This is a genomic window from Aeromonas enteropelogenes (genome assembly GCF_020097295.1).
Classification (GTDB): Bacteria; Pseudomonadota; Gammaproteobacteria; order Enterobacterales; family Aeromonadaceae; genus Aeromonas; species Aeromonas enteropelogenes.
Genome location: NZ_CP083625.1, coordinates 1280001 through 1336294 on the forward strand (window position 1 = coordinate 1280001; position 56294 = coordinate 1336294).

Sequence of the window (56294 nt, forward strand, 5' to 3'; positions counted from 1 at the left end):
AATATCTCAGTAACGTACCTCTTCCAGTGATGACAGCCCCCATGCTTGCAAGGGGGCTGTCAGTTTTTGAGCCTCCCCATCCAGCCGGGTGCAATAAGCCCGAGCAATCACCTCATTACAGTGGATCTGGCCGGAAGCGGCATGGCCCCCGTTGGCCAGCAACCAGGCCACCCGTTTGGCCACCGCGCAACCCGAATCGACGAGCCGGCACCCTGGCATCAGTTGCTGGATCTCCTCATTCAATAACGGGAAGTGGGTACAACCCAGCACCAGCGTATCCGGCGTGCACTCCCCTTCCAGCCACTCAGCCAGGACTTCGCGCAGCAGCGGCATGTTGACCGGCAGTCCTGCCAGCTTGTGCTCGGCCTCGATGACCAGCTCTGTCGTGCCCTTGAGCAGCACCCGCTTGCCGGGGGCAAACTGGGCGATCAACTCCTGGGTATAGTGGCGGCTGACCGTGCCGGGCGTTGCCAGAAGACCGATGCAACCATTGCGGGTCAGGGCGGCTGCCGGCTTGATGGCGGGCACGACTCCCACGACCGGAATGGCCAGTGCGGCACGCAGCGCGGGCAATGCTATGGTGCTCGCTGTGTTGCAGGCGATCACCACCAGATCGATGGCATGCGCTGTCACCATGTGACTGACCAGACCGGTACAGGCCGCGATCAGCTCGGGTTCGCTCAGTTCGCCGTAGGGGAAGTTGGCGTTGTCGAAACAGTAGAAATAGTTGTGGGCCGGCAGGACGCGGCGGATCTCGCGATAGATGGTGAGGCCACCCATACCGGAATCAAACACGAGAATATTGGCCACTTGAGCTCCCCCTTTGGTGCAAGGGGGCGATCATACTCCCGGCTGCGGCCAATAGAAAAGGCCCTGCCAATGGCAGGGCCTCGGTTTTTTCCGATCAGACGGATAGGGCTTACAGGGAGTAATCCATGGTGATGTAGTAAGCGCGCTCATCGGCCGGATAGCCGACCGCGGTCTGATACTCCTTGTCCAGCAGGTTGTTGATCTTGCCGGAAACCTTCAGCGCCGGCGTCACCTTGTAACCCACCGCCAGATTCCACACGCTGTAACCACCCAGCTCGGTGGTGTTGGCCGCGTTGCCATAGCGCTCGCCCTGGTAAATCCAGCTCAGGGAGCCGTCAAACTGCTGCCACTGCGCCTCTGTTACCCACTTGGCGCCCTTGCGGGATATCAGCTGCAGCTGTTTGTCGGTGATCCTGTCTTTGGGATCCTTGTATTCGGCAGATACCCGATGACTCAACCAGCCGGTAGCGAACTCCCCTTCCAGCTCGACCCCTTCGATCCGTGCCTTGCCCACGTTTTGCGGCGTCCACATCCCCTGGCTATCGGGAGCCCACTGGATCATCTGCTCGAAATCGTTGCGATAGCCAGTCAGGCGCCACTCCACCCCGGCGGTCTGACCATCCAGCATCAATTCGCTGCTCTTCGACTCTTCCGGCTTCAGCTTGCTGTTGCCGGAGCCCGGATAGTAGAGATCGTTGAAAGTCGGTGCACGGAAGCCGGTGCCGTAACGGGCACTGAGACGGTAATCCTCTGCGAAACGCCAGCCCGCTCCGGTCTGCCAAGTGTTGTGACGGCCAAACTGTTCGTTGTCGTCGCTGCGTCCGCTCAACTCGGCCTGCCAGGTCTGGTTGTCAAACTGGGCGAGGGCATAGAGGCCGGTGTTGTCACGTTCTTTGGCGTCAGCCGGATAGGTGGCGCCGGAGGAGCGGGAGCGATCATCCAGCATGTCGCGCTGCCAGTCGGCCCCGCCACCCAGGGTCCAGAACTCGTTCACCTTGAAGCTGTTGACCCAGTTCAGGCTGTACTGGCGGGTATAGGTGCGGTTAACAGCCTGATCGCGACCGCTGTTGTCCGGATAGTCGTAAGCGTCCTGCTTGGAAAAGGCACCGCGCAGCTCGCTCAGGTAACGATCATCGTGATAGCGGGAACCGAGCTGGTAGCTCTGGTTCTCGGTCCAGGTTTCGTTACGCTGATGATTCGCCGGCCCCCAGGCGGAAGCAGCGGACGAACTGTCGTACTGGGCAACGTTGCGGAACCAGCGGGTCGTCCCGAACAGATCCCAGTTGCCAGTGAGCGCCTGCTGATAGTCCAGCATGGCGTTATAACCGCGGTGGCCATGACGATCGCCATCATTGATACCGGGCAGAGGATGTACGTTGTAGCCGGACTCGTCGTCAAAGCCGCCGGCGACTTTGAGCTGACCCGCCTCGCCCACCTGGCTGGCGCTGCTGAACGCCGCCTGGCGCTGTTGATTGGAACCAGCCCCCAGGTTGAACTTGTGCTGGTTGGTGCCCTGCTCGGGGCGCGTGATGATGTTGATCACCCCGCCGATGGCATCGGAGCCATAGATGGATGCACGCGGGCCGCGAATATATTCGATCCGCTCGACCTGATTGAGCGGCAGGTTGTTGAGTTCGGTCATGCCGGCGGTCAGGGAGGCGCTGCGCACGCCGTCTACCAGCACCAGCGTCTGGGAAGAGGTACCGCCGCGCACCCGCAGCGAGCTCAGTTGACCGCGGCCACCATTGCTGACCACTTCCACGCCGGGCAGGGTCTTGACCACATCGGTCACAGTCTGGGCTTGCAGGCGATCGATCTCGTCCCGGCTGATCACATTGACGGGAGCCAGTACGCTGGAGGCGGGTTGGGCGACGCGAGTGGCGGTCACCACCATGGTAGGATTGACAGGAATGGTCAGCTGCTGGGCAAATGCCGCCGTCGGCAACAGGGCAGCCGCCAATAATTTCTTGGACATGAGAGATCCTTAAGTTCGCGTAAGCATCTACTTCGTGGCCGGTTTCTCTCGGCCCGAAATACGAACTCTGGCAGGTCTTCGGGCTGGGGGGCTGATGACCTACGGCGACGGCTTCCCACCTGACGGCAGTGCCCTGATGTCGCTTCGTTCCCCCTTACCGCTGCGCGCCAGCTCCGGATTTTCACCGGATTCCCTATTAAGCATGATGCGCCAAAGCGGGGGGGATTATAGGCAGACGCATATCGGATGTATAGCCATCCAGATTTCTATTTTTTATTTTCCAGTGCCGCCAATCGCTGGCCGGCCCCCTCCATCACCGCCTTCACGCCGGGGTGGGAGAGATGACGACCGGCCGAGACCAGATAGTAGGAGAGGGCGACCTCGGGCAGGGTGGCAATCCGTTCGACACCATAGACGCGGGTTATCTCCTCCCCCATGGCGAGCGGAGCCGGAAAGATCCCCATCCCCGCCTTGCCAAACGACTTCATCAGGGCGGAGTCATCGAACTGGCCGACCAGGTGGGGATGGATACCCTGCTGGTGATACCAGGCCAGCAAGCGATCATGGGTCACCGACTTTTCACCCGGGATCAGCACGGGCAACCCCTCCAGCGCGGCGGGAAACCCCTTGCGGGCCTGCGCCGCCAGCGCCGGGCTGGCAAACAGGGCCAGCGGGCTGCGCCCCAGCTCGTGGTTATAGCCGCGGATGCCGCTGTCGGGGGGCAGCGGGCGGTCGGTCAGCACCATGTCCAATTTGTGTCTGGCCAGCTCGCTGAAGAGCTGGTCTGGCCGTTCCTCATGACAGATCAGCCGAAGCGGGGTCGCCAGTGCCATGGCCGGCGCCAGCAGTTCGAACGCCAGGGTGCGGGGGACTGACGCGGTAATCCCCACCTGCATGGTCAGCTCCTGGCTGGCGTGGCGCAAGGAGTGCTCCAGCTCGGCACCGAGCGAGAAGATGGCCCCGGCCTGTTCGAGCGCCTGGCGCCCGGCCGCCGTCAGCACGAGCCGCCTGCCGACCCTGTTGAACAGCGCCACGCCGAGGGATTGCTCCAGCTCGGCCACCTGGCCGCTGATGGTCTGCGGGGTCAGATGCAACTGCTGCGCCGCCCGCGTCACGCCACCGCTGCGGGCCACATGCCAGAAGTAGTAGAGCTGTTTGTAGTTGAGCATCGGACCCCTTATCAGTTTTTACCGAACAACCATCAATCAAAATCTGATTTTATCGAAGCATCATGCACTCTAGCATGCAACCACCCTGTGGACTGCTCCCGCGAGTCATCATGTTGGATGTTGTTGTTCTCTTTTTCCTGTTTGGCCTGCTGGCCGGTTTGGTGCGTTCCGAGCTCAAACTACCGCCCGCCCTCTACGATACCCTTTCTCTCTTTTTGCTGCTGGCCATCGGCCTCAAGGGCGGCGTCGGGCTGGCCCAGCAATCCCTGCTCCCCCTGCTGCCCCAGCTGGCGCTGGTGATCCTGCTCGGCGTGGTGCAGACCCTGCTCGGCTTTGTCCTGCTGCGCATTAAGATGAACCGGATCGATGCTGCCGCCACCGCCGCCCACTACGGTTCGGTCAGCGTGGCCACCTTCGCGGTCGGGGTGAACTGGCTCACCGAGCGCGGCATCGACTTCGAATCCCAGCTCTCCATCTTCCTGGCGGTGATGGAGATCCCGGCCATCCTGGTCGGCATAGTGTTGGCGCGTGGTGTGAGTCGCCAGACCCGCTGGCGGATGCTGGCCCACGAGACTTTCCTCGGCAAGGGGGTCACCCTGCTGCTCGGCGGCATGGCCATCGGCTATCTGGCCGGCCCGGAAGGGGTCGCTCCCCTCAAACCGCTCTTTGTCGACCTTTTCAAGGGAGCGCTGGCCCTGTTCCTGCTGGAAATGGGCCTCATTGTCGCGCGCCAGTGCCAGGACCTGCGCCGTCACGGTCTGTTCCTGCTCGGCTTCGCTCTGCTGATGCCGCTCGCTTCGGCCGGACTGGGATTGGCCGTCGGCAAGCTGATGGGGCTCTCCCTCGGCGGACTGACCCTGCTTGCCATCCTGGCCGCCAGCGCTTCTTATATTGCCGTGCCCGCCACCCTGCGCATCGCCCTGCCCCAGGCCAATCCCGGGCTGTCGCTGAGCGCCGTGCTGGGGGTCACCTTCCCGTTCAACATCATGCTGGGGATCCCGCTCTACCACAGCTGGGCCCGCCACTTCATGGAGTAGCCATATGCAGACCGAGACCCGCACCCTGTTGACCATAGTGACAGAGGCCACCCTGGAACCCACCCTGCTGCGCACCCTGACCCGTGAAGGGCTGCGCGGCTACACCATCACGGATGCCCGGGGCCGGGGAGACCATGGTGAACGCAACGCCAGCTGGAGCGAAAGCGGCAATATCAGGCTGGAGGCGATCTGCACTCGCGAGCAGGCCGAGCGATTGATGGAACATATTAAGATCCGTTACTACCCCGATTACGCTATGATTGCGTTCCTGCAAACGGTCGAAATAGTGCGACCCGAGAAATTCTGAGCCGGCATGCCGGCTTGTTTTGCCAACCAGAGACAAACGTTTGACTGCAAGGAGTAGTAATGAGCACCCCTCCCCTGATCGGCCTGGTAATGGGCTCTGACTCTGACTGGCCCGTCATGCAAGCGGCCGCCCGCATCCTCAAGGAGCACGGGGTTCCCTACGAAGCGCGCGTGGTATCGGCCCACCGCACCCCGGATCTGCTGTTCGAATACGCCGCCAGCGCCCGCGAACGCGGCCTGCGCGCCATCATCGCCGGTGCCGGCGGTGCCGCCCATCTGCCGGGCATGCTGGCCGCCAAGACCACGATTCCGGTGCTGGGCGTGCCGATCCCGACCCGCCAGCTCAAGGGGATGGACTCCCTGCTCTCCATCGTGCAGATGCCCAAGGGCGTACCGGTCGCCACCTTCGCCATCGGCGAGGCGGGTGCCGCCAACGCCGGCCTGTTTGCAGTCTCCCTGCTCTCCGTCGCTCAGGACGGCGACGCTCCCCGTTATCATCAGCAGCTCGACGGCTTCCGCGCCAAGGAGCGCGATCGGGTGCTGGCCCTCACCCTGGAGGAGCCGGCATGATACTGCCTCCCGCGACCCTCGGCATGCTCGGCGGCGGCCAGCTCGGCCGCTACTTTGTGATGTCTGCCCACCGCCTCGGCTATCAGGTCATCGTGCTGGATCCGGATCCCGCCAGCATCGCCGGCGCCGCTGCCGACGATCAGATCATCGCTGCCTATGACGACGCCGATGCCCTGGTCGAGCTGGCCCGCCGCTGCGACGCCATCACCTGCGAGTTCGAGAACGTGCCCGCCGCCTCCCTGGCCCTGCTGGAACAGCACAAGCCGGTGCACCCGGCCGCGAGCGCAGTACGCGTCTGTCAGGATCGCCGGGAAGAGAAAGCCTTCCTGGCCCGCGCCGGCGTGCCCGTCGCGCCGAACCTGACCCTGCTGCCCCACGAGCCGCTGCCGGCCCTGTCGGACGACCTCTTCCCCGCCATCCTCAAGACCGCCCGCGAGGGCTACGACGGCAAGGGGCAGTGGACCATTCACCAGGCCAGCGAACTGCCGGCGGCCCTGACCGCCAGCGGCGTGCCCTGCGTGCTGGAGAAGCGCCTGCCACTGGAAGGGGAGTTTGCCCTGACGCTGGCGCGCAGCCCGAGCGGTGCCATCAGCGCCCTGCCCCTGGTGCAAAACTGGCACAGCGGCGGCATCCTGGATCAGACCCGCTCCCCGGCCAACGTGCCGGCCCTGGAGGCCGAGGCTCAGCGCATCGCCGAACACATCATCGCCGCCCTCGACTACGTGGGCGTACTGACGGTGGAGTTTTTCCTGGTCGGCGGCCAGCTGCTGGTCAACGAGATGGCCCCCCGCCCCCACAACTCGGGCCACCCCAGCATCGACAACGCCAGCTGCAGCCAGTTCGAGCTGCAAGTGCGCGCCCTGTGCGATCTGCCCCTGCCGGCAAAGGCCGAGGTGCAACCCGCCATCCTGCTCAACCTGCTCGGGGATCTGTGGCAAGATGGCACCCCGGACTGGGCCGGCGCCCTGGCCCTGCCCGGGGTGCACCTGCACCTCTACGGCAAGGGCGAGGCCCGCCCCGGCCGCAAGATGGGCCACGTCACCGTCACCGGCCGCGACTGGCCGACGGTCGAGGCCACCGCGCACCAGCTGCGCGCCCTGCTGGGCCTGCCGCCGCGCTAAGCGTCGCAGGTACCAACGAAAAGACCCGGGCATTGGCCCGGGTCTTTTTTATGGTGCAGTCTTAGACGAAGAGTCAGGCTTGTTCGGCAGAGGCCGCGACGGGAGCCGGCAGGCGGATGGTGAGGGAGAGCACCAGCGCCACCACCAGCAACACCAGAATCAGGTTGAAGGTCGCCATGAAGCCGCCGAACAGGGAGGCTACGATGGAGCCGATGATGCTGCCCAGACCAAAGCCCAGATAGATGACGCCGTAGTTCTTGGTCAGGTTGTTGAGACCGAAGAAGTCGCTCATCAGCGAGGGGTAGACTGTGATGGTGCCGCCGAAGCTGAACGCCACACAGGCCACTGCCACGAAGAAGAGGTTGGCGTTGAGCGGCACGAACAGCAGCAATCCCATACCACCGAGCGTAATCAGCTGGGCGATGGTGATGACCCGGATGCGGGACATCTTGTCGGAGAGGATACCCAGCACCAGACGGCCACCCAGGTTGGCCATGGCGATGATGGCGACGGCGTTGGCGGCGACCACGGCTGGCAGACCCACCATCTTCTCGCCGATGTCCTTGGCCACGCCGATGACGTAGAGACCGCTCATGCAGGCAGTGAGGAACATCAGCGCCAGCATCCAGTACTGGGGCTTGCGCATCGCCTCGGCCAGAGTGAAGTCGCGGCTCTCGCTCTGCTGCACGGCGGCGACCTGCTTGGGCGCATCCTTCATCAGCATGCCACCCACCAGCACCATGGACATGGCGATCAGCCCCCACAGCTGGAAGGTGGTCTCAAGGCCGTTGCTGGAGAGCAGCAGCAGGTTGATGTACTTGAAGCCCAGGCTACCGAGGCCATAGGCGCCGATGGAGCAGGCGGAGATGAGCCCCTTGCGCTCCGGGAACCACTTCACGCAGTTGGAGAGGGTCATCAGGTAGCCGGTGCCGTCGGCAAAACCGACCAGGATGCCGGCGCAGAGGTAGAGCATGGCCAGGTTGCTGGCGTGGGCGGTGAGGAAGAAGCCGATGCCGAGCAGCACGCCGGCCCCCAGGGTGACGTTGCGCACCCCGAACCGCTCCTGCAGCTTGCCCGCCATGGAGGAGGCCACCGCCAGGGAGAGGCTAAGCAGGCCGAAGGCGAAGGCGACCTGGCTCACCGGCTCGTCCAGCTTGTCGGAGAGCTGGGCGTTGAACAGGCTCCAGGTGTAAACGGATCCCAGCGCAAACTGGGTGATGATGGTCCCCAACAGGGTGAGGTAGCGGGTGCGATTCAGATCGATGGTCATGATGCGTCTCGGTCAATGGCCTTAAGGAAACTGGGGCCACTATAGGCAAGACGCCACTCCCGCCGACCGATTAAGGCATGAAATGCAGATCGGCGGGAATGAATGACAATCAGAGCCGCATCAGCTGACGGAACGCCTTGATGTTGCTGCGGCTGACCGGCACCTCGAACGACAGGTCATGGAGTCGGATGAGATAGGTGCTGTTGAACCAGGGCACTATCTCGCGGATCTTGTTGATGTTGACGCAGTAGGAACGGTGGCAGCGGAAGAACCCTTCGGCAGGCAGCCGGCTGACGAACTCGCTGAGGGTCATGGTCATCACGTAACGGTCATCGCGGGTGTAGACATGGGTCAGCTTCTCGTCGGCTTCCGCGTAGTAGATCTGCTCGCAGGGGGTGACGATGATGCGCTCCCCCTTCACCAGGTTGACGGTGCGATTGTGTGGCGTGCCCGATTCGTTCCCCTGCCCCGTCTGCGACTTGCCCGCCAGCTCGAGCTTTTGTAGCAGGCTGATGAGGCGCGGCTCGTTGTAGGGTTTGAGGATGTAGTCGAACGCCTCCAGCTCGAACGCCTCCACCGCAAACTCCTTGTAGGCGGTGACGAAGACGATGTGGGGCGGATGGCTCGACTTGTGCAGATTCTTGGCCAGCAGCAGGCCGTCGATGGAGGGGATCTGGATATCCAGAAACACCACGTCCACCTCGTGATCCTGCAGGTATTTGAACGCCTCCAGCCCGTCCTCGAAGCTCGCCACTATCTCGATCTGGCTGTGCTGATTCACCAGATAGATGAGCTCCTCGCGGGCCAAGTATTCATCTTCCACTATGATGGCTTTCAGCATGGCATCGACTCCTGATCCGGCAGATAGAAACTTACTTCAGTACCCGGCTCCAGCCGCTTGAGGTGCAGGCCATCGCCATAGAGCAGCTTGACCCGCTGATGCACGTTCATCAGGCCGATGCTGCGGCTCTCCACCCGGCCGGCGGCGACCCCGTCGATCACTGCCTGGCTGATGCCGTAACCCGTGTCCCGCACCGCCACCCGGATGCCCCCAGCCAGCTGTTTCACCTCGATAGTGACCCGGCCCGGCGCGCTGCGGGGCTGGATGCCGTGCAGGATGGCGTTTTCCACCAGCGGCTGCAACAGCAGGCTCGGCACCTGGATATGCACGTCATCCACCTCGAACACCACCTCCAGCTTGTCGCCGAAGCGGGCCTGCTCGATGGCCACGTAGTCGCGCACTTGCTGCAACTCCTCCTGGATGTCGATGAGGGTGTCCCCCTTGTTGAGGTTGTAACGCAGGTAGTCCGCCAGGTTGGCGATGAGCTGGCGCGCTTGCTGGGGACGGATGCGGATCAGCGACGAGATGGCGTTGAGAGCGTTGAACAGGAAGTGCGGGTTGATCTTGCTCTGCAGCGCGGTGAACTCCGCCTTGCGGGTCATCTCTTTCAGTTGCTCGATGCGCGACACCTCCATCTGGGTGGAGATGAGCTGGGAGAGGCCCACCGCCATCTCCTTGAGAGAACTGGTGATGCTGTGGGTGCGGCGATAGTAGATCTTGAGAGTACCGCTGACGGCGCCGTTTTCTCGCAGCGGAATAATGATGACCGAGTGGAAATCGGAGAGGTGATACTGGCGCAGATCGTTGTTGATGATGATCTGGTCGAGCAGCACCGCCTTGCGGGTCATGGCGCTGATGGCGTGATGCTCGTCCAGCGCGTAGTAATCCTTGCCCACCCCCACATAAGCCAGCACGTCATGGGTATCGGTGATGGCCACCGCATCGGCGCTGATCTCGCGCCGGATGACGTCACACACCTGGCTCAGGGAGTGGCGGTTGATGTTCTGGAAAAACGGCAGGGTCTGGTTGGCGATATCCAGCGCCAGCTTGGCCTGCTTGGCGGCGATCAGCTCCTTCTCGTCATCCAGATCCTGCACCAGCTTGATGATGAGGCCGATGCATAGCGTCCCGGCGATCATCGGATAGGCTATGTGGTTGACGATCTCCACCCCCACCGCATGGGGCTCGGTCAGCTGCCAGATGAGCAGCATGGTCAGCCCCTCGCAGGCCATCCCCGCCAGAATGCCGTAGAGCCAGAGCCGCGACTTGCGGCATCTCAGGTGCAGCCAGGTGGCCAGCAGACCGGCGATGATGCTGGCGATAAGGCAGGGGATGGAAGTGTGACCATCCATGTCGATGAGATAGCGGTGCAGGCCGGAGATAACCCCGGCCGGAATGCCGACCCAGGGGCCGAACAGGATGCCGCCCGAAATGATGGCGATGATCCGCACGTTGATGAGCGCCCCCTCTATGGGGATGCCGGTATAGGTGCTGAACACCGCAAACAGGCAGAAGATGGCGGCGACCAGCACCAGTTCGGCCGGAGTGTGATCCCGCTTCTGAAACAGGCGCTGGAATGGCCGGGTACGGGTCAGGAAGAACAGGGTCATCAGCATCAGGGCGGCCCGTTCGAACACCGCCAGCAGCATCATCTGATTTTCAAGCATGGATACCTCAAGACCGCAACAAGTGGGAGCCCACTATAGGGATTGTGAGCTCGGTCACCGCTGACCGGGATCAAGGAGAGAGGGCGAGTCACCGCGCCAGAAACGAAAAAGCCCCGCACCAACACGCGGGGCCTGACAAACAATCCTCATCAGGAGAGGGTGGCCAACCTGGCCGCAAACCCCATAAAGAAGAGGCCGATGAGACCGTTGCCCAGCTTGGCGAGGCGCACCTTGCGTGCAAAGAAACGGGCCATCAGGGTACCGCCGAAGATCAGCAGGCTCAGATAGACGAAGCTCATTGCCTCCAGCATGCCCGCCAGCACCAGGTAGGAGAGCCAGGTGTGGGCATAGTTGAAGTCGATGAACTGCACAAAAAAGGAGACGTAGAACAGGATCGCCTTGGGGTTGGTGAGGCTCAGGGTCAGGGCCTTGCTGAAATAGCGCTCTCCCGCGTCTATCTCGGACTCTTCTCCTTCCCGTCTGGCGATGAAGTTGGCGTGCAGTATCTTCACTCCCAGATAGAGCAGATAGATGGCGCCGAGGTAGCGCACCAGGGTGAACAGCAGGGGGGTGGTGCGAATGAGGGAGGCAACCCCCAGATAGGCGCAGAAGATCAGGATGGCATCGCCGACGAATACCCCGAGAGCGGCGCGATATCCCGGCCCTATGCCACGGCTGGCGCCGGTGCGCAGCACGTAAAACGAGTTGGGGCCCGGCGCTATGATGATGAAGAAAAGACCCACCAGATAGGTCCAGACGTTGATGACCCCCAGGCTCTCAAACATCGGCCACCTCCGTTCTTGTCATCGACCAGGCCGCGACATCAATGCCATCCAAGCGTTCGTACATGTTGCCCCCGAGAGACGGAGGACACCTGTGCAGAGGCGCCCTCCCGGATAAAAGAGTGAACAACCACTCTATACCAATCTCTGGCAGGTCGGAAACCGCCGCATAAAAAAGCGGCAAACATGCCCTATTCCGTTAGTAAACCGGCGGCAGTCACAGCACCGCCGGCGATCAGCAGTATTGACCGGCGACCCAGCCGGAGGACCAGGCCCACTGGAAGTTGTAGCCGCCGAGCCAACCGGTCACATCCACCACTTCGCCGACGAAGTAGAGGCCGGGCACCTTGCGCGCCTCCATGGTCTTGGAGGAGAGCTCATTGGTGTCGACGCCCCCCAAGGTTACCTCGGCGGTGCGATACCCCTCGGTGCCGTTGGGCAGGATCTGCCAGTCTCCCAGCAGGGCAGCGATGGCTTCCAGCTCCCGCTCGTTGTACTGGCGCATCGGCTTGCTGTCGAGCTGGCCCAGCTCCACCAGCTTGTCGACGAAGCGTTTGGGCAACTCGCGTCCCAGCACAGTTTTCAGCTCCTGGGCCGGATGGGCCTGGGCCCACTCCCGCAGGGCGGCCGCAATATCGAGCTCCGGCAGCAGGTTAATGTGGATCTTCTCGCCGGCGTGCCAGTAAGAGGAGATCTGCAGAATGACGGGGCCGGAGAGGCCGCGGTGGGTGAACAGCATGGCCTCCTTGAAGCGGGTGCCATCCTCGGCGGTCACCGCCACCGGCAGGCTGATGCCCGCCAGATCGGCAAAGGCCTCTTTTTCGGCCTGATGCAGGGTGAAGGGCACCAGACCGGCACGGGTCGGCAGTACCTTGAGGCCAAACTGCTCCGCCAGCTTGAAGCCATAAGGGGTGGCGCCGAGCTTGGGCATGGAGAGGCCGCCGGTGGCCACCACCAGCGAGTGGCAACGCACCTCTCCCTTGCTGGTCGCCAGCACGAAGCCCTCGTCACCCTTGCTGACGGAGAGGATCTCGGTCTGACACTGCAAGGTCACCCCGGCCCAGTCGCACTCGGTGAGCAGCACGTCGACGATATCCTTGGCGCTCTCGAGGCAGAACAGCTGCCCCAGGGTGCGCTCGTGATAGTTGACCCCGTGGCGGTCCACCAGATCGATGAAATCCTGCTGGGTGTAACGGGCCAGCGCCGACTTGCTGAAGTGCGGATTGGCGGAGAGGTAGGCGTGGGCCCCCGCCTGATGGTTGGTGAAGTTGCAGCGGCCACCGCCGCTGATGAGGATCTTGCGGCCCGGTTTCTTGGCATTGTCGAGTACCAGCACGGAGCGGCCCCGATAGCCCGCCTGCGCCGCACACATCAGCCCGGCCGCACCGGCCCCGATCACCACCACATCCACTTGCATCATCACAGCCTTACTCATCAAACGACCAACCAACACGGTCCGGAGAAATACAGCAGGGTCGCCATTGTGCCCGGCGGCCACCACCACTGCGGTTTTCGCCCCGAGACAATAGAAAACGGCCCGTAAAAGGGCCGTCATTGTACTGGCTGAACACTAAGTGTCCACGACTATCAGGCGTTGCTGTCCATGATGCTGGCCGGCGCGCCCTTGGCCAGCTCGGCCAGCTCCTTGTCGATGAAGTAGAGGCCCTTGCCATCCTCGCCCACCAGACCCAGGCGATCGACGATGCTCTTGAACAGCTTCTCCTCTTCGTGCTGCTCGGCCACGTACCACTGCAGGAAGTTGAAGGTGGAGTAGTCCTGGGTGGTGAAGGCCACGTGAGCCAGGCCGTTGATGCACTTGGTGATGTGGTATTCATGCTCCAGGGTGGTGCGGAACACGTCACCCAGCGACTTGAACTCGTGGGGAGGCGCGTCGATGGCACCCAGCTTGGGCATGGCACCGGTCTCGCTCACATAGGTGAACAGGCGCTCCATATGCTGGCGCTCCTCGACTGCGTGCTGGCGCAGGAAGGTGGCGGCCCCTTCGAAGCCCTTGTCTTCGCACCAGGCGCTCATCTGCAGATAAAGATTGGAGGAGTAGAACTCCAGGTTAATCTGTTCGTTCAACTTTTCGATCATGGGTTGGGCCAACATACTGATTCTCCACTGTGATTTGGTATCGATTGTCGCCACACTCAGGTTGCGAATCAACCCGCCAACGGGAGGGAGATCCCATTTCCTGCTCGCTTAAGGGATCAGCTCGGTGAGCGAGGCGACATCCACGGGCGCACCATAATCCACGCCAGTCAGCTCGAAACCATTGAGCTGCATGAAATCCCGGCGCAGGCCGGCGAAATCCCCCAAGGCGTGGAAGTTGTCCGGCGTTACCTTGGGCCAGAGCGCCGAGACGGCGGCCTGAATGGCCGGATCCAGCTCGTGGTCATCCATCCGGATCAGCCGGTTGCCATCGGCCACCACCCCATTGGGCCCGTACATCTTGCCGGCAAACAGCCGCTGCATCTGCTCGATGCAGCCCTCGTGCACTCCGCGCTCCTTCATCACCCCCATCAGCAGGCCGAGATAAACAGGCAGCACCGGAATATAGGCACTCGCCTTGGTCACCAACGCCTTGCACACCGACACCCAGGCGTGGCCATCGATTTGTGCCAGTTGCAGGTTGATGGTCTCGGCGGTGGCGTGCAGATGCTCCTTGGCATAACCAATGGTGCCATCCCGATAGAGGGGATAGGTCGATTCGGGGCCGATATAGGAGTAGGCCACCGTCTGGGCTCCGGGCGCCAGGCAATCCGCCTGCTGCAGCGCCTGCAACCAGAGCTGCCAATCCTCGCCCCCCATCACGGTGACGGTATCGCGGATCTCCTCCGGGGTAGCCGGCGCCAGGGATTGCTGCACCAGGGCATCGCGCTCCAGATCCAGCCCCCAGCCGCTGAAGGGCTGGCCCGTGGTCTTGAGCACGGAGCGCACCTGAGCACCATCGGCCAACACTCGGATGCCGCTCGCCAGCGAGTAGATCACCAGATCCACCTGCCCGAGCTGCTGGCGAATGGTCTCGATGGCCTGCTGGCGCATGGTGTCGGAAAAAGCGTCCCCGATCAGGTTGATGGCGATGCGCCCGGCCTGCTCCGCCGCCTGCCGAAACCAGATGTTGTTGTACCAGCCGGCGCTGCCAAGCCCCTTGTCGGAGGGGCCGCGCTCGAACGAGATACCTATGGTATCGGCCCCAGCGCCGAAGGTGAGCGCGATGCGCGACGCCAGCCCGAAACCGGACGAGGCCCCCAGCACCAGCACCCGTTTGGGCCCGTTGAACGGGCCTGCGGCCCTGACACTGGCGATCTGCTGCTGCACGGCGGCCCGGCAGCCGATGGGGTGGCAGTTGCGGGCGACGCAGCCCTGGATCTGGGGAGTAATGATCATGACGGTGTCTCCAAGGGAATTGGCTACAGCATAACCAAGCGCAGGGAGATTACCTTGATACCGGACGGATTCCGGAGAAGAAAAACGACAGAAAAACAAAAGGGAGCCGAGGCTCCCCAAAGCGGTATTCAAATGCTTTTTGTTGTTTTGTGTTCATTGCGAAGCACGGGCACATCCTATGCCTCTCCCTGCCGCCGAGCAAGCCGGGGGATGTGACCCGCTTCAAACTATTGTTTATTTAATGTACAAACAATGCTGTTGCTGCGAGCAAGCGCACGCTCCCGACAACCATTCAAGCCCGTTCAAATCCCTAAACTGTGCCCTCGGCACCATTTTAGTTTCAGCGGAGATTGGTATAGTGGGCTCAGGATCAGTGAGGAGAACTCCCATGAGTGGAACCTATTACAAACACATTCTGGCCGCGATCGATCTGTCGGAAGACAACCGCAAGGTGATCGAGAAGGCGGTCGATCGGGCCCGTTCCAACGGCGCCAAGTTGTCGGTGATCCATGTCGATGTGGACCTCAAGGACCTCTACACCGAGATGATCGATATCGACATCGACAACGTGCAGGATCAGGTGATCGCCGAAGCGAAGGAGAAGCTGGAAACCTTCCTGGCCTCGGTGGACTACCCCATCGAGAAGAAGCTGGTGATCTGCGGCGACCTCAGCGAGCGGGTCAACCAGGCGGTCAAGGATTACCAGATCGACCTGCTGGTGTGCGGCCATCGCCAGAGCTTCTGGAGCCTGCTCACCTCCAGCGCCCGCCAGCTGATGAATACTGTGCCCTGCGATCTGCTGGTGGTGCCCTTGCAGAAGTGATCAAACAGGCGTAGCTTGATTTGCCATGAATATGACCATCTTCACTCACAACTACTGGTGGTGCTGCTTCTAAACAGGCGGCACTGCTTTTCTATGTGAAATTTTCCCGAAGAAAACACCGTGACCGCCGAGAGGCGGTCAACTGTTTTTACTCCCTTGTCGCCTCCCGGCCCACCCCCAACTGGAGAGAGTGACATGCAAAACCCCGTTATCCTGACCGGCGATCGCCCCACCGGCAAACTGCACATAGGCCACTATGTCGGCTCACTGCGCCAGCGCGTCGAGGCCCAGCACCATTACCGCCAGTTCGTGATGATCGCCGATCTGCAGGCGCTGACCGACAATGGCCACAACCCGGCCAAGGTGACCGATCACGTGCTGGAAGTGATGGCCGACTATCTGGCCGCCGGTCTCGACCCCGCCAAGACCACTTTCTGCCTGCAAAGTGCCCTGCCCGCCCTCGCCGAGCTCACCACCTATTACCTCAATCTGGTCAGCGTCGCCCGGCTGGAGCGCAACCCCACCGTCAAGGCGGAGATCCAGCAAAAAGGGTTCGAGCGCAGCCTGCCGGCCGGTTTTCTGGTCTACCCGGTCAGCCAGGCCGCCGACATCACCGCCTTTCGCGCCACCCATGTACCGGTGGGTGAAGATCAGCTGCCCATGCTGGAGCAGACCAACGAGATAGTGCGCCGCTTCAATACCCTGGTGGGCAGGGAGGTGCTGACCGAATGCCAACCGATCCTGAGCGACACTGGCCGCCTGCCCGGCATAGACGGCAAGGCCAAGATGTCCAAGTCCCTCGGCAACACCATAGAGCTCGGCATGTCGAGCGACGAGATCAAACAGGCGGTGTTCGCCATGTATACCGACCCGGACCACCTCAGGGTGAGCGATCCGGGGCGGGTGGAGGGCAATATTGTGTTCGCCTATCTGGATGCCTTCCACCCCGACAAGGCGCTGGTGGCCGAGATGAAGGCCCACTACCAGCGCGGCGGCCTGGGGGACATACGCTGCAAGCAGGTGCTCAACGACTGCCTGCAAACCCTGCTCGCCCCCATGCGGGAGCGGCGCCAGGCCGCCATCGCCGACAAAGATAGCCTGCTGGCGTTGCTCTATCAGGGCACGGAGCAAGCCCGCCTTCTCACCGGCGAGGTGCTGGCCGAGGTGAAGGGCTCCTTGGGACTCGACTACTTCGCCAGGCTGCGCTGAGCAGGAGAGCCCAGCGCATCGTCGCCATAGAGGTCGAAGGCGATCCGGTGCAGCAGACTCTTGAACCAGCCGATCGCCTCGTCGTGGGCGGTGAGCGGGTGGCCCGCCATCAGATAGACGATGGGGATGGCGGGATCCAGCTGATGGAGGCGCAGTGGATAGTAGCGGCAGAAGTGGCGCCCGATCATCTCGGGCACCACAACAAGATAGCGGCCGGTCGCCATCAGCGGCGGCACCGCCATAAAGCTCGGCAACCTGACCCCCAGTTCACGCTCCACCCCGAACCGGGCCAGCCAGAGCTCTACCATGGCCTGGCTGTGACCCCAGCTGGAGGTGTGGATATGGGGTCGGCTGACCAGCTCGCGCGGGCCCAGCGCATCGGGCAGTTCACTGCCCAGCGGTGACAGGCAGACCAGCGGGTTGTTGAACCAGTCCTCGCGCCACAGCCGGGGCGAGAGGTGGTTGGCACCGGCAAACCCGATCACCAGATCCAGCTCTCCCTTCTCCAGCTCCCGTTCGTAGTCGCTGTCCGCCAGCTCGCACACCTCCAGCCGACAGTGAGGCGCCTGCCGGTACAACCGGTCCACCAGCACAGGAACCAGACCATGCTCTACCGATCCCGGGGTGGCGATGCGAAAGATCCGTCGTGCGCTGGCAGGATCGAACCCCTTGGCCTGACGCAACCCCTGCTCCAGCATGGCGAGCGCCTGACGCACCGGCCCGGCCAGCGCCTTGGCCCGCTCGGTCGGCATCATCTCGCGCCGGCTCATGACAAACAGCGGATCGTCGAGCGCCGTTCGCAACCGCCCCAGGGCGTGGCTGACGGTGGACTGGGAGAGGTGCAGCCGCTCGGCGGCACGGGTGACGTTGCGCTCCTGCATCAGCATGTCGAACACGGTGAGCAGGTTAAGGTCGAGGCGGGAGAGGGAGGTTTCCATCGATAATGACCATAGTTGAATGCCAACAATTCATTTTTGACATAGTAACAGATTGCCTAGAATGCGCAGGCTCAATACATCGGAGATTAAAATGCGTAGCTATTTGTTATTGCTGGCCATTGGCCTGCTGTGGGGTTCCCAGTTCATCTTCATGCACCAGGCCGTTGCCGAGTTGCCCCCCATCCTGGTGGCTGCCGGTCGTGCTCTGTGCGGCAGCCTGACCCTGGGTCTGCTCTGCCTGTTCATGCGTCTCAAGAGCGAGCACACCCCGTGGCGTACCTACATGCTGATCGCCCTGCTGGATGCCACCATCCCCTTCATCATGGTGGCCTGGGGTCAGCAGTATGTGGATAGCGCCATCGCCGCCGTGGTGATGGGTTGTATCCCGTTTGTCACCATCCTGATGGCACCGCTGTTTATTTCTGGTGAAAGAATCACCAAGAGCGGCCTGCTCTCCGTGGTCATCGGCTTTGCCGGTGTGCTCACCCTGTTCTGGCCGAAACTCTCCCAGGGCATGAACGCCGGCCTGCTCGGCTCCATGGCCATCCTGTTCGGCGCCAGCTGCTTCGCCATCGGCCTGCTGATGATCAAGCGCTTTGCCAAAGACCATCCGGTCGTAGTGGCCCGCAACATCCTGATCTCCTCTGCCACCCAGCTGCTGATTGCCGCGCCCTTCGTCGCCGATCTGGGCAGCCTGGCCATGCCAAGCAGCCAGGCCCTCAACGCCATCGCCGTACTGGGCATCTTCTGTACCGGCCTGGTCTACTTCCTCTACATGGCGCTGATCCAGAAGGCAGGCCCGACCTTCGCCTCTTTCAGCAACTATCTGGTGCCGCTGTTCGGCGTCATGCTGGGTGCCCTGTTCCTCGGCGAGCAGATCCAGTCCACCACGGGTGTCGCACTGGCGCTGATCCTGGGTTCTGTCGCCATGAACCAGTGGGCCCAGCAACGCCGGGTGCAGCGTGAGGCACAGCTATGTCAGGCATCCTGACAACCCTGTGCGGCGGTCTGGTGTTGATTGCCAGCTGGCAATATCGCCAGCGGCTGGCTGGGGTAGTCGGCCTCTTGATGGTGCTGCTGCCCTGGTTCTTCGACAGCAAGCTGCAGGCGATGCTGAGCTATGCGCTAAGTGCCTGAACTGACCTGAATGTGTGACGAGAGTGTGTCTCTCCTGTTTGTGGGACCGTTTTAAATAAAAAACCTCCGATTTGTCCCCGCTACCGGCGCCTTGCGCCGGTTTTTTTATGCCTCTTTTCTTGCCGTCGCCGGCACTCATATCCGGTAGCGATAGCTCAGCTCCTCGTTCTTGCGCGGGCCGATGATCTGCCAGGTGAGCAGAAAGCCGTTGTCGGTCGGCGTCAGCTCGGCACGGTAGTGATCCTGACCGCACAGGTGGGGCTCGGCGGTGAACCAGCGGCCATCTGCCCCCGGCTTCAGCTCGAACAATTCGACCGGTTTCTCGTGACGCAGGTGGGAGAGGCGCACTCCCTGTTCGGTGCGCTGCCACCAGAAGCGATTGTGCATAGCCAGCACCCGGCCATGGGGTGTGGTATAGCGGCCCGTCTCGACAAACAGCCAGCCGCCATGATGATCGGTCACCTGCACCTCCCCCTCCCCGCGACCATTCCAGTCGGTCGCTGAGCCCACTCCGTTGTTCGCCGCAAAGGCAAATGCTCCGATCTGTGGCAACTGGCGCCATAAACGCTGGATCACGGCTTCCATCTCGGCCATCATAGCCCCCTTTCAAATTGACAACTGACGACAAATCAACCACATGAACTACTTGATAGGGGTTACCCTGCTCTGGTCATTCTCCTTTAGCCTGATTGGGGTCTACCTCGCCGGCCAGGTGGATGCCTACTTCTCGGTGCTGACCCGCATCGCCCTCGCCAGCCTGGTGTTTCTCCCCTTCCTGCGGCGCCGCTGGCTGCGACCCGAACTGGTGCTTAAGCTGATGGCCCTCGGCGCCATCCAGCTCGGCATCATGTATCTCTTCTACTACCACTCCTTCCTGCTGCTGACGGTACCGGAAGTGCTGGTGTTCACCATCTTCACCCCCATCTACGTTACCCTGATCCACGATCTGCTGGAGCGGCGCTTCAAGCCTGCTTATCTGTGGGGTGCCCTGCTGGCGGTAGCCGGCGCGGCCATCATCCGTTTCGACGGGCTGACCGAGAGCTACATCCTGGGATTCCTGGTGGTACAGGGGGCCAACATCTGCTTCGCCCTGGGCCAGGTCGGCTACAAGGTCGTGCTGGCCCGGGAGGCAGAGCAGCCGCCGCAACAGGCGATCTTCGGCTGCTTCTATCTGGGGGCCCTGGCCGTCGCCCTGCCCGCCTGGTGGCTGCTGGGTAAACCCCAGTATCCGACCAGCGAACTGCAATGGGGAATACTGCTGTGGCTGGGGATTGGCGCCTCGGGACTTGGCTACTTCCTGTGGAACAAGGGGGCGACGCTGGTCAGCAGCGGCGTGCTGGCGATCATGAACAACGCGCTGATCCCGGCGGGCCTGCTGGTCAACCTGCTGCTCTGGGGCAAGGATACCGATCTGGTGCGGCTGACCCTTGGCGGCCTCTTGATGCTGGCCTCCCTCAAGGTGTGCCAGCGCCACGCAACCACCTCCTCCTGACGACCGTCAGCCGACGACTGTGTTGTGTTCCCGTCTGGCCTGGCCATGGCAGCTCGCCAGACGGGCCAGCAGGTGATCGAGCATCTCGCCCGGCTGGCTCTGCACCAATCCGACACTGACGGTAACCGGCCGCTGGGGCAGCAAACTGGCATCGGCTATCTCGAGGCGCAGCCGCTCGGCGATCTCCAGGCCGCTCGCCCGCTCGGTCTGGGAGAGCATCAGGATAAAGCCGTCTTCGTCCCAACGGGCGAAGGGGTCCTCCCGGCGCAACTCGTGACGCACGATGCGCGCCAGCTTGGCCAGCATGGCGTCACAGGCCGCCTCGCCAAACAGCTGCTGGATCTTGGTCATGTGATCGACGGAAAACTGCATCAGGCTGAAACTGCCGCTATCGGTCGCCAAACGATCCTCCAGCAGCAATTCGAAGCTGTTGCGGCTCTCCAGCCCGGTGAGGGGATCCGTGCCGTGACGCTCTTCAACCGACTCCTCGACCGAATCAAGATGGCGCACCGCCCCCAGCAGATGGCCGCGCTCGTCACGACGAATGCGCTCTTCCAGCCGGATGTAGTGGCCGTGGTGATGAAGGATGCGGTACTCGAGGCGCAGAGTGGCGCTGCGGCCACTCTGGCAGGCGAGCAGCGCTTCCTCCAGCCGGGAGACATCGTCGGGATGCACCCGATCCAGCCAGCCCATGTCATCCGGCCAGCTATCCCCCAGCCCCAACAGATGCAGGCAGCTGGGGTCCCGGCGCAGTCCCTGCTGCACAGACCAGGTCCAGAGTCCCGCCTCCAGCAGATTCATGGCGTCAGACAAGAGACCCGGGTCAAGCCGGGTCGTCACATCCACCAAAGGTGTCTTGAGTGTTTCCATGGGGCACCTCGAAACCAGATCTAAATAGCAGCAGCTCAATAAGTAACATTGGCTCCGGCGGCGAGCAACAGGGTCAGAGCGCTTTTCCCTGATAGCCCTTCATCAGGGTTTGCCAGTTCTCCGGTACGAAGTGGAAACTGGTATGCAATTGGGCCTCTTTATTGAAGGAGCGCAGCAGCCGCTCCAGATTGGCCTTCTGCCACTCCCCCGGTGCGCGGATGGCGCCCTTGTCAAAGTCGATCACCCACACCTTGCCCGCCTTGTCGATCAACAGGTTGTGGCTGTTGAGATCGGCGTGATAGACGCCTGCGTCGTGCAGCTGGCGCACCGTCTGGCCGGCTTTGTGCCAGAGCTCGGGGGCAATCGGTCCCTGTTTGAGCAGGGCCACCATGTCTTTGGCACCGCGGATGCGCTCGATCAGGATGTCGGCACGATAGAAGGGCCCCTGCTTGACCATGCGGGCACCAAACGGACGTGGCACCGGCAGCCCCAGCTCGCTCAACTTGGCGAGCAGGGTGTATTCGGCCATGGCGCGGCTCGATTCCACTCCTTCGAACCAGAAGCGATCTCGCACCACCTTACCCACCATGCCGCCGCGATAGTAGTGGCGCAGCACCAGATGGCGGGATTCATCCTTGACGAACCAGGTCACTCCCCGACCTAAAGAGGTCCCCACCACCTGTCGATTGCTCTGCCACCAGGCAGGATCGAATAACTGGGGAGAGGGGTCGCGAAAGGCCCCTTCGGCATACCAGCAAATTTGGTTGTGTTCGGTCTGTATTCGCATCATGAGCTCCCGCTCGGTGGGTCATTGCTCGCTAGGTTTGCAACTGCGATGAGGCTGTCGTGGCAACCGCCTGCAATATGGTCAATATCCTGTGCCGGCACAGGTCAGCCACAACCGGGAGGTCATGGCGAAACCGGGCTGGCGATTGCGCGCAATTTTACAATCCACAGGGGAGTTTGCATAATGCCATCCACCCTTTTTGCCAGCCGTGCCGCACATCATGCCGCTATTTCAAACGCCTCCTTCCTCCATCTGCATCCTGCGGCTCTCCGCCATCGGCGATTGTTGCCACGCGCTGGCACTGGTTCGCGTTATTCAACGGGAGTGGCCGCAGACCCGCATCACCTGGATCACCGGTAAAATCGAGGCCACCCTGTTCGCCGATCTGCCTGGGGTGGAGGTCATTGCCTTCGACAAGAGCAAGGGTTGGCGTGGCTATCGCGATCTGTGGCACACCCTCAAGGGACGCAAGTTCGATGCCCTGCTGCACCTGCAGGCCGCCATGCGGGCCAGCATTGCCACCCTCGGCATCAGGGCAAACATCAAACTCGGTTTCGACAAGGAGCGGGCCAACGACGGCCAGTGGCTGTTCACCAATCACAGGGTACCCTCGCCTGCCTCTCCCCATGTGCTGGATGGCTTTCTCGCCTTCGCCAGGGAACTCGGCATCCGGGATCTGACGCCGGACTGGCAGTTGCCCATCTGCGCCGAACACCAGGCCTGGGCCCGGGAGAAGATTGGTGGCAAGCCGACCCTGCTCATCTGCGCCGCCGCCAGCAAGGCGTTCAAGAACTGGACCGCCGCAGGCTATGCTGCGCTGGCGGATCACGCGGCAGGCAAGGGATTTCAGGTCTATCTGTGCGGTGGCCCGGCCAAGCTGGAGCGGGATCTGGCTGCCGACATCCAGCGACTGAGCTACAGCAAACCGGTGGATCTGGTGGGGCAGACCAATCTCAAGCAGTTGCTGGCGCTGATCAAGGAGGCCAGCCTGGTGCTGGCCCCGGATACCGGCCCCGCCCACATGGCCACCCTGGTGGGCACGCCGGTGATCGGCCTCTATGCCCACCACAACCCGGATCGCACCGGCCCCTATCTGTGCCGCGATTATGTGGTCAGCGTCTATCAGGAACTGATTGAGCAGGAGAGCGGCAAGCCGCTGGCCGAACTGGGTTGGCGCACCCGTCTCAAGGATCCGGATGCCATGGGCAAGATCAGCAGTGAGCGGGTCATCGCCGCCTTTGACAAGCTGTGTGCCGATAAACATCTACCCGGGCAATTCGAAAATCCCGAGCAATAAGGCAGGGATAACCTGATGGCCCCGCCCCAATAGCCACGGCAAAATGGCAACCAATGTGGGTTACGCTCCCGCAGCAAGCTACGAATCCTTTGATCGGCTGGAATATGATTCCGGCCGTTTTTTTATTCGCCACCTTCTGTTAAAATTCGCCGCCTTTACATCCCCCTGATTCTGAATTTTTCCGCGTTTTGCGTTGGGCTGTCTCCCTTTCGGGCACAAGACGGCGGCCTCTGCTACAACCAAAAACACGGTTATCGATTAAAGGTAATAACATGGCGCAACAAGGCACTCTCTATATCATCTCCTCCCCGAGCGGCGCGGGTAAATCCAGCCTGCTCAATGCCTTGCTGACTCACCATAACGCGGCTGGCAAGATGCAGCTGTCGGTCTCCCACACCACTCGCGCCACCCGCCCCGGTGAAGAAAATGGCGTTCACTACCATTTCGTCCAGGTGGAAGAGTTCAAGGCGCTGATCGAGCGCGGTGATTTTCTGGAGTGGGCCGAGGTGTTCGGCAACTACTACGGCACCTCTCGCGCCGCCATCGAGGCCTGCCTGGCCCAGGGCATCGACGTCTTCCTCGATATCGACTGGCAGGGAGCCCGCCAGATCCGCGAGCTGATGCCGACCAAATCCATCTTCATCCTGCCGCCCAGCCGCGAAGAGCTGGAACGCCGCCTGATTGGCCGCGGCCAGGACAGCGCCGAGGTGATCAAGGGGCGGATGGAGAAAGCCATTGCCGAAATGGTGCACTATGACGAATATGACTATGTCATTATCAATGAAGACTTTGAGCTGGCACTGTTCCAGCTGAGGGCCATTATTGAGTGCCAACGGCTGGAAATGCGTCAGCAACAGCAGGCACAACAAAACTTGCTGCAACAGTTACTGGCAGAGTAAGCCAAAAACGAGTAAACTTTTGCGTCATTTTTAAACACCGCTTTTCTAAACACAGAAAGCCCACATACTGGAGTCCTGCATGGCACGCGTTACTGTAGAAGATGCTGTAAAACAGGTTGGTAACCGTTTTGACCTGGTGCTGGTCGCCGCACGCCGCGCCCGTCAAATCGCGGTTCAAGGCAAAGATCCCCTGGTTGAAGAAGAGAACGACAAGCCGACCGTGATCGCCCTGCGTGAGATCGAGCTGGGTCTGGTAAACAACCAGGTGATGGACACCCAGGACCGTTACGAGCAGCAAGAGCAGGAAGCCGCCGAGCTGGCTGCCGTTGCTGCCATCGCCGAAGGCCGCGGTTAAGTCATTCTTTCGGTTGGCACCCGCCCGGGTGCCGACTGTTCATCCCCATTTACAACCGCTCCAAAACCTCGCAAACTCAGGGCTATACCCTCGATTCCACGAATTGCCGTTTCACCGCAGCGGGGACTGTCTTGTATTTATTTGAAAATCTTAAAGAAATAGCCAGTTCCTACCTGCCGGCAGAGCAGGTCGAGAAGCTCAGGCAAGCCTATGTGGTGGCCCGTGATGCTCACCAGGGTCAGCTGCGTTCCAGCGGTGAACCCTATATCACCCACCCGGTCGCCGTGGCCCGCATCCTGGGCGACATGCGCCTCGATCATGAAACCCTGATGGCCGCCGTGCTGCACGACGTCATCGAAGATACCCCCGTCACCAAGGACGACCTGGCCGAGCAGTTTGGCGACGCCGTGGCCGAACTGGTTTCCGGCGTATCCAAGCTCGACAAGCTGAAGTTTCGCGATCGCAAGGAGGCCCAGGCCGAGAACTTTCGCAAGATGGTGATGGCCATGACCCAGGATATCCGGGTCATCCTGATCAAGCTCGCCGACCGCACCCACAACATGCGCACCCTGGGCTCACTGCGCCCGGACAAGCGCCGCCGCATCGCCCGCGAGACCCTCGAGATCTTCGCCCCCATCGCCAACCGCCTCGGTATCCACACCATGAAGAACGAGCTGGAAGAGCTGGGCTTCGAGGCGCTCTATCCGATGCGCTCTCGGGTGCTGCGCGAATCGGTGCGCCGTGCCCGCGGCAATCGCCGCGAGATCATCGACTCCATCCAGAGCGAAATCAGTGGCCGGTTGCGGGAGGCGGGTATCGAGGCCCAGGTGAGCGGCCGCGAGAAGAACCTCTTCTCCATCTACAACAAGATGGAGAAAAAAGAGCTGCAATTTCATGAGGTGATGGATATCTACGCCTTCCGGGTCAAGGTGAAGGATATCGATACCTGCTACCGGGTACTTGGCCAGATGCACAGCCTCTACAAGCCGCGCCCCGGTCGCTTCAAGGATTACATCGCCATCCCCAAGACCAACGGCTACCAGTCCCTGCACACCTCCCTGGTGGGGCCGCACGGGGTGCCGGTGGAGGTGCAGATCCGCACCGAGTTCATGGACCAGATGGCCGACAAGGGGGTTGCCGCCCATTGGGCCTACAAGCAGGATGGCGACAGCTCGGGCACCACGGCCCAGATCCGCGCCCAGCGCTGGATGCAGAGCCTGCTTGAGCTGCAGCAGAGCGCCGGCAGCTCCTTTGAATTCATCGAGGGGGTCAAAACCGATCTCTTCCCGGACGAAATCTATGTCTTCACCCCGGAAGGGCGCATCATGGAGCTGCCCGCCGGCGCCACCCCGGTGGATTTCGCCTACACGGTACACACCGACATCGGCCACGCCTGCGTCGGCTCCCGGGTCGACCGCCATCCCTATCCCCTGAGCAGCCCGCTGCACTCGGGCCAGACGGTGGAAATTATCACGGCCCCCGGCGCCCGCCCGAACGCGGCCTGGCTCAACTTCGTGGTGACCACCAAGGCGCGCTCCAAGATCCGCCAGTTCCTCAAGAACCTGCGCACCGAAGAGTCGGTGGTGTTGGGCCGTCGCCTGCTCAACCATGCGCTGGGCGCCAAGAACATCGAAGACATCCCCGAGCCACGCATCAAGCAGGTGCTGGCCGATACCAAGCACGAGAACCTGCAGGGGCTGCTGGCCGACGTGGGTCTTGGCAACGCCATGAGCGTCATGGTGGCGCGCCGCATGCTGGGTGACGAACTGCCGCCGGAAGATCAACCCAAGTCCAGCAGCAAGAAGATGCCGATCAAGGGTGCCGACGGCATGCTGGTCACCTTCGCCAACTGCTGCCGCCCGATCCCCGGGGACGCCATCATCGCCCATATCAGCCCGGGCAAGGGGCTGGTGATCCACCAGGAAGCCTGCCGTAACATCAAGGGCTACAGCAAGGAACCGGACAAGTACCTGCCGGTCCAGTGGGAAGTGGACAAGGAGCAGGAACAGGAGTTCCGCACTGGCATCAGCATCGAGATCATCAACCATCAGGGTGCCCTGGCCGAGCTGGCCAACGTGATCGCCGCCACCGGCGCCAACATCCACGCCATCAGCACCGAAGAGAAGGATGGCCGGGTCTATCAGGTCAGCCTGCTCATCACCACCAAGAGCCGTATCCACCTGGCCAACATCATGCGCAAGATCCGCGTGATGCCCAACGTGCTCAAGGTGAGCCGACAGAAGAACTGAACACAGGCGGCGCAAGCCGCCTGCTGTTTTTACAGAGACAATGGAATGGCCCACTGCGCTGCCAGCGCGCCACCGGCATGCCAGCCCGATATGACCATCTGCAGCACCAGCCTCATCGCATAGAAACTGATATGACACCTGAACGCTTTAAACGGATTTCCGACATGCTGGCCCAGCGCCAACTCGATTTGACCGTCTGTATGGAAGAGGTGCACAAGCCTCACAATCTGGCCGCCATCGTGCGCACCGCCGATGCCATCGGCATCCATCGGGTACACGCCGTCTGGCCCAAGAGCTGGATCCATAAGCGCAAGGGCACCGCCCGCGGCAGCCAGAACTGGGTGGACGTGAAACTGCACCCGGACATCGACAGCGCAGTGGCCGAGCTCAAAGCCAGCGGCATGCAGATCCTGGCAACCCACCTCTCCGACAGCTCGGTGGACTTTCGCGCCATTGACTACACCAAACCCACCGCCATCCTGGTGGGCCAGGAGAAGCACGGCATCGGCGAAGAGGCGCTGGCCCTGGCCGATCACCATATCGTCATCCCCATGGTGGGCATGGTGCAGTCTCTCAACGTCTCGGTGGCGGCCGCCGCCATTCTCTACGAAGCCCAGCGCCAGCGCGAGCTGGCCGGCTGCTATCAACGCGGCTGCCCGCTCAGCCTGGAAGAGCAGAACAGCATACTGTTCGAGGGGGGTTACCCCGTCTATGCCCAGCTCTGCAAAGAGAAAGAGATGCCCTATCCCCAGCTCGGCTCGGCCGGCGAGATCCTGGCGGACGAGCGCTGGTGGCAGCAGATGCAGCTGACCCGCAAGGGGTGGGCTGCCCAGCAGGAAGAGGATGAATGGCAGGAGCAATGATGGAAAATCCATTCGGTAGCTGGCTGGAATCCCAAGTAATACGGGATCACCTGACCAATCCCAATATCGAGGCCGGGGAGTACAGCTACTACTCCGGCTACTACCACGGCAAATCATTCGAAGATCACTGTGTGCGCTACCTGCTCGGCGATGGGTCGACCCGCGCCACCTGGGAGAGCGGTATTTGGGGTGACGTAGATCGCCTCATCATCGGCAAGTTCTGCTCCATCGGCTCGGGGGCCACCTTCTTGCTGGCGGGCAACCAGGGTCATCGCATGGAGTGGGCCTCCACCTTCCCGTTCGATCCGGGCACCTTTGGTGAGGGGGTTCGCAACGGCTTCCAGCGCAAGGGCGACACCCGGGTTGGCAACGACGTCTGGATCGGCTCCGAGGCGATGATCATGCCGGGCATCACCATAGGGGATGGCGCCGTCATCGCCACCCGCGCCGTGGTCACCCGGGATGTTGCCCCCTACACCATAGTCGGCGGCAACCCGGCCCAGCCTATCCGCCGCCGCTTCGACGAGGAGCAGATCGCCATGCTGCAAGCCATGCAGTGGTGGGACTGGCCACTGCCCCGTTTGCAGGCCGCCATGCCCCTGATCTGCTCGAGCGACATAGCGGCGCTCTACCACCATTGGCGAGAGGAGCTTGCCCGATGACATATTTCTCTCTTCCCTTGCTGGCCCTGACCCTGTTTTCTGCCGGAGCCCTTGCCGTGAACAACCCCTATCAGCTGACCACTGAAGCCGACGTACCCACCCTCTATCAACAGACCCTGCCCGACTTCTGGCGCGAGCATGCGGTGGAAGGGGAGTTCAAGGGCAAGGACGGGATCAGCATCCGCTATGCGGCCCTGCGTCAGCTTAAGGTCGATCGCGCCATCCTCATCGTCAACGGCCGGGTAGAGAGCTACCTCAAGTATCAGGAGCTGGCCTGGGATCTGTGGCGCCAGGGCTACAGCCTCTACCTCATCGACCACCGCGGTCAGGGAATGTCGGATCGCATGCTGAGCGATCGGGAGAAGGGATATGTCGACCAGTTCGACGATTATGTGGTCGATCTCAAACAGTTTCATGATGAGGTGATCATGGCGGACAAGCCCGCCAAGCTGTTTCTGCTGGCCCACTCCATGGGCGGCGCCATCTCGGCCCGCTATCTGGAACGCTGGCCGGATGACATCAAGGCCGCCGTGCTCTCCTCCCCCATGATGGGCATCAACCTCGGCGGCCTGCCCAAGTGGCTGGCCAAGGGGCTGGCTGCCACCATGGGTACCGTCGGTGGCTGGTTTGGTGAGGCCCCTTACGGCCCGGGTCAGGGCCCCTATCAGGATCAGGGCTTCGCCGACAACGAGCTGACCCACAGCACGGCGCGCTATCAGGCCTTCCGCCAGATCTACGAGCAGCATCCCCAGGTCAAGCTGGGCGGGGCCACCGCCCACTGGATCCATCAGGGCATTACCGGGGCGGATGCGGCAATTGCCGATGCCGGCGCCATCAGGACGCCGCTGTTGCTGCTGCAGGCCGGTGAGGACAGCGTGGTGGACAACGCCGCCCAGGATGCCTTCTGCGCCATGGCCAACTGTGAAGGGGGCAAGCCGTTGCGTATCGAGGGCGCTTGGCACGAGCTCTTCATCGAGGCGGATCCCCAGCGTCAGGCCGCGCTCAATGCGACTCTGGCCTTCTTCGCGCGCTACTAAAACTGGTTATTTTTTGGATCCCAAAAGAAATGGGGTGACACACGACGCTGGGGTACACTGCGCCAGCGTTCAATAGATGGCGAGGTAATGATGTTCAAGGTAGTTGTATCCGATCTCGATGGCACCCTGCTCAACAAGCAGCACCAGATCTCCCCCCGCACCCGTGACACCCTGCACCGTCTGGTGGAACAGGGCGTGAAGTTCGTGGTGGCCACCGGCCGGCACCATGTGGATGTGCGCAGCATCCGCGATACCCTGGGGCTGGACATCTACCTCATCACCTCCAATGGCGCCGTCGTCCACGACAAGCAGGATCAGCTGGTCTACAACCAGGCGCTGCCGGATACGGTAGCCGCAGAGCTGATCGCGCTGGAGCGGGATCCCTCCATCCACCTCAACGTCTACTACGGCGACGAGTGGCTGGTGGAAGAGGAGCTGCCCTGGCTGCTGCAATTCCACCACGATTCCGGCTTCACCTACCGCCTGACCGATCTCGCCAGCCACCCGATGGACAAGATCAACAAGGTGTTCTACATCGGCGACCACGAGAAGCTGCTAAAGATCGAGGCGCACCTGAACCAGCAATATGGTGATCGACTCAACGTCACCTTCTCCCTGCCGGATTGTCTCGAGGTGATGCACGCCGGGGTGCACAAGGGCAATGCGGTGCGCGCCGTGCTGGAACAGCACGGGCTGGAGATGCCCCAGGCCGTGGCCTTCGGCGATGGCATGAACGACTTCGAGATGCTGAGCATGGTGGGTCGCGGCGTGGTGATGGGCAACGCCCATGACCGTCTCAAACTGGCACTGGCGAATCACGAGCAGACCCTGAGCTCCGATGAAGATGGCGTCGCAGTCTATCTGGAGCAACTGTTCGCCCTCGAAAAGGTCAACGCGGCCTGATCCCTTAGCCATGGATACCACACCGGGTGGTATCCATGGGCTCGCCTGTCAACGCTCGAAACTGTGACCGCACCCCTGGCAGCGATATTGCCGGGAGATCTGGCGATCCAGGGTGCGGCCAAGCCATAACCCCGCCCCACCGCCGGTCGCCCCACCCAGCAGGGCACCACCCAGCGCACCGGCGATGGCGCCGAGAGGCACACCAATCCCCCCCAGAGCGGCCCCCATGCCGGCTCCCACCTTGGCAAAACTGGCGGCACAGGCAAAGCCGCCTGCGGCGCCGAATCCCATGGCACAGGCCCGCCCCACCCGTTCATCCAATGCCTTATCAACCCCCTCTTTCAGACACCTCGGACATCTCATGATGCACCCCCCTGGCCGGCAGAATTGAATTCCCTGTTCATTCCCTGAACAGTTTCGCTCTAATTAACACTGACTGCACTCGATTATGTGCCGGTAATAACTCAATTTTTTCCTGATCCCACCCGATAGCGTGATCCTCGTCTGAACCCCCAGCACATCCGAAGCCCGATAATGGAACGTCATTCATCTCCCCTTGCGAGACTCACCGTCATGACACTTCTCAATCGCTTGTCCCTCACGACCAAAACCCGTCTGCCCGTGGTGATTGTGCTGACCATCATGTCCAGCGTGGTCGCCGTCGCCTACACCAGTTTCACCGAGCAGCAGCGGGTCAACCGCACCGTCGTCGAGCAGATACTGCCGGTGCAAAATTCACTGGAAGATGCCTATCGCGATCTCTATCAGGTCATTGCCGCAGGTCAGGGGCTCATCGTGGGTGGCCTCACCACCGACAACGTGGCGCACCAGAAGGCGGAGTTTCTTGATAATGGCAACAAGGCGAGAGACAGGATGAGCCAGGTGCAGACCCTGATCGATGCGGGCCTCATCGGCAGAGAGCATCAGGCCACGCTGGACCTGATGCTGGGAGAATTTGACGACTGGCTCGCCCACTATCAGGCCGTCTTTGCCGAGCCCCACGAGAGCAGCCATCTGCTCTCCAGCCAGTTCCAGGCCTCGCAGCAGCAGTTCACTACCATCCGTCAGCAGCTCAACCAGCTCAAGGATGCCATCGAGCAGTCCCAGCAGGCGCTCAGACTGGAGGTTCAGGATTCGAGCCAGCACGCCCAGCAGGTCCTGAGCCTGGGCACCCTGATCGCCATTGCGCTGGCCCTGGCGCTCACCTGGGTTGTCACCCGGCTCACCCTCAAGCCCCTCAACCAGATGCAACAGGCCCTTGAAGATATTGCCCAGGGCGAAGGTGATCTTACCCGTCGTATCACCATCACCTCCCGCGACGAGATTGGCACCCTCGGCGCCACCTTCAATCGCTTCATCGATCAGGTTCACAGGATCGTCAGCGACGTCAGCCAGACCGCCAGCACGGTGCAATCGGCATCACGCCAACTGTACTCCCTGATGGAGGGGATGGTGACCAACGCCGAGGAGCAGCAGCGCCAGAGCGATCAGATTGCCGCCGCCGTAGAGGAACAGAGTGCCACCAGCGCCCTCATGGTGGCGCACGCCAGCCAGACCGAGAACGCCTCGGCCGAGGCGGCCAGCCAGGTACAGAGCGCCACGACGGATCTGATGAATACAGTCACGGCGATGGAGGCACTGGCGCGGGACATTCACGTGTCGGAGCAGGGGATCCAGCGGCTGGAGCAGGATGTCGGGCACATCTCTTCCGTGCTGGAGGTGATCCGCGGCATCGCCGATCAGACCAACCTGCTGGCACTCAACGCCGCCATCGAAGCGGCCCGGGCCGGAGAGCAGGGGCGCGGTTTCGCTGTGGTGGCCGACGAGGTGCGCACCCTGGCCAGCAAGACCCAGCACAGCACGGGTGAAATCCAGCAGATGATCGAACGGCTGCAACAGGGCAGCCAGGAGGCGGTGCAGAAGATGGGGGCCAGCAGCCACAGCGGCACCCAGGCTGTCGCCCAGGCCCACCAGACCCGGGAGAGCTTGGGTCAGATGACCCGGGCGATCACCATCATCAACGAGATGAACGGCCAGATAAGGGACGCCGCCCATGAACAGAGCGGCGTCAGCACCGAAATCAACCACAACCTGAGCGTCGTCGCGGGCAATGGTCGCGCCATGCTGGAGAATCTGGAGATCATTCGCCAGACCTGTGGCCAGCTGGAGGCCCAGAGCCGGCAACTGGCCACCCGGGTGCAGCAGTTCAAGCTCTGAGGGCTCAGCCGGCGGGCTTGAACTGATCCTTGTCGAGATTGTGCTTCTTCATGCGCAGATAGAGCTTCTTGCGCGGGATGCCGAGGTACTGGGCTGCCTCGGTCACTCGGCCGGAGAACAGGAACAGGGTATCCTCGATCACTCGCCGCTCGAACTCTTCCACCAGATCGTCCAGCGGCTCCTTGGCATTGGCGAGCGGCATGGCCCGCTCTACCCCGGCCAGCTTGACGATGCCCACCGCATAGAGCTCGGCCACGTTGCGAAGTTCCCTCAGGTTGCCTGGCCACTGGTGACGCTTGAGGGTCTCCAGATAGGCGCGATCGACCGCCGGCACCGGCTTGCCAATCCGCTTGCACCCCTGGCGCAGGAAGGCACGAAACAGGGGGATGATGTCACAGCTGCGCTCGACCAGGCGGGGCAGTTTGAGTCGCACCTGGGAGAGGAAGTAGTAGAGCTCGGGCATCAGTTGCTGTTGCTCCACCAGCCCTTCCGGTGACTCCTCGAACAGCGCTATGGTGCGCAGCGACTTGCCCCCTCTGCGCTCCTGCTCCAGCAGATGGTTGCCGAGCCAGCGCTGGCACTCGGCCGTCAGCCGGGCCGGCGATTGCAGTACCAGAGTCCCCTGTTCGGCCTGCGCCAGGCTCTCCTGCACTTCGGCCAGCGAACTTGCCGACGCGCAGTCGTGCAAGTGAAAGGCCTGCTCCCTGCGGGCGCTGATCTTGTGCAGCAGCAGCGCCAGGGTGTGGCGTCCCGAGCCAGCCGGCCCCTCCAGCATCAGATCCTTGTCGGTCTGCGCCAGCTGGTTGATCTGGTTGCGGATGGCGACGATCTGCGGGCTGGTACCGATCAGCTCGTCGTCGATCGTCTCCTGGATCTCGTTGCGTCGCGCCAGCACCTCGCTGCGCTGCTTGCAAGCCCGCTCCAGCAGCCCCAGCAGGGCCTGCGGGTTGAGCGGTTTCTCCAGGAAGTCGAATGCCCCCTGCTTCACCGCCTTCACCGCCAGGGGGATGTCGCCATGGCCGGTGATCATGATGACCGGGATCTCGGTATCGATCTCGTGCACCCGGGTCAGCAACTCCATGCCATTCATGGCGGGCATGTAAATATCGGAGACCACCACACCGGGCCACTGGCTGGCCAGCAGATCCAGCGCCTCGTGGGGGGAGGTGGTCGCCTTGGGCTGATAGCCGGAAAGCCTCAGCAGGTGACAATAGGACTCCAGCACGTCCTCATCGTCATCCACCAGCAACACGTTGGCCGGGCGGCTACGGGGTAACAACATCGACTGACTTCTCCTCATTCAAATACGCTTCGGATTCGGCGCCCTCCTGCGACCGGGCCGACGGGGGCTCGCCAAATTCCAGGATCACCATGGCCCCTCCCCCTAAGTCAGAGCCCAGCAAGATCCCGGCATCACAGCGGGCCAGCAGGGAGCGACAGATGGTCAGCCCCAGGCCCAGCCCCACCTCCTTGGAAGTGGTGAAGGGGGTAAACAGCCTGGGCAGTATGGCCTCGCCAAAACCGGCGCCGCTGTCGGCGATCCCGATCTTCAGCTGGCTGCCATTCTGCTCCAGCAGCAACAGACGGATTTCGCGGATATCCCGCCCGGCGATGGCATCCATGCCGTTGACCAGCAGATTGACCAGCACCTGCTCCACCAGCACGGGATCGGCCTCGATCCAGAGCCCGGCGGGCAGCTCATTTTTCAGGGCACAACCATCCCGCTTGGCCCGGGTCTCCAGCAGCAGGAGCGCCTGATCCGCCAGCTCCCCGAGATCGAGCCGAACCCGGGTCTCCTCGGTCGGTGACTTGCGGGCAAAGTTGCGCAGGGCATTGATGATGCGGCTCATGCGCTGGCCCAGCATCTCTATCTTGCCGAGATCCTTGTCCAGCAGCTGGAACTCTCCGGCCCCGAGGGCGGTACGGCTGGTGTAAAGATACGTCATCATGGCCGACAGGGGCTGGTTGAGCTCGTGAGCCAGGCTGGTCATCGCTTGCCCCACCACCGCCATCTTGGCCGCCTGGATCAGCTCATCCTGGGTCTGCAGCAGGTTGCGCTGGGCCTGCTGGCGCTGTACTACCTCCGCCGCCAGCAGGCGGTTGTTCTCGGTCAGCTCGCGGGTGCGCTCCTCCACCAGCTGGCCCAGCTCCCTGGCGGTCAGCTCCTGGCGGGTCACGTCCGTGACCGTGATGATGAAGCGATAACCGCGTCCCTGCTCGAAGCGGCGCAGGTTGAAGTGCAGGAAGCGCGGCTCGTCGTGGGGACCGGTGGCGACAGTGCATTCACTGTGACCCAACCGGTGCAGCGGCTGATCAGGCTCAAACTGGCTGGCCAGCACGGCGCCAGCCTCCTCGGGGAAAACCTGCCACAGCGGCAGATCCGGGCTGATAGTCGCCTGCCTGAACAGGGTCAAGGCGCTCGGGTTGACCGATTCTATGGTGCCGTCCGGATAACAGGTGATGAGGCAGGCCTGGGTGTTGTTGATGAGGTTCAGGGCGTTGGAGCGCTCCATCTGCTGCAGCTGCTGGCAGAAGTGGCGCAGGTTCTCGCCCAGCTGGCCAATCTCGTCCCGTCCGCTGGTCTGGATCGGCACATCCATCTTGCCGGCCGCGACCCGGGCCAGATCCTGGCCCAGCACATCGAGCCGCCCGATCAGCCGCCGCCCGATCAGCACCACCAGCACGAAGATGCTGAGCAGGATGGCGAGGGCCAGCACCACCAGGATCACCAGCTTGCCGGTCGCCACCATCTGGCTGCTGTTGTTGCCAAGCACGTGGAGAGAGCGGTTCGCCTCGCTCACCGTCTGGCTGACCTTCCGGTGATAGCGCGAGACGGCATCGTCCAGCTTCGGACGCAAGGCCATCAGCCGCTGATGGGTCAGGGCATCGGCCTGCAACAGCCGGTGCAGTTGGCCATTCGGTTTCACCAGGGTGACGATATCCTGCAGGATCTGGCGATAGCTGACGGTAGAGGGGTACTCGGCCAGCCGGGAAGTCAGTTCGTCCATTTCATCGATCTTGTAACCGATAAACAGGAAGGCGCTCTCCAGATCCTGCTGGTAGCGCTGGTCGATCACCTCATTGACTAGCGCCTGCAGCTCGTTCTCCTTGAAGGTAAGGTCCTGCAGGGCGGAAAACTCCTTGATGACGTTGCCAAATTCGCTCATGTCGTCAGAGCTGGTCACCATGCTGGTCAGGTGCCACTCCACCTCCTGCAGCAGGGGCGCCACGTCGTCCACCAGATCCTGATGCAGCCAGTTGCTGCGCTTTTGCAGCTGCTGCAACGTCTCGGCATGGACGATTTGCTGCTTCAGGTAGCGGGCGTGATCCGCCACCAGAGCGCTCAGATCCTCGAAGGCCCGCTGCTGGGAGAGCGCCTCGTCATCATCCTGCGACCCCAGCAGGTAGGCATTCTGGATATCCTGCAGTGTGGTGGAAACCGAGAGGGAGAGCCGCTTGTACTGCACCGGGTCCCGAGTATCCCGCAACTGTGCCAGCAGCAACAGCAGACGGGAACTGGCCCGCTCCAGCTGGTAGGCGCTGCCGATGGCGGGCAGGCTCTCCCTGACGATCTGGTTGACCTGCTGCCCCAGCCGATCCCACACCATGTAGGCCGCCATCCCCATTATCCCGGTCAGGGTCGTGATGGCCAGAAAGGCGAGGATCAGGCGCCGTCCCAGGCTGCTCGGCAGACGCAGGCTGCGCCCCAGGCGACTCATGGCTTGCTGGCCTGTTCGACCAGCCGCTGCGCTTCGTTCAGCCGCGCCTCCGTCGTCTGGCGCCACTGGTGCATCACGCGCTCGGCCTGTGGGTTGCTCTGATCCCGCTCGTACATGCCGTCAAACAGCGCCAGCAGCGCCGGATCCCTGGCCTCCTGCTCGCTTAGCGGCGGCGTACTCGCCAGCACCTTCGCCTGCTCGACCAGCTTGATCCGTTCGGGATCGTTTCGGGTGTCCGCCCCGTTGATCCCCCGCCAGGTCATCTTCAGTTTGGGCAACTGCTGGGTGATGGTCTGTTCGAACAGGGCCTTGAGCAGACCCGCCCGCCGGTAGAGCAGCGCCTTGTCGGTCACGTAATGGGTCTGCCTGGCCAGCTCGGGCTGACTCAGGGTCGCCTTGGCCATGCCGGGGGTGCCGATGATCGCCTGCCCCTTGTCGGAAAGCAGGTACTGGATGAACAGGGCACCGTTCTGTGGATTGTCCGTGCTGCGGGGCACCCCGAGGTAGGTCGGCAGGATCACCGAATCCGCCATGGTGCTGAAGCCGATATGCTTGAAGAGTGCCTGGCTGTTGAGGGCATAGCTGTCGATCACCGGGCCGGCCCCCGCCAGACCGCGGGCAATACCGTCACTCACCCCGAAGCTGCGCGCCGTGATGGCGGAGAGGTTGCTGCCAAGGCGCATCAGCAGGGCCCAGCCCCGATCCCAGCCATATTGTTGCAGTATGCTCTCCACCATCATGTGGGTGGTGCCGGACTGGGAGGGAGAACTCATCATGACGTGACCCATGAACACCGGCGACGCCAGCTGCTGCCAGCTGCCGGGTTGTGGCAATTGATATTTGGCCAGATAGTGACGGTTATACATGATGCCGCTGCTGGAATATCCCACCACCGCCACCTTGTTGCTTAATCCCAGGGTATGGGGACTCAACCAATCCGGTGGAATGGTGGCCGTTGGCAAGGGAGCCAGTAAACCTTCTTTATCGAGGGTGTTAAAAAATGTCGGTGACGATGACATGATAATATCGACCGATGGCGCCTCTGCCTCCGTTAATAAGCGCAAAGAGGGGATAGTTCGCCGATAAATAACCTCGACCCGGATCCCGGGATATTGCTGAACGAATCCGTCTATCACCGATTTGACCGGCGTCTCCGAAAAAGAGGTGAGCACGGTCAGTGACCCGGCCTGAGGGGCGCCAAAGGGCAACAAAATAGCCACCAGACTCACAGGCAGCAGTCGAAAAAATAGAGACATGGGGGTCGTTCTGCTCACTATCAAAAACGGATTATGTGCGGTACATCTAATAATTGGTAGTTCACATTATTTTTATTAGAGAGGGGATGAGCCAATTCTGACTCATATCTCTCTGGTGATATGACTATTGTTATTCATCGCTTATCAATAGGACAGTCAGAATATGCCATTTCTGACTCATGGTTTTCCCTCGCTCGAGTCATAAGTGACTCATTTCCGACTTTTTGCCGCCTTAATTTCTCCCTTCATATCATGGCATCCGTGATCAGAGCTTCCTCTGAAACCATGCTGCCAAAATAGAAACGGAGAACACCATGTTCAACTTCTTCAAGACGCGAGCAGACCTACCGGTCATGGATGCCTCGCCAGATAAAATTCGCTCGATTTACCGCAAGTACCAATGGCAGGTCTTCCTGGGCCTGGTACTCGGTTACGCCATGTTCTACGTAGTTCGTATGAGCCTTAACGTAGTCAAGAAGCCCATGCTGGACTCCGGCGTGGTCACCCTGGAAGAGCTGGGCGTCATCGGTTCTGCCTTCCTGTTCACCTACGCCGTCGGCAAGTTCTCCAACGGCTTCCTGTCCGACTACGCCAACATCGGCCGCTTCATGTCGGTGGCCCTCGGCCTGTCGTCCATCTGTACCATCCTGATGGGCATGAACACCGCCACCTTCTTCCTGGTCCTGATGTGGGGTCTGAACGGCTGGTTCCAGTCCGTCGGCTCGGCACCGTCCTGCGTCTCCATCTTCCAGTGGTTCTCGCCCAAGCAGCGGGGCTCCGTCTACTCGGTCTGGGGCGGCTCGCGCAACATCGGTGAAGGCATCTCCTGGATCCTGACCGCGACCATCGTCAGCTACTTCGGCTGGAAAGCCGGCTTCATCGGCGCCGGTATCGCCTCCCTGATCGCCGCTCTGTGCATGTACCTGGTGCTGAAGGATCGCCCGCAGACCTACGGCCTGCCGGAACCTGCCGTTGCCTTTGGTGAAGAACCGGAGATCTCCAAGAAAGTGGAGCCGGCCGAAATTCGCCGTGCCCAGCTGTTCGTGCTCAAGCAGCCCACCGTGTGGCTCATCGCCGCCGCCTGTGCCTGCATGTACATGTCCCGCTACGCCATGAGCTCCTGGGCCGTGCTCTATCTGCAGGAGCAGAAGGGTTACAGCCTGATCGATGCCGGTTTCGCCATGTCAGCCTACCCCATCGCCGGTTTCCTCGGTGCCATCCTGGCCGGGATCATCTCTGACAAGGTGTTCAACGCCAACCGCCACATCCCGACCTTGCTGTACGGATTGGCCAACATCGCCGGTATGTGCCTGATGTTCTGGGGCCCGCAGAGCCGCATGATGGATGCCGTCGCCCTCGCCCTGATCGGTTATGCTATCGGTGGTCTGGTGGTGTTCCTGGCCGGTCTGACTGCCTGTGACCTGATGCCCAAGACTGCGGTCGGTGCGGTGAAAGGCTTCATCGGCCTGTGCTCCTACATCGCCGCCTCCATTCAGGAACTGGTCTCCTCCGCGCTGATCAAGACCGACGTGATCGACGGCGTGACCCGCTACGACTTCAGCAACGCCCAATACTTCTGGCTGGGTGCCTCCGTGGTCTCCATGCTGCTCGCCATGACGGTGTGGAACGCCAAGAAAGTCGTCAACTACTGATATTTGCCCATAAAAAGGGTGGTCCGGTGACCACCCTTTTTCACGTCGTCGCAACAGGAGTAACCCATGCGCAAGACCAAAATTGTTGCCACTCTGGGCCCCGCCAGCTCATCGGAAGCCATGGTGGAAAAGCTGATCCTGGCGGGAGCCAACGTCTTTCGGCTGAACTTTTCCCACGGCACTGCGGAGCAGCACCTGGCGCTGGCCACGCGGATCCGCGCCACTGCCGCCCGCCTCAACACCCATGTCGGTATTCTGGCCGACCTGCAAGGCCCCAAGATCCGCATCGCCTGCTTCGCCGATGACAGCATCCGGCTGCAGATCGGTGATTCCTTCGTGATCGATGCCGGCCTCGGCAGCCATCAGGGCGACCAATATCGGGTCGGCACCGACTACCCGGCGCTGGTTCAGGAAGTGCAGGCAGGCAACACCCTGCTGCTGGACGATGGCCGCATCCAGCTGCATGTCGAACGAGTGGAAGGGGAACAGGTCGTGACCCGCGTGCTGGTGGGCGGCATCCTCTCCAACCGCAAGGGCATCAACGTACTGGGTGGTGGCCTGAGCGCCCCGGCCCTGACCACTAAGGACAAGGAAGACATCCTTACTGCGCGCCAGCTGGAGGCTGACTTCGTGGCCGTCTCCTTCCCCCGCAGCGCCGCCGACCTCGAAGAGGCAAGAACCCTCATCCGCGCCACCGGCAGCAAGGCGGCCATCGTCGCCAAGGTGGAACGGGCCGAGGTAGTGGCATCCGTCGAAGCCATGGACGAGATCATTCAAGCCTCTGACATCATCATGGTCGCCCGTGGCGATCTGGGGGTAGAGATCGGGGATGCCCGCCTGCCGGGGGTACAGAAGAAGCTGATCAAGCGCTGCCGCGCCCTGGGTCGTCCCGTCATCACCGCCACCCAGATGATGGAGTCCATGATCGGCAACCCCATGCCGACCCGCGCCGAGGTGCTGGACGTGGCCAATGCGGTCATGGATGGCACCGATGCCGTGATGCTGTCAGCCGAATCGGCGGCGGGACTCTATCCGGTCGAGGCGGTCGAGGCCATGGCGCGCATCGCGCTGGGTGCCGAGCAGGAGATGGAACCCGTACAGCCACGCTGGCGCCGGGAGAGCAGCCAGGCCGACCACTCGGGCCGCTGCATGGCGCTGGCCGCCATGACCTCCGCCTTCAGTCAGGATCGCTCCTGCGGAATCGCCGTGTTGACCAATCAGGGAGAGGCGGTGATCGCCATTTCGCGCGGGGGTCTCCACAACCCGATCTGGGCGCTGTCGGACAATCCGCAGCTGCTCAACCAGATGACCATACTGCGCGGGGTCACACCGATTTTCTTTCAGGAAAATGCTCCCCAGCCCCATCACGAGCACCTGATCGCGGCCCTGCAACAGGCCGATCAGCTGGATGGCATCCACTCCCTGCTGATTAGCCGCCTCGATTCCCTTGAAGGGGCAGGCCATGAGGATGTCTGCCGTCTGGTCTCCCTGAGCGGCATCGCCCATCAACCCGTACCGGCGGCCCCCGCCACGGTCGCTGTCAGCCACTCGCACTGAGTTCAAGTCACCCCGAATGGACGAAAAGCCTCAACGGATGAGGCTTTTCAACTCCAGCTGCTCCAGCAGACTCTCTTCACGCTTCCACTCGAAACTCTGGTTGGCCCCGCCAAAGCACTCCGCCAAGCGCAGCGGGGTACCCGGCTTGTGACGACGTCCTGCCACATCCAGGCAAAGCGCGGCCTGCCGATTGAACAGGCGATCCCCCTGCCACTGCCATTGATGGCTCGTCTCCTGGCACTCGGCCACGGCCAGTTCGCTCCGGCCGCTGGCGACCAGGCAGCCTCGGGCCAACTCCAGCGCACCTGCATCCCAGCTGAACTGCTGATTGGCGCTCTCGTCACAGGGTTGGGTAAGCAGCTGCTGGCCACTCCGGGTCACGCAGAAGCCTGCACTGGTCACCAAAGCGGATGTGATATCGGTGCGCTGCATAGGTGCAGAGCCCATCAGGAGATCGTCTGGCGTGGGCTTGTACGAACAGCCGCTGATCACCACGACAACCAGCGCCAGCATACTGACGCGAACGGAATGAGGGTGCATATGAGATATCTGCCTGAAATGTGATCCATGATGCCCGCTTGCTGCGGATCTGCGCCCAGCATACGCGAAGCCGGGTTGGGAGGAACCAGCAAAAATGTAAACAGACGTGACGGGGAAACGGCAGGAAATGGCGACGCCGGAAAGCAAAAAACCTCGCCGAAGCGAGGTTTTTCTGAAATTGGTCGGTGATAAAGGATTCGAACCTTTGACCCTCTGGTCCCAAACCAGATGCGCTACCGGGCTGCGCTAATCACCGAGACTATTTTAAAAATAGTGTTTTTCAAAAAACAAAGACGACCAAAAGGTCATCCTCGTTATACAGCAAGTATGGTGCGAAGAGAGGGACTCGAACCCTCACACCCGGGGGGCACTAACACCTGAAGCTAGCGCGTCTACCAATTCCGCCACCTTCGCGTACCTGACAAGCTGTAAAATGGGGTGGCTGATGGGGCTCGAACCCACGACAACCGGAATCACAATCCGGGACTCTACCAACTGAGCTACAGCCACCACAGCTGTTTTCGTTCCACAACACCGCCCGTTTAACCGGCGCACTTTTGATGGTGCGCCCGACAGGATTCGAACCTGTGACCTCTGCCTCCGGAGGGCAGCGCTCTATCCAGCTGAGCTACGGGCGCTACGCTGTCGAACGGGGCACGATATTAATGATGGGGGGCATGCTTGTCTACACTTTTTTTCTTTTGCTGAATCAACCGTTGTTTTTTCAAACACATTGAGCACTTTTTTAGCGTCTGTGACGAGATATTCCACCGGGCAGGGATATTTTTCGGCTGCAACCCCCGTGTAGCCAATACGAATCGGTTTGCTGCCTTGACTTGGTTTAAGGCCCATCTAGAATGAATGAACGTTCATTCACAAGGTGATGCCGATGAGTCAGGATAAAAACCAGGACAAAAAAGAGAGCATCTTCAACGCAGCCCATGAAGTGCTGGGTGAACGGGGTTTTCACGGCCTGTCGATCGCCGAGGTAGCCAAAAAAGCCAATGTGGCGACCGGCACCATCTACCGCTACTTCAGCGACAAGGATGACCTGATCCGGCAACTGTATCAGCACACCATATTGCGGTGTGTCCCCATGGTGATGGCCGGTGTGGATGTTGAAAAGGTTTCATTTGAGCAGTTTCAAAAGATATGGCGAAATATCCACGCCATCTTTGTCAACGACCCCAACGCCATCAAGTGCAAATTGCAGTATGAAAGCTCTCCTTTGGGAGCCGCACTGGAAACCGAGCCGGTCATGCTGGCTGCATGGGGGCCACTGGACAGTTTTTTTGCCCGGGGCGTTGAGCAGAAGCTGTTTGTGGATTTACCCATACGGGCACTGCAGGTGTTGAGCCTGGATTGTGTCATGCATCTGGCCCTGCAATGCAGGGTTCACCACTTTACGCTGACCGAGGTGCAGTTGGAGACTGCCATTCGTGCCAGCTGGAATGCCATTTTATCCCCCCACATTTCCACCTCAGGAGCCTGTTCATGAAAAAATGGATGGCCATTATGTTGCTGATCGCAATTGCCCTGTTTGGCAGCGTGATCGGCTTCAATGTGTTCAAGCAGAAGATGATTGCCGACTATCTGGCCAACCGGCCGGAGCCCGAGTTCCCGGTGACTTCCATGGTCACCAAGGCACAGGACTGGGTGCCCACCATCGAAGCCATCGGCTTCATCGAGCCCAATCAGGGGGTCACTCTCTCCACCGAGCTGGCGGGCACCATAGATGCCATCAGCTTCGAATCGGGCAAGCCGGTCAAGGCAGACCAGCTGCTGCTGAGCCTGGACTCCAGTGTGGAAAAAGCCAATCTGCGCGCCTCCCAGGCCAAGCTGCCGGCTGCGAAGGCCAAGTTCGATCGTTTCCAGAACCTCTACAAGACCAGCTCCATCTCCAAGGAGCAGTTGGATGAGGCTGAAGCAGCCTATCGCTCGCTTGAGGCCGACATCGAGAGCCTGAAGGCCACCATAGCCCGGCGCGAGGTGCGTGCCCCCTTCAGCGGCATGGTCGGCCTGCGCAACGTCTTCCTCGGCCAGTATCTGCAACCGGGCACAGATATCGTGCGGCTGGAAGATACCAGCGTGATGCGCCTGCGCTTCACCGTGCCCCAGACTGACATCTCCAAGATCACCCTGGGCCAGCCCATCGAAATCAAGGTGGATGCCTACCCCCAGACCCGGTTTGATGGCCATATCTCCGCCATCGAGCCCGCCGTCAACTTCCAGAGCGGCCTGATCCAGGTCCAGGCGGACATCCCGAACAACGATGGCCAGCTGCGATCCGGCATGTTTGCCCGCGCCAGCATCATTCTGCCAACGGTGAAAGATCAGATCGTGATCCCGCAGACCGCCATCTCCTTCACCCTCTACGGTCAGAACATCTACGTGATCAAGGAGAGCGAGGAGACCGACAAGGATGGCAACAAGGTGAAGGTCAAACGAGCCAAGCAGGTAGTGGTCAAGGCGGGCGAGCGTCGCGGCAACGACGTGCACGTGCTCTCCGGCATCCAGGCTGGCGACGAAATCGTGCTCTCCGGCCAGGTACGCCTGAGCAACGACACCAGGGTGCGCGTGGTCCAAAACGATGCCCTGGCCGTCCCGGCACAAACCCCGATGCTGTAAGCGCGGAGATCAGCGATGCGATTTACTGACATTTTCATCAAACGGCCTGTGCTGGCGATCTCGCTCAGCTTTCTGATCGCCCTGCTGGGCTTTCAGGCCATCTTCAAGATGCAGGTACGGGAATACCCCGAGGTGACCAATACGGTGATCACCGTCAGCACCAGCTACTATGGCGCCGGTGCCGACCTGATCCAGGGGTTCATTACCCAGCCGCTCGAACAGGCGGTCGCGCAAGCCGACAACATCGACTTCATGACCTCCTCCAGCCAGCTGGGCAGCTCCACCATCACCGCCTACATGAAGCTCAACACCGATCCTAACGCCGCGCTGTCCGACATCCTGGCCAAGGTCAACTCGGTGCGCTCCCAGTTGCCGAAAGAGGCGGAAGACCCCTCGGTCACCTCCTCCACCGGCTCCACCACGGCAGTGCTCTACCTCGGCTTCACCAGCCCGGAGCTCAACTCCAGCCAGATCACCGACTATCTGGAGCGGGTCATCAAGCCGCAGCTGTTTACCGTGGGGGGCGTCTCCAAGGTCGATCTATATGGCGGCGTCGAGTTTGCCCTGCGGGTGTGGCTGGATCCGGCCAAGATGGCGGCCTTCAACCTGACCGCCAGCGACGTGATGACGGTGCTCAACAGCAACAACTATCAGTCCGCCACCGGCCAGGCCACCGGCTATTTCACCCTGTTCAACGGCAATGCCGAAACCCAGGTGAGCGACACGGACGAGCTCAAGCGGCTGGTGGTTGCGACTCGCGACAGCAAGGTGATCCGCCTCTCCGACATCGCCAAGGTGACCCTGGAGAAGAGCCACGACATCTACCGCGCCAGCGCCAACGGCCGCGAGGCCGTGGTCATGGCGGTCAACGCCGCCCCGACCGCCAACCCCATCAACATCGCCCACGATGTGCTGGAGCTGCTGCCGAGCCTGAAGCGCAACATGCCGAGCACCCTGCAGGCTGACGTGCTGTATGACTCCACCATCGCCATCAACGAATCCATCAGCGAGGTGATCAAGACCATCCTCGAGGCGGCCGCCATCGTACTAGTGGTGATCACCCTGTTCCTCGGTTCGTTCCGGGCAGTCATCATCCCCATCATCACCATCCCCCTGAGTCTCATCGGCGTGGTGATGGTGATGGACATGTTCGGTTTCTCCATCAACCTGATGACCCTGCTGGCCATGGTGCTGGCCATCGGCCTGGTGGTGGACGATGCCATCGTGGTGCTGGAAAACGTGGATCGCCACATCAAGGAGGGTGAGGAGCCGTTCCGTGCCGCCATCATAGGTACCCGCGAGATCGCCGTGCCCGTCATCGCCATGACGGTCACCCTGGCGGCCGTGTATGCGCCGATCGCCCTGATGGGGGGCATTACCGGCTCCCTGTTCAAGGAGTTTGCCCTGACCCTGGCTGGCGCCGTGTTCGTCTCGGGCATCATAGCCCTGACCCTGTCACCCATGATGTGTGCCAAGATGCTCAAGGCCAACGAGCAGCCGGGCAAGTTCGAGAGCAAGGTGCACCACCTGCTCGACCGCATGACCGACCGTTACGACAGCATGCTGCACGCCGTGATGCAAAAGCGTCTCGTGGTGGTGGTATTCGCCGTCATCGTGTTCGCCAGCCTGCCTCTGCTGTTCAAGTTCATCCCGAGCGAGCTGGCCCCATCGGAGGACAAGGGGGTCATGGCGGTGCTGGGCACGGCGCCTTCCAACGCCAACCTGGACTACATCGAAAACACCATGGCGGACGTGAACAAGATCCTGGACGACCAGCCGGAGATCGCCTTCTCCCAGGTCTTCTCCGGGGTGTTCAACTCCAATCAGGCGTTCGGTATCGCCTCCATGGTGCCCTGGAGCCAGCGTGAAGCGAGCCAGAAAGAGGTGCTGGACCGGGTCGCCGGCCTGGTGAAGGACATCCCCGGCATGGCCATCACCACCTTCCAGTTCCCGGAACTGCCGGGTGCCTCCAGCGGCCTGCCGATCCAGTTCGTCATCACCACGCCGAACAGCTTCGAGAGCCTGTTCCTGATCGCCGGCGAGATGCTGGCGGCGACCCAGGCCAACGGCCAGTTCGTCTATTCGGATCTCGATCTGAACTACGACTCCGCCACCATGAAGATCCGCATCGACAAGGACAAGGCCGGCGCCTACGGCATCACCATGCAGGACATCGGCATCACCATGGGCACCATGATGGCGGATGGCTACGTCAACCGGATCGACCTGGATGGCCGCTCCTATGAGGTGATCCCGCAGGTCGAGCGCAAATATCGTCTCAACCCCGAGTCCATCAAGGGGTATTACGTGCGCGCCGCCGATGGCAAGTCGATCCCGCTCGGCAGCCTCATCAGCATCGAGGTGGTCGGTGAGCCCCGCGCCCTGCCCCACTTCAATCAGCTGAACTCGGCCACCATTGGTGCCGTACCCGCTCCGGGCGTCGCCATGGGGGATGCAATCAACTGGTTCAAGGCCACCGCCGAAGAGAAGCTGCCCCAAGGTTACCGCTACGACTTTATGGGGGAAGCCCGCCAGTTCGTGACCGAGGGTAACGCGCTCTACGCCACCTTCGCCCTGGCCCTGGCCATCATCTTCCTGGTGCTGGCGATCCAGTTCGAATCGGTCCGCGACCCGCTGGTGATCATGGTGTCGGTGCCGCTCGCCATCAGCGGCGCCCTGATCGCCCTGGCATGGGGACTGGCCACCATGAACATCTACTCCCAGGTGGGCCTCATCACGCTCGTGGGTCTGATTACCAAGCACGGCATCCTGATCTGCGAAGTGGCGAAGGAGCAGCAACTGCTGCGCGGCGTGAACCGGATGGAGGCCGTCATGCAGGCCGCCAAAGTACGTCTGCGTCCTATCCTGATGACCACGGCCGCCATGATTGCGGGCCTGATCCCGCTGCTCTACGCCACCGGCGCAGGGGCAGCCCAGCGCTTCAGCATCGGCATCGTGATCGTGGCGGGGCTAGCCATCGGTACCCTGTTCACCCTGTTCGTGCTGCCGGTGATCTACACCTTCCTGGCTTCCACCCACAAGCCGCTGCCGGTATTCGACGAGACCATTCCGCCCAAGGCCAACGGCGGACACTGAGCGCGTCCATCACCAAGAGGTCTGCCGTGGACCCCAGCAACAAAACACCCCGCCAGAAGCGGGGTGTTTTTTTATCGAGGCTTGGGTAAGGCCACGCCGTAGTTCATGAGTGGCGGCAGTGCACAAACGGGGAAGGCCTCACATCATCGGCAGCCAGTAAACAGGGAGCAACAAAAAGGGGCCTTGGCGGCCCCCGATATCAGATGAACTCGTAGGCATCGCCGAAGATGCGCTCCGGCTCGGCGCCGAGGATCTTGAACTCCTCTCGCGCGGCCCCCGCCATCTCGAAGCGACCGGCCACATAGATGTCGTAGTCGTGCAGGCTGACAAAGTCATCCATGATGGCCTTGTGCACCAGCCCGGTCTTGCCGGTCCAGTCGCTTTCCGGCTCCTGCACCACGGGGATGTAGGTGAGCGGCGCATAGTCGCGCTCCCACTGCTGCATCTGCTCCTGCTCGTAGAGCCAGTGCGCCTGACGCACGCCCCAGTAGAAGAACACAGGACGCTTGCTGCCGGTCGCGATCAGGTATTCCAGAATGGATTTGGCATAGGAGAAACCGGTGCCGCCAGCCATCAGGATCAGCGGACGGGGAGATTCGTCGCGCAGGAAGGCCTTGCCAGCCGGCAGTTCAACCTCGATCTCGCCCTGCTCGCGCATGCGGGCCAGCACCTGGCCGGCGTAGGCGTTCTCGGGGGTGGCACCGATCTGCAGCTCCAGCACGCCGGAACGGGTCGGCGAGTTGGCGATGGAGAAGGGACGTTTGTCCGAATCGCTCATCACCACCAGCAGATACTGGCCCGGCTTGAAACTGACCTCTTGTAGCGGCGTCAGAGCCACGTGCCAGATGGTGTCGACATATTCGCGCAGTTCCTCTACGCGGCACTTGATACGTTGCATTCTTGTCCTTGTAACGGGCTCGCTCGGCCCGCTTTCGCTCATTGATTCACTGTGAACGGGTGACCAGCGACTTGGTCTTGCCCGTCGAGAATACCCAATTCAGGCGAAATGGCATCTCTCTTTTGCGGCGCGGTGGCCGGTCAGGCCACCGCTCACTCTTCTCAAAGGATATTCAGCTCATCCCAGATGGCATCGATCTTCTGCTTCACCGCCTCATCCTGGACGATGGGCTGACCCCATTCGCGGTTGGTCTCCCCCGGCCACTTGTTGGTGGCGTCGAGCCCCATCTTGGAGCCGAGCCCGGAGACCGGCGAGGCGAAGTCCAGGTAGTCGATCGGCGTGTGCTCGATCAGGGTGGTGTCGCGGGCCGGGTCCATCCGGGTGGTGATGGCCCAGATCACGTCTTTCCAGTCGCGGGCGTTGACGTCGTCGTCACACACCACCACGAACTTGGTGTACATGAACTGGCGCAGGAAGGACCAGACCCCCAGCATCACCCGCTTGGCGTGGCCCGGGTAACGCTTCTTGATAGTCACCACCGCCATCCGGTAGGAACAGCCCTCCGGCGGCAGGTAGAAGTCGACGATCTCGGGGAACTGCTTCTGCAGCAGCGGCACAAACACCTCGTTGAGTGCCAACCCCAGCACCGCCGGCTCATCGGGCGGACGGCCGGTGTAGGTGCTGTGATAGATGGCATCACGGCGTTTGGTGATGTGGGTGATGGTAAACACGGGGAACTCGTCCACCTCGTTGTAGTAACCGGTGTGATCCCCGTACGGCCCTTCCGGTGCCATCTCGCCCGGCTCCAGATAACCCTCCAGCACGATCTCGGCACTGGCGGGCACCTCCAGATCGCAGCTGATGGCCTTAACCACCTCGGTACGGCTGCCCCGCAGCAACCCCGCGAAGGCATATTCGGAGAGGGTATCCGGCACCGGCGTCACGGCGCCGAGTATGGTCGCCGGATCGGCACCGAGCGCCACCACCACGGGGAAACGCTCGCCCGGGTGGGCCTCCTGCCACTCGCGAAAATCGATGGCACCGCCGCGATGATCGAGCCAGCGCATGATCAGCTTGTTCTTGCCGATCTTCTGCTGGCGGTAAATGCCGAGGTTCTGGCGCTTCTTGTAGGGGCCGCGAGTGATGGTCAGACCCCAGGTCACCAGGGGTGCCACGTCCCCCGGCCAGCAGTGCTGGATCGGGATCTGGTCCAGGTCGACCGCATCCCCCTCCAGCACCACCTGCTGGCAGGGGGCGGACGAGAGACGCTTGGTCGGCATGTTGAGCACCTGCTTGAAGATCGGCAGCTTCTCCATCAGCTCCTTGAGGCCGCGGGGCGGCTCGGGCTCCTTCAGGTAGGAGAGCCACACCCCGACCTGACGCAGGGCGCTCACATCCGGTTGTCCCATGCCCATGGCGACCCGATCCGGCGTACCGAACAGGTTGGTCAGCACCGGCATGGTGTGACCTTTGGGGTTTTCGAACAGCAGGGCCGGGCCCCCCGCACGCAGGGTGCGATCGCTGATTTCGGTCATCTCCAGATAGGGATCTATCTCGCGCGTGATGCGCCTGAGTTGTCCGTTTTGTTCCAGCTGCGCGATAAAATCACGCAAGTCCTTGTATTTCATGCGGGTTCCCAACCGGATTCAGGGTGTGCTGCATTATAACCCTGGTGTCACACCGGGTGTACCCGAATCGGGCAACAGGCTAGGTGCAATGGGGGGCATATCACGGCGCCCCAGGTGTTTCGCCAACGCCGAGAGCATCAGGGGCTCGTCCACCTCCAGCAACAGGGCAACCACCTGAGCGCCATACTGGCGATTGGTGAGTTCGGCCAGCAGATAGCTCCTCGCCTGCTCCGGCAAGGGGGAGAGGGTGCCCAGCTGGTGCAGGGCTGCGCCTTTCAGCTGAGGATTGGCGCTGGCCTCGATCAGCAGCCTGCTCGCCACCACGCCCTGATGGAAACGGTTGATGGTGGGCAGCGCCGCCAGGGCATCCTGATCCACCGGCTGGCGCCACAATCTGGCATAGAGCCCGGGCTCCCCGGTGCGCTGCAACAGCTGCAACAACAGACGGTTGTCGGGCAGGTAGATGTTCTGGGAGGCCAGCTGACGCGCCTCTCGCAGCCAGACTGGCAACGGCAGTTGCTCGAGGGCCTGCAGCAGCGCCTGTTGCTGCTGGGCCAATTCGGGGTTGGCCCGGTAATAGATGGATTTGAACTGGAAGCGGCCGAGGGCCAGTTGCTGGCGATACTCTTCCTGCCAGGCCTGCTGCTGCCAGCGCGACAACAACAGGCGCGCCTGGGCGGCAAAATCATAGGCAGGCTGCTGTACCAGAAAACCGTTCGTCTCCTTTTCGACCAACCAGCCGGGCACTCTGGCCGACTGGGCTCGCACCCAGACCAACTGGTCCGCACTGGCGGGAGCCGGTTGTTGCTCGAGGGTCGCCAGCAGCTTGCTCAGCAGGTACTCCCGTTGACCGAGGGCCAACGAGTCCAGCAGCGCATCAATGGCCGCATACTGCTCCTGTTGCAAGCGATCCGTGAGATAGGTGAGATGCTCGGGTACCCCCTCATCGGCCACCAGCACAGGAGCCGTGGCAGCGGTCAGCTGGGGTGGCGCGCCGGCCAGGGCTGCGAGCAACAAGATGATGCGGATTGTCATGACGTCTCCATCCTTGTGACATCGAAAATTAGGAGGCCATCTCTGGCATATGGCCGGCATCCCTGCGCCCGGCCATGCATGCTCAACGCCTCAATGGTCTTTCATAGTACTCAGGCGAGCGGCCAATCCATAAACAAAAACCGCGACCTGGGCCGCGGTTTCGTCATTTCTTGACCGGATTACTTCTGCTGGCGCCGCATGGCGTCGAAGAACTCGTCGTTGGTCTTGGTCATCGCCAGCTTGTCGATGAGGAACTCGATGCCGTCAATCTCGCCCATCGGGTGAACGATCTTGCGCAGGATCCACATCTTCTGCAGCTCGTCGCCGGTGGTCAGCAGCTCTTCCTTGCGAGTACCGGAGCGGGTGATGTCGATGGCCGGGTAGACACGCTTCTCGGCGATCTTGCGCGAGAGGTGCAGTTCCATGTTGCCGGTACCCTTGAACTCTTCGTAGATGACTTCATCCATCTTGGAGCCGGTATCGATCAGCGCGGTGGCAATGATGGTCAGGCTGCCGCCCTCTTCAACATTGCGCGCGGCACCGAAGAAGCGCTTCGGACGGTGCAGGGCATTGGCATCCACACCACCGGTCAGTACCTTGCCGGATGACGGGATGACGGTGTTGTAGGCACGGGCCAGACGGGTGATGGAGTCCAGCAGGATCACCACGTCCTTCTTGTGCTCGACCAGACGCTTGGCCTTCTCGATCACCATCTCGGCGACCTGGACGTGACGGGACGCCGGCTCGTCGAAGGTGGAGGCGATCACTTCACCCTTCACCATCCGCTGCATCTCGGTCACTTCTTCCGGACGCTCGTCGATCAGCAGGACGATCAGTTCACAATCCGGGTGGTTGTAGGCGATGCTCTGTGCGATGTTCTGCAGCAGCATGGTCTTACCGGCCTTGGGCGGAGCGACGATGAGACCGCGCTGACCCTTACCGATGGGGGACGCCAGATCCAGCACGCGGGCGGTGATGTCTTCAGTCGAACCGTTGCCACGCTCCATGCGCAGACGCTCGTTGGCGTGCAGCGGAGTGAGGTTTTCAAACAGGATCTTGTTGCGAGAGTTTTCCGGACGGTCGTAGTTGACCTCGTTGACCTTGAGCAGTGCGAAGTAGCGTTCGCCCTCTTTCGGTGGCCGGATCTTGCCGGAGATGGTGTCGCCGGTGCGCAGGTTGAAGCGGCGGATCTGGCTCGGGGAGACATAGATGTCATCAGGACCCGCCAAGTAGGAGCCGTCTGCACTGCGCAGGAAGCCAAAACCATCGGTCAGGATTTCCAGCACACCGTCGCCAAAGATATCTTCACCACCCTTGGCGTGCGCCTTGAGGATGGCAAAAATAATGTCTTTCTTGTGCGCCCGAGCCAGATTTTCCAACCCCATGGATTCGCCGAGCTTGACCAGCTCAGACACAGGAGTGTTCTTTAATTCAGTCAGATTCATAGTGGTGAAAGTCTGTAAGCAAGGATTGAAATGAGGAGACAGTCTGCTGGATTGATGCTGATCGGATTTGATTTGCCGGGCTGATGTGTGAGCAAAGAGTCAGGCAAAAAGGTTAGCAAACGAGCGATAAATTAGCACCAATCGGGGTGAGCGTCTAGGTGATAAAACACAAGGAGCGCATTATTGCAATGCGCTCCTCTTGGATTATTACAGGTTGCCGTCCAGGAACTCTTTCAATTGAGTTTTGGACAGTGCACCGACCTTGGTCGCTGCCACTTCGCCATTCTTGAACAGCAAGAGGGTCGGAATACCACGAATGCCGTACTTGGGCGGAGTATCAGAATTATGGTCGATGTTCAGTTTGGCAACGGTCACGCGACCGGCGTACTCTTGGGCAACTTCTTCCAGGATCGGGGCAATCATTTTGCACGGACCACACCATTCGGCCCAGAAGTCTACCAGAACGGCACCATCGGCTTTGATTACATCTGCCTCGAAGCTGGCATCGCTCAGCTGAACAATCTTGTCACTCATCTCCAACTCCAGTCAGTAAATAAGACTTTATTGACATGTCAATAAAGGCAATAGTTGCCCTATTTGAAATGATCCTGTTTATTATTGCAAGCCTAACCTGATAACCTACCGCCATGAGCAAAACACACTTAACGACCGACAAATTCGCCCAAATGGGCCTCGAACCCGAAGTTCTGGCTGGTCTGGAAGCAAAGGGATTTCATTATTGTACGCCTATCCAGGCACTGTCTCTGCCACTGCTGGTAGAAGGCCATGACCTCGCCGGTCAGGCCCAGACAGGTACCGGCAAGACCATTGCCTTCCTGGCGGCGACATTCAACTATCTATTGACTCATCCACTGACCAAGCCCCGCCTGGTAAACCAACCCAGAGCCATCATCATGGCCCCCACCCGGGAGCTGGCAGTACAGATTTACAACGATGCCGACAGCATGGCTGCGAGCACCGGCCTGAAACTCGGCCTCGCCTACGGTGGCGAAGGATACGACAAGCAGCTGGCCGTGCTGGAGCAGGGCGTCGACATCCTGATCGGCACCACTGGCCGCATCATCGACTACTTCAAGTCCAAGGTGATCGATCTGAGCAACATTCAGGTCGTGGTGCTGGACGAAGCGGATCGCATGTTCGATCTCGGCTTCATCAAGGACATCCGTTTCCTGTTCCGCCGCATGCCGCCCGCCACCGAGCGTCTGAGCATGCTGTTCTCCGCCACCCTCTCCCTGCGCGTGCAGGAGCTGGCCTACGAGCACATGAACCATCCGGAACACGTGCAGGTTGAGCCGGAACAGATGACTGGCGTGCGGATCAAGGAGGAGCTCTTCTACCCCTCCAACGAAGACAAGATGTTGCTGCTGCTCTCCCTGATGGAAGAAGAGTGGCCGGAGAAAGCCATCGTCTTCGCCAACACCAAGCATGTCTGTGAAGACGTCCACGCCTGGCTGGAAAACGACGGCCACCGTGTCGGCCTGCTGACCGGTGACGTGCCGCAGAAGAAGCGGATGAAGATCCTGGAAGAGTTCACCAAGGGCTCCCTCGACATTCTGGTCGCCACCGACGTGGCCGCCCGTGGTCTGCACATCCCCGACGTGACCCACGTCTTCAACTACGACCTGCCCGACGACTGCGAGGACTATGTCCACCGCATCGGTCGTACCGGCCGTGCCGGCAAGAGCGGTCACTCCATCAGCCTGGCCTGTGAAGATTATGCCTTCAACCTGCCGGCCATTGAGGAGTACATCCACCACCCGATCCCGGTCAGCAAGTATGATCGCGAGGCGCTGCTGGATGACGTGACTCCGCCGAAGCGGGTGTTCCGCAATCGTCAGCCGGTGAACCGCAACATGCGGGATCGCCAGGGTGGTGGCAACAGCAACAATCGCCGTCGTCCTCCCCGCAAGAGCTGAAGGATCGGCCCAGTTGCACAACTCGCCTCTCTATGCGGCCATCGACCTCGGCTCCAACAGCTTTCACATGCTGGTGGTGCGCGAGGTCGCTGGCGCTCTGCGCACCGTCACCAAGGTCAAACGCAAGGTACGCCTCGCCGCCGGACTCGATGCCGAATTTCGTCTCAGCCGTGCAGCCATGGAACGGGGCTGGGACTGTCTGCGCCTGTTCGCCGAACAGCTGCAGGACATTCCGGCCGACAACATCCGGGTAGTGGGTACCGCCACCCTGCGTCTGGCCACCAACGTCGATGAATTCCTTAGTGAAGCGGAACGGGTACTCAACCACAACATCGAGATCATCTCGGGTGAGGAAGAGGCCAAGACCATCTATGAGGGGGTCTCCTGGACCTCGGCGGGGGAAGGCAACCGGCTGGTGATCGACATCGGCGGCGCCAGCACCGAGCTGGTGATCGGCGAGCACAGCGAGGCGAAACTGCTCAACAGCCTGCACATGGGCTGCGTCACCTGGCTCAACAACCACTTCGGTGACGGCGAGCTCTCCGAAACCCGCTTCAACCAGGCCATCGCTGCCGCCAAAACGGTGCTGGAGAGAGTGGCTGACGAATATCGCACTCTCGGCTGGCGTACCTGCGTCGGCGCCTCCGGCACGGTCCAGGCGCTGCAGGAGATCATGATGGCTCAGGGCAAGAGCGAACGGGTCACCCTGCCGAAATTGCAGGAGCTGATGGCACAGGCCATCGCCTGCGGTCGGCTGGATCAGCTGCAGCTGGAAGGGTTGGCGGCCGAACGGCTGACCGTGTTCCCCTCCGGCCTCGCCATCCTGATCGCCATCTTCGAAACCCTCGACATCGAGAGCATGACACTGGCCGGCGGCGCCCTGCGCGAAGGCTTGATCTACGGCCTGCTCGGCAACAATCACGACTGTGACGCCCGGGATCGCACCGCAGACAGCCTGATCAATCGCTACCAGCTGGACAAGGAGCACGCCGAGCGGGTGCGCGATACCGCCATCGAGGCGTTCACCCAGCTGCAACCGGCCTGGCGCCTCTCCAAGCGCTATGGTCGTCCGATCCTGCGCTATGCGGCTCTGCTGCACGAGATCGGTCTGTGCATCGAGTACAAAAAGGCACCCCAGCACGCCGCCTACATTATCGACAACATCGACATGCCGGGCTTTACCCCGGCGCAGAAGAAGCTGTTGTCAGCCCTGCTGTTCAACCAGCGGGATGAGTTCAAGCTGGAACCGCTGGAGAAGCAGGGCGCCGTGACGGCTCGCCAAGCAATCCGGCTGGCCCGCATCCTGCGCATCGCCCTGATCCTCTGCATGCGCCGCACCCAGGGTACTGTGCCCCACTTCACCCTTGAAGCCGAAGAGGATGCCCTGACCCTGACCCTGCCCAAGGGTTGGCTGGAAGAGCATTATCTGCGCGCCAGCGAGCTGCGCCTCGAGGTAGAGCGCCAGCAGAAGATGGGCTGGCCCACCCGCCTGCAGGAAGCCTGAGCCCCTCTCCCATCAAGGAGCAGACCATGACCGACTACCACCCCATCAGTTGCGACCTCTACGACTGGCTCGAGATCGCCGCCAGCTGGCAATTGCCGGTGACGCTGACCTGCCGGGACGGGCGTCAGTGGGCAGACAGGATCCGTACCATAGAGGCCAGGGACGGCGTCGAGTACCTGTTGCTGGAGAGTGGGGAGCGACTCTGTCTGGCCGAGCTGGCCACCCTCGACCTGCTATGGCAGGGTGAGCAGAAACGGATCCGCTTCGCTCCCGAATCTTGATAGCCCCCAAACCTTGAGCGCCGGATAGCGGCCAATAAAAAGGAGGGCCAACCAGGTTGGCCCTCCTTTTTATTTGATTCACCCAGACAGTTGATCAAGCCGTCGCCATGGCTGCCAGCACATAGACATCGAAGCGGTTGCTCTTGGTCTCGATGGCCATGCTGGGCTTGTGTTCGTTGAGCCAGCCCGCGTAATCGGGGCGCTTCACCACCACCCGCTTGTCAGCCATCTTGAGCGCCGCCGGCAACAGGGCATCGGCGTCGAGATCCGGCCCCACCAGCGACTGGAACACCCGCATCTCCTTTTTCACCAGCGCCGACTTCTGCTTGTGGGGGAACATGGGGTCGAGGTAGATCACCTCGGGCCGCTCCGTCAGCGCCAGCAGGGTATCCACGGCAGGCCCCTGCAACAACTGCATCCGCTCGCTCACCCAGGGGCC

51 protein-coding genes, 4 tRNA genes and 1 riboswitch (1 of these 56 only partly in view) are annotated in these 56294 nt (G+C 61.4%); of the genes, 26 read left to right on the top strand and 29 right to left on the bottom strand.

From position 1 onward, the window contains the following. Positions 1-6: 6 nt before the first annotated feature. From murI to LA321_RS06045, 3 genes are all read right to left on the bottom strand, one after another. A complete protein-coding gene (gene murI / locus LA321_RS06035) occupies positions 7-810 on the bottom strand; it encodes a glutamate racemase (RefSeq protein ID WP_042071441.1) in 804 nt (267 codons plus the stop codon). Between the two features lie 109 nt (positions 811-919). Beyond that, positions 920-2785 (bottom strand): TonB-dependent receptor domain-containing protein, encoded by a 1866-nt coding sequence (locus tag LA321_RS06040; protein ID WP_042071439.1) that lies wholly within the window; start codon positions 2783-2785, stop codon positions 920-922. Between the two features lie 52 nt (positions 2786-2837). Next, positions 2838-3015: riboswitch (cobalamin riboswitch) on the bottom strand. Between the two features lie 36 nt (positions 3016-3051). Next, entirely contained in the window at positions 3052-3954 is a 903-nt protein-coding gene (locus LA321_RS06045; RefSeq protein ID WP_042071436.1) for a LysR family transcriptional regulator, read from the bottom strand. A 110-nt stretch (positions 3955-4064) separates the two neighbouring features. Here LA321_RS06045 and LA321_RS06050 point away from each other — a divergent pair, with 110 nt between their 5' ends. From LA321_RS06050 to LA321_RS06065, 4 genes are read left to right on the top strand one after another with little or no spacing between them, the layout of a single operon-like run. After that, positions 4065-4991 (top strand): sodium-dependent bicarbonate transport family permease, encoded by a 927-nt coding sequence (locus LA321_RS06050; RefSeq protein WP_042071434.1) that lies wholly within the window; start codon positions 4065-4067, stop codon positions 4989-4991. Positions 4992-4995: 4 nt separating this feature from the next. Further along, positions 4996-5298 (top strand): P-II family nitrogen regulator, encoded by a 303-nt coding sequence (locus tag LA321_RS06055; RefSeq protein ID WP_026456329.1) that lies wholly within the window; start codon positions 4996-4998, stop codon positions 5296-5298. 59 nt (positions 5299-5357) lie between these two features. Continuing rightward, entirely contained in the window at positions 5358-5867 is a 510-nt protein-coding gene (gene purE / locus LA321_RS06060) for a 5-(carboxyamino)imidazole ribonucleotide mutase (protein ID WP_042026785.1), read from the top strand. After that, positions 5864-6988 (top strand): 5-(carboxyamino)imidazole ribonucleotide synthase, encoded by a 1125-nt coding sequence (locus LA321_RS06065; protein WP_042071432.1) that lies wholly within the window; start codon positions 5864-5866, stop codon positions 6986-6988. Before purE ends, LA321_RS06065 begins: the two co-directional genes overlap by 4 nt. A 73-nt stretch (positions 6989-7061) precedes the next feature. Here the strand turns inward: LA321_RS06065 and LA321_RS06070 are convergent, their stop codons facing one another. The 7 genes from LA321_RS06070 to fabV all read right to left on the bottom strand — a co-directional run bounded on the left by LA321_RS06070 (position 7062) and on the right by fabV (position 14941). Continuing rightward, the gene (locus tag LA321_RS06070) at positions 7062-8258 is read right to left on the bottom strand and encodes an L-lactate MFS transporter (protein WP_042071431.1); all 1197 of its coding nucleotides are present in this window, start codon (positions 8256-8258) and stop codon (positions 7062-7064) included. Positions 8259-8367: 109 nt separating this feature from the next. After that, positions 8368-9099, bottom strand: a complete 732-nt coding sequence (locus tag LA321_RS06075) for a LytR/AlgR family response regulator transcription factor (RefSeq protein WP_042071428.1) — start codon at positions 9097-9099, stop codon at positions 8368-8370. Then, entirely contained in the window at positions 9093-10766 is a 1674-nt protein-coding gene (locus tag LA321_RS06080) for a sensor histidine kinase (protein WP_042071426.1), read from the bottom strand. The genes LA321_RS06075 and LA321_RS06080 overlap by 7 nt, the downstream gene beginning before the upstream one ends. A gap of 149 nt (positions 10767-10915) precedes the next feature. Beyond that, positions 10916-11551 carry a leucine efflux protein LeuE gene (gene leuE / locus LA321_RS06085; RefSeq protein ID WP_026456335.1) on the bottom strand — a complete coding sequence of 212 codons (636 nt, stop codon included), beginning with the start codon at positions 11549-11551 and terminating at the stop codon, positions 10916-10918. 232 nt (positions 11552-11783) lie between these two features. Further along, positions 11784-12968, bottom strand: a complete 1185-nt coding sequence (locus LA321_RS06090) for a BaiN/RdsA family NAD(P)/FAD-dependent oxidoreductase (protein ID WP_042071424.1) — start codon at positions 12966-12968, stop codon at positions 11784-11786. A 167-nt stretch (positions 12969-13135) separates the two neighbouring features. Continuing rightward, positions 13136-13660, bottom strand: a complete 525-nt coding sequence (gene ftnA / locus LA321_RS06095; protein ID WP_042026793.1) for a non-heme ferritin — start codon at positions 13658-13660, stop codon at positions 13136-13138. A 93-nt stretch (positions 13661-13753) separates the two neighbouring features. Then, positions 13754-14941: an enoyl-ACP reductase FabV gene (fabV, locus tag LA321_RS06100; RefSeq protein WP_042071422.1), complete on the bottom strand. Its 1188-nt coding sequence runs from the start codon at positions 14939-14941 to the stop codon at positions 13754-13756. A 388-nt stretch (positions 14942-15329) separates the two neighbouring features. Here fabV and LA321_RS06105 point away from each other — a divergent pair, with 388 nt between their 5' ends. Further along, entirely contained in the window at positions 15330-15764 is a 435-nt protein-coding gene (locus LA321_RS06105) for a universal stress protein (protein WP_026456230.1), read from the top strand. Positions 15765-15959: 195 nt separating this feature from the next. Further along, complete coding sequence (trpS, locus tag LA321_RS06110) at positions 15960-16973, top strand: tryptophan--tRNA ligase (protein WP_042071421.1); 1014 nt, start codon at positions 15960-15962, stop codon at positions 16971-16973. Here the strand turns inward: trpS and LA321_RS06115 are convergent. Next, positions 16952-17911: a LysR family transcriptional regulator gene (locus LA321_RS06115; RefSeq protein ID WP_042071418.1), complete on the bottom strand. Its 960-nt coding sequence runs from the start codon at positions 17909-17911 to the stop codon at positions 16952-16954. The genes trpS and LA321_RS06115 overlap by 22 nt on opposite strands. A gap of 91 nt (positions 17912-18002) precedes the next feature. Here LA321_RS06115 and LA321_RS06120 point away from each other — a divergent pair, with 91 nt between their 5' ends. Together LA321_RS06120 and LA321_RS06125 are read left to right on the top strand one after the other, a co-directional pair. Continuing rightward, positions 18003-18902 carry a DMT family transporter gene (locus LA321_RS06120; RefSeq protein WP_026456233.1) on the top strand — a complete coding sequence of 300 codons (900 nt, stop codon included), beginning with the start codon at positions 18003-18005 and terminating at the stop codon, positions 18900-18902. Continuing rightward, entirely contained in the window at positions 18887-19048 is a 162-nt protein-coding gene (locus LA321_RS06125) for a hypothetical protein (RefSeq protein ID WP_124238287.1), read from the top strand. The genes LA321_RS06120 and LA321_RS06125 overlap by 16 nt, the downstream gene beginning before the upstream one ends. 135 nt (positions 19049-19183) lie before the next feature. On the opposite strand, the gene LA321_RS06130 is transcribed toward LA321_RS06125, so the two are convergent. After that, positions 19184-19642, bottom strand: coding sequence for a DUF6314 family protein (locus LA321_RS06130; RefSeq protein ID WP_042071417.1), 459 nt, complete (start codon positions 19640-19642; stop codon positions 19184-19186). 43 nt (positions 19643-19685) lie between these two features. Here LA321_RS06130 and LA321_RS06135 point away from each other — a divergent pair, with 43 nt between their 5' ends. Further along, positions 19686-20540 carry a carboxylate/amino acid/amine transporter gene (locus LA321_RS06135; protein WP_042071414.1) on the top strand — a complete coding sequence of 285 codons (855 nt, stop codon included), beginning with the start codon at positions 19686-19688 and terminating at the stop codon, positions 20538-20540. Between the two features lie 6 nt (positions 20541-20546). Here LA321_RS06135 and LA321_RS06140 read toward each other — a convergent pair whose 3' ends face one another. Both LA321_RS06140 and LA321_RS06145 read right to left on the bottom strand, forming a co-directional pair. Beyond that, complete coding sequence (locus LA321_RS06140) at positions 20547-21410, bottom strand: GGDEF domain-containing protein (protein WP_042071412.1); 864 nt, start codon at positions 21408-21410, stop codon at positions 20547-20549. Positions 21411-21483: 73 nt separating this feature from the next. After that, on the bottom strand, positions 21484-22197 hold the full coding sequence (locus tag LA321_RS06145; protein WP_026456237.1) for a 3-deoxy-D-manno-octulosonic acid kinase: 714 nt from the start codon (positions 22195-22197) through the stop codon (positions 21484-21486). 220 nt (positions 22198-22417) lie between these two features. On the opposite strand from LA321_RS06145, the gene LA321_RS06150 reads away from it, so the two are divergent. From LA321_RS06150 to LA321_RS06185, 8 genes are all read left to right on the top strand, one after another. Continuing rightward, a complete protein-coding gene (locus LA321_RS06150) occupies positions 22418-23494 on the top strand; it encodes a glycosyltransferase family 9 protein (protein ID WP_042071453.1) in 1077 nt (358 codons plus the stop codon). A 272-nt stretch (positions 23495-23766) separates the two neighbouring features. After that, entirely contained in the window at positions 23767-24393 is a 627-nt protein-coding gene (gmk, locus tag LA321_RS06155) for a guanylate kinase (RefSeq protein WP_042071410.1), read from the top strand. Positions 24394-24472: 79 nt separating this feature from the next. After that, positions 24473-24748: a DNA-directed RNA polymerase subunit omega gene (gene rpoZ / locus LA321_RS06160; protein WP_026456240.1), complete on the top strand. Its 276-nt coding sequence runs from the start codon at positions 24473-24475 to the stop codon at positions 24746-24748. 131 nt (positions 24749-24879) lie between these two features. Beyond that, entirely contained in the window at positions 24880-26997 is a 2118-nt protein-coding gene (gene spoT / locus LA321_RS06165; protein ID WP_042026803.1) for a bifunctional GTP diphosphokinase/guanosine-3',5'-bis pyrophosphate 3'-pyrophosphohydrolase, read from the top strand. 131 nt (positions 26998-27128) lie between these two features. After that, on the top strand, positions 27129-27860 hold the full coding sequence (gene trmH / locus LA321_RS06170) for a tRNA (guanosine(18)-2'-O)-methyltransferase TrmH (protein WP_042071408.1): 732 nt from the start codon (positions 27129-27131) through the stop codon (positions 27858-27860). Then, positions 27860-28522, top strand: a complete 663-nt coding sequence (locus LA321_RS06175) for a CatB-related O-acetyltransferase (RefSeq protein WP_042026806.1) — start codon at positions 27860-27862, stop codon at positions 28520-28522. Before trmH ends, LA321_RS06175 begins: the two co-directional genes overlap by 1 nt. After that, complete coding sequence (locus LA321_RS06180; protein WP_042026808.1) at positions 28519-29559, top strand: alpha/beta fold hydrolase; 1041 nt, start codon at positions 28519-28521, stop codon at positions 29557-29559. Before LA321_RS06175 ends, LA321_RS06180 begins: the two co-directional genes overlap by 4 nt. Before the next feature lie 90 nt (positions 29560-29649). Continuing rightward, the gene (locus LA321_RS06185; RefSeq protein WP_042071451.1) at positions 29650-30462 is read left to right on the top strand and encodes a Cof-type HAD-IIB family hydrolase; all 813 of its coding nucleotides are present in this window, start codon (positions 29650-29652) and stop codon (positions 30460-30462) included. A gap of 48 nt (positions 30463-30510) precedes the next feature. Here the strand turns inward: LA321_RS06185 and LA321_RS06190 are convergent, their stop codons facing one another. Beyond that, on the bottom strand, positions 30511-30825 hold the full coding sequence (locus LA321_RS06190; RefSeq protein WP_026455752.1) for a hypothetical protein: 315 nt from the start codon (positions 30823-30825) through the stop codon (positions 30511-30513). A 210-nt stretch (positions 30826-31035) separates the two neighbouring features. Between LA321_RS06190 and LA321_RS06195 the strand changes: the two genes are divergently transcribed. Beyond that, the gene (locus tag LA321_RS06195; protein ID WP_042071407.1) at positions 31036-32679 is read left to right on the top strand and encodes a methyl-accepting chemotaxis protein; all 1644 of its coding nucleotides are present in this window, start codon (positions 31036-31038) and stop codon (positions 32677-32679) included. Positions 32680-32683: 4 nt separating this feature from the next. Here the strand turns inward: LA321_RS06195 and LA321_RS06200 are convergent, their stop codons facing one another. From LA321_RS06200 to LA321_RS06210, 3 genes are read right to left on the bottom strand one after another with little or no spacing between them, the layout of a single operon-like run. Beyond that, positions 32684-33961 (bottom strand): sigma-54-dependent transcriptional regulator, encoded by a 1278-nt coding sequence (locus tag LA321_RS06200; protein WP_042071405.1) that lies wholly within the window; start codon positions 33959-33961, stop codon positions 32684-32686. Further along, positions 33945-36398 carry an ATP-binding protein gene (locus tag LA321_RS06205; protein WP_042071403.1) on the bottom strand — a complete coding sequence of 818 codons (2454 nt, stop codon included), beginning with the start codon at positions 36396-36398 and terminating at the stop codon, positions 33945-33947. Before LA321_RS06205 ends, LA321_RS06200 begins: the two co-directional genes overlap by 17 nt. Further along, positions 36395-37654 carry an ABC transporter substrate-binding protein gene (locus tag LA321_RS06210; protein ID WP_082043405.1) on the bottom strand — a complete coding sequence of 420 codons (1260 nt, stop codon included), beginning with the start codon at positions 37652-37654 and terminating at the stop codon, positions 36395-36397. Before LA321_RS06210 ends, LA321_RS06205 begins: the two co-directional genes overlap by 4 nt. A gap of 314 nt (positions 37655-37968) precedes the next feature. Here LA321_RS06210 and LA321_RS06215 point away from each other — a divergent pair, with 314 nt between their 5' ends. Continuing rightward, entirely contained in the window at positions 37969-39306 is a 1338-nt protein-coding gene (locus LA321_RS06215; protein ID WP_026455756.1) for an MFS transporter, read from the top strand. Positions 39307-39372: 66 nt separating this feature from the next. Continuing rightward, complete coding sequence (pyk, locus tag LA321_RS06220; protein WP_042071400.1) at positions 39373-40863, top strand: pyruvate kinase; 1491 nt, start codon at positions 39373-39375, stop codon at positions 40861-40863. Between the two features lie 30 nt (positions 40864-40893). On the opposite strand, the gene LA321_RS06225 is transcribed toward pyk, so the two are convergent. From LA321_RS06225 to LA321_RS06245, 5 genes are all read right to left on the bottom strand, one after another. Then, the gene (locus LA321_RS06225; RefSeq protein ID WP_042071398.1) at positions 40894-41403 is read right to left on the bottom strand and encodes a ricin-type beta-trefoil lectin domain protein; all 510 of its coding nucleotides are present in this window, start codon (positions 41401-41403) and stop codon (positions 40894-40896) included. 179 nt (positions 41404-41582) lie between these two features. After that, positions 41583-41659: transfer RNA gene (locus tag LA321_RS06230), tRNA-Pro, on the bottom strand. 72 nt (positions 41660-41731) lie between these two features. Continuing rightward, positions 41732-41817: transfer RNA gene (locus LA321_RS06235), tRNA-Leu, on the bottom strand. A 20-nt stretch (positions 41818-41837) separates the two neighbouring features. After that, a tRNA-His gene (locus LA321_RS06240) sits at positions 41838-41913 on the bottom strand. A gap of 51 nt (positions 41914-41964) precedes the next feature. Next, positions 41965-42041: transfer RNA gene (locus tag LA321_RS06245), tRNA-Arg, on the bottom strand. Positions 42042-42292: 251 nt separating this feature from the next. On the opposite strand from LA321_RS06245, the gene LA321_RS06250 reads away from it, so the two are divergent. Genes LA321_RS06250 through LA321_RS06260 form a run of 3 tightly spaced genes read left to right on the top strand, consistent with a single transcriptional unit; the run spans position 42293 to position 47127 of the window. Continuing rightward, complete coding sequence (locus LA321_RS06250; protein WP_042071396.1) at positions 42293-42901, top strand: TetR/AcrR family transcriptional regulator; 609 nt, start codon at positions 42293-42295, stop codon at positions 42899-42901. After that, entirely contained in the window at positions 42898-44031 is a 1134-nt protein-coding gene (locus LA321_RS06255) for an efflux RND transporter periplasmic adaptor subunit (protein WP_042026818.1), read from the top strand. Before LA321_RS06250 ends, LA321_RS06255 begins: the two co-directional genes overlap by 4 nt. A 15-nt stretch (positions 44032-44046) precedes the next feature. Beyond that, the gene (locus LA321_RS06260) at positions 44047-47127 is read left to right on the top strand and encodes a multidrug efflux RND transporter permease subunit (protein ID WP_042026819.1); all 3081 of its coding nucleotides are present in this window, start codon (positions 44047-44049) and stop codon (positions 47125-47127) included. Between the two features lie 199 nt (positions 47128-47326). Here the strand turns inward: LA321_RS06260 and fre are convergent, their stop codons facing one another. The 5 genes from fre to trxA all read right to left on the bottom strand — a co-directional run bounded on the left by fre (position 47327) and on the right by trxA (position 52667). Next, positions 47327-48025 (bottom strand): NAD(P)H-flavin reductase, encoded by a 699-nt coding sequence (fre, locus tag LA321_RS06265; RefSeq protein WP_042071393.1) that lies wholly within the window; start codon positions 48023-48025, stop codon positions 47327-47329. 161 nt (positions 48026-48186) lie between these two features. Beyond that, entirely contained in the window at positions 48187-49653 is a 1467-nt protein-coding gene (gene ubiD, locus LA321_RS06270) for a 4-hydroxy-3-polyprenylbenzoate decarboxylase (protein ID WP_026455763.1), read from the bottom strand. A 33-nt stretch (positions 49654-49686) separates the two neighbouring features. Continuing rightward, positions 49687-50688 carry a hypothetical protein gene (locus LA321_RS06275; protein ID WP_042071391.1) on the bottom strand — a complete coding sequence of 334 codons (1002 nt, stop codon included), beginning with the start codon at positions 50686-50688 and terminating at the stop codon, positions 49687-49689. 179 nt (positions 50689-50867) lie between these two features. Next, positions 50868-52133: a transcription termination factor Rho gene (rho, locus tag LA321_RS06280; RefSeq protein WP_005342418.1), complete on the bottom strand. Its 1266-nt coding sequence runs from the start codon at positions 52131-52133 to the stop codon at positions 50868-50870. 207 nt (positions 52134-52340) lie between these two features. Further along, positions 52341-52667 (bottom strand): thioredoxin TrxA, encoded by a 327-nt coding sequence (gene trxA, locus LA321_RS06285; RefSeq protein ID WP_026455765.1) that lies wholly within the window; start codon positions 52665-52667, stop codon positions 52341-52343. A 113-nt stretch (positions 52668-52780) separates the two neighbouring features. Between trxA and rhlB the strand changes: the two genes are divergently transcribed. The 3 genes from rhlB to LA321_RS06300 are packed head-to-tail and all read left to right on the top strand — an operon-like array spanning position 52781 to position 55855. After that, complete coding sequence (rhlB, locus tag LA321_RS06290; RefSeq protein WP_042026823.1) at positions 52781-54070, top strand: ATP-dependent RNA helicase RhlB; 1290 nt, start codon at positions 52781-52783, stop codon at positions 54068-54070. A 13-nt stretch (positions 54071-54083) separates the two neighbouring features. After that, complete coding sequence (gene gppA, locus LA321_RS06295; RefSeq protein ID WP_042071389.1) at positions 54084-55574, top strand: guanosine-5'-triphosphate,3'-diphosphate diphosphatase; 1491 nt, start codon at positions 54084-54086, stop codon at positions 55572-55574. A 26-nt stretch (positions 55575-55600) separates the two neighbouring features. Then, complete coding sequence (locus LA321_RS06300; RefSeq protein WP_042071387.1) at positions 55601-55855, top strand: Rho-binding antiterminator; 255 nt, start codon at positions 55601-55603, stop codon at positions 55853-55855. Positions 55856-55949: 94 nt separating this feature from the next. Here LA321_RS06300 and LA321_RS06305 read toward each other — a convergent pair whose 3' ends face one another. Beyond that, positions 55950-56294, bottom strand: partial view of a class I SAM-dependent methyltransferase gene (locus LA321_RS06305; RefSeq protein WP_407929452.1) — the end only. Its footprint extends 417 nt past the window's final position; only the last 345 of its 762 coding nucleotides appear in the window; the start codon falls outside the window, past its right edge; its stop codon occupies positions 55950-55952.

What these genes read in the sequence shown, in the direction of transcription:
- trxA (WP_026455765.1), bottom strand. Translation starts at nt 52,667, where the DNA reads ATGAGTGACAAGATTGTTCAGCTGAGCGATGCCAGCTTCGAGGCAGAT.
- fre (WP_042071393.1), bottom strand. Translation starts at nt 48,025, where the DNA reads ATGCAACGTATCAAGTGCCGCGTAGAGGAACTGCGCGAATATGTCGAC.
- LA321_RS06090 (WP_042071424.1), bottom strand. Translation starts at nt 12,968, where the DNA reads ATGATGCAAGTGGATGTGGTGGTGATCGGGGCCGGTGCGGCCGGGCTG.
- LA321_RS06055 (WP_026456329.1), top strand. Translation starts at nt 4,996, where the DNA reads ATGCAGACCGAGACCCGCACCCTGTTGACCATAGTGACAGAGGCCACC.
- LA321_RS06115 (WP_042071418.1), bottom strand. Translation starts at nt 17,911, where the DNA reads ATGGAAACCTCCCTCTCCCGCCTCGACCTTAACCTGCTCACCGTGTTC.
- LA321_RS06300 (WP_042071387.1), top strand. Translation starts at nt 55,601, where the DNA reads ATGACCGACTACCACCCCATCAGTTGCGACCTCTACGACTGGCTCGAG.
- LA321_RS06190 (WP_026455752.1), bottom strand. Translation starts at nt 30,825, where the DNA reads ATGAGATGTCCGAGGTGTCTGAAAGAGGGGGTTGATAAGGCATTGGAT.
- LA321_RS06275 (WP_042071391.1), bottom strand. Translation starts at nt 50,688, where the DNA reads ATGACAATCCGCATCATCTTGTTGCTCGCAGCCCTGGCCGGCGCGCCA.
- LA321_RS06105 (WP_026456230.1), top strand. Translation starts at nt 15,330, where the DNA reads ATGAGTGGAACCTATTACAAACACATTCTGGCCGCGATCGATCTGTCG.
- LA321_RS06180 (WP_042026808.1), top strand. Translation starts at nt 28,519, where the DNA reads ATGACATATTTCTCTCTTCCCTTGCTGGCCCTGACCCTGTTTTCTGCC.
- gmk (WP_042071410.1), top strand. Translation starts at nt 23,767, where the DNA reads ATGGCGCAACAAGGCACTCTCTATATCATCTCCTCCCCGAGCGGCGCG.
- LA321_RS06185 (WP_042071451.1), top strand. Translation starts at nt 29,650, where the DNA reads ATGTTCAAGGTAGTTGTATCCGATCTCGATGGCACCCTGCTCAACAAG.
- LA321_RS06250 (WP_042071396.1), top strand. Translation starts at nt 42,293, where the DNA reads ATGAGTCAGGATAAAAACCAGGACAAAAAAGAGAGCATCTTCAACGCA.
- LA321_RS06200 (WP_042071405.1), bottom strand. Translation starts at nt 33,961, where the DNA reads ATGTTGTTACCCCGTAGCCGCCCGGCCAACGTGTTGCTGGTGGATGAC.
- purE (WP_042026785.1), top strand. Translation starts at nt 5,358, where the DNA reads ATGAGCACCCCTCCCCTGATCGGCCTGGTAATGGGCTCTGACTCTGAC.
- leuE (WP_026456335.1), bottom strand. Translation starts at nt 11,551, where the DNA reads ATGTTTGAGAGCCTGGGGGTCATCAACGTCTGGACCTATCTGGTGGGT.
- LA321_RS06140 (WP_042071412.1), bottom strand. Translation starts at nt 21,410, where the DNA reads ATGGAAACACTCAAGACACCTTTGGTGGATGTGACGACCCGGCTTGAC.
- LA321_RS06210 (WP_082043405.1), bottom strand. Translation starts at nt 37,654, where the DNA reads ATGTCTCTATTTTTTCGACTGCTGCCTGTGAGTCTGGTGGCTATTTTG.
- LA321_RS06205 (WP_042071403.1), bottom strand. Translation starts at nt 36,398, where the DNA reads ATGAGTCGCCTGGGGCGCAGCCTGCGTCTGCCGAGCAGCCTGGGACGG.
- LA321_RS06135 (WP_042071414.1), top strand. Translation starts at nt 19,686, where the DNA reads ATGAACTACTTGATAGGGGTTACCCTGCTCTGGTCATTCTCCTTTAGC.
- LA321_RS06080 (WP_042071426.1), bottom strand. Translation starts at nt 10,766, where the DNA reads ATGCTTGAAAATCAGATGATGCTGCTGGCGGTGTTCGAACGGGCCGCC.
- LA321_RS06145 (WP_026456237.1), bottom strand. Translation starts at nt 22,197, where the DNA reads ATGCGAATACAGACCGAACACAACCAAATTTGCTGGTATGCCGAAGGG.
- LA321_RS06040 (WP_042071439.1), bottom strand. Translation starts at nt 2,785, where the DNA reads ATGTCCAAGAAATTATTGGCGGCTGCCCTGTTGCCGACGGCGGCATTT.
- trpS (WP_042071421.1), top strand. Translation starts at nt 15,960, where the DNA reads ATGCAAAACCCCGTTATCCTGACCGGCGATCGCCCCACCGGCAAACTG.
- rhlB (WP_042026823.1), top strand. Translation starts at nt 52,781, where the DNA reads ATGAGCAAAACACACTTAACGACCGACAAATTCGCCCAAATGGGCCTC.
- LA321_RS06130 (WP_042071417.1), bottom strand. Translation starts at nt 19,642, where the DNA reads ATGGCCGAGATGGAAGCCGTGATCCAGCGTTTATGGCGCCAGTTGCCA.
- LA321_RS06120 (WP_026456233.1), top strand. Translation starts at nt 18,003, where the DNA reads ATGCGTAGCTATTTGTTATTGCTGGCCATTGGCCTGCTGTGGGGTTCC.
- LA321_RS06125 (WP_124238287.1), top strand. Translation starts at nt 18,887, where the DNA reads ATGTCAGGCATCCTGACAACCCTGTGCGGCGGTCTGGTGTTGATTGCC.
- LA321_RS06065 (WP_042071432.1), top strand. Translation starts at nt 5,864, where the DNA reads ATGATACTGCCTCCCGCGACCCTCGGCATGCTCGGCGGCGGCCAGCTC.
- LA321_RS06050 (WP_042071434.1), top strand. Translation starts at nt 4,065, where the DNA reads ATGTTGGATGTTGTTGTTCTCTTTTTCCTGTTTGGCCTGCTGGCCGGT.
- LA321_RS06075 (WP_042071428.1), bottom strand. Translation starts at nt 9,099, where the DNA reads ATGCTGAAAGCCATCATAGTGGAAGATGAATACTTGGCCCGCGAGGAG.
- LA321_RS06215 (WP_026455756.1), top strand. Translation starts at nt 37,969, where the DNA reads ATGTTCAACTTCTTCAAGACGCGAGCAGACCTACCGGTCATGGATGCC.
- rho (WP_005342418.1), bottom strand. Translation starts at nt 52,133, where the DNA reads ATGAATCTGACTGAATTAAAGAACACTCCTGTGTCTGAGCTGGTCAAG.
- LA321_RS06070 (WP_042071431.1), bottom strand. Translation starts at nt 8,258, where the DNA reads ATGACCATCGATCTGAATCGCACCCGCTACCTCACCCTGTTGGGGACC.
- LA321_RS06150 (WP_042071453.1), top strand. Translation starts at nt 22,418, where the DNA reads ATGCCGCTATTTCAAACGCCTCCTTCCTCCATCTGCATCCTGCGGCTC.
- trmH (WP_042071408.1), top strand. Translation starts at nt 27,129, where the DNA reads ATGACACCTGAACGCTTTAAACGGATTTCCGACATGCTGGCCCAGCGC.
- LA321_RS06255 (WP_042026818.1), top strand. Translation starts at nt 42,898, where the DNA reads ATGAAAAAATGGATGGCCATTATGTTGCTGATCGCAATTGCCCTGTTT.
- rpoZ (WP_026456240.1), top strand. Translation starts at nt 24,473, where the DNA reads ATGGCACGCGTTACTGTAGAAGATGCTGTAAAACAGGTTGGTAACCGT.
- LA321_RS06175 (WP_042026806.1), top strand. Translation starts at nt 27,860, where the DNA reads ATGGAAAATCCATTCGGTAGCTGGCTGGAATCCCAAGTAATACGGGAT.
- pyk (WP_042071400.1), top strand. Translation starts at nt 39,373, where the DNA reads ATGCGCAAGACCAAAATTGTTGCCACTCTGGGCCCCGCCAGCTCATCG.
- fabV (WP_042071422.1), bottom strand. Translation starts at nt 14,941, where the DNA reads ATGATCATTACTCCCCAGATCCAGGGCTGCGTCGCCCGCAACTGCCAC.
- LA321_RS06045 (WP_042071436.1), bottom strand. Translation starts at nt 3,954, where the DNA reads ATGCTCAACTACAAACAGCTCTACTACTTCTGGCATGTGGCCCGCAGC.
- ftnA (WP_042026793.1), bottom strand. Translation starts at nt 13,660, where the DNA reads ATGTTGGCCCAACCCATGATCGAAAAGTTGAACGAACAGATTAACCTG.
- LA321_RS06260 (WP_042026819.1), top strand. Translation starts at nt 44,047, where the DNA reads ATGCGATTTACTGACATTTTCATCAAACGGCCTGTGCTGGCGATCTCG.
- ubiD (WP_026455763.1), bottom strand. Translation starts at nt 49,653, where the DNA reads ATGAAATACAAGGACTTGCGTGATTTTATCGCGCAGCTGGAACAAAAC.
- LA321_RS06195 (WP_042071407.1), top strand. Translation starts at nt 31,036, where the DNA reads ATGACACTTCTCAATCGCTTGTCCCTCACGACCAAAACCCGTCTGCCC.
- LA321_RS06225 (WP_042071398.1), bottom strand. Translation starts at nt 41,403, where the DNA reads ATGCACCCTCATTCCGTTCGCGTCAGTATGCTGGCGCTGGTTGTCGTG.